Annotated in this window: 42 protein-coding genes and 4 tRNA genes (1 of these 46 running past the window's edge); 20 read left to right on the top strand and 26 right to left on the bottom strand. The window is 41.8% G+C overall.

What is annotated here, in order from left to right:
- On the bottom strand, nt 1–253 hold the start of the coding sequence (locus M23134_RS27360) for a TetR/AcrR family transcriptional regulator (RefSeq protein WP_002701787.1). It extends 377 nt beyond the left edge of the window; 253 of the gene's 630 nt are visible here — the first part of the coding sequence; the start codon lies at nt 251–253; its stop codon lies beyond the left edge, outside the window.
- A 249-nt stretch (nt 254–502) separates the two neighbouring features.
- Between M23134_RS27360 and M23134_RS39015 the strand changes: the two genes are divergently transcribed.
- Both M23134_RS39015 and M23134_RS27350 read left to right on the top strand, forming a co-directional pair.
- On the top strand, nt 503–1,093 hold the full coding sequence (locus M23134_RS39015) for an RDD family protein (protein ID WP_002701785.1): 591 nt from the start codon (nt 503–505) through the stop codon (nt 1,091–1,093).
- 142 nt (nt 1,094–1,235) lie between these two features.
- Nucleotides 1,236–1,784 (top strand): hypothetical protein, encoded by a 549-nt coding sequence (locus M23134_RS27350; RefSeq protein WP_002701784.1) that lies wholly within the window; start codon nt 1,236–1,238, stop codon nt 1,782–1,784.
- Nucleotides 1,785–2,077: 293 nt separating this feature from the next.
- On the opposite strand, the gene M23134_RS27345 is transcribed toward M23134_RS27350, so the two are convergent.
- Complete coding sequence (locus M23134_RS27345) at nt 2,078–4,240, bottom strand: leucine-rich repeat domain-containing protein (protein ID WP_002701783.1); 2,163 nt, start codon at nt 4,238–4,240, stop codon at nt 2,078–2,080.
- 239 nt (nt 4,241–4,479) lie between these two features.
- Here M23134_RS27345 and M23134_RS27340 point away from each other — a divergent pair, with 239 nt between their 5' ends.
- Complete coding sequence (locus M23134_RS27340) at nt 4,480–5,031, top strand: YceI family protein (RefSeq protein ID WP_002701781.1); 552 nt, start codon at nt 4,480–4,482, stop codon at nt 5,029–5,031.
- A gap of 121 nt (nt 5,032–5,152) precedes the next feature.
- Nucleotides 5,153–5,623, top strand: a complete 471-nt coding sequence (locus M23134_RS27335; protein ID WP_002701779.1) for a MarR family winged helix-turn-helix transcriptional regulator — start codon at nt 5,153–5,155, stop codon at nt 5,621–5,623.
- Between the two features lie 70 nt (nt 5,624–5,693).
- On the opposite strand, the gene M23134_RS27330 is transcribed toward M23134_RS27335, so the two are convergent.
- On the bottom strand, nt 5,694–6,296 hold the full coding sequence (locus M23134_RS27330) for a hypothetical protein (protein WP_045114437.1): 603 nt from the start codon (nt 6,294–6,296) through the stop codon (nt 5,694–5,696).
- A gap of 118 nt (nt 6,297–6,414) precedes the next feature.
- On the opposite strand from M23134_RS27330, the gene M23134_RS27325 reads away from it, so the two are divergent.
- The 4 genes from M23134_RS27325 (at nt 6,415) to M23134_RS27310 (ending at nt 9,761) form a co-directional block, all read left to right on the top strand.
- Entirely contained in the window at nt 6,415–7,032 is a 618-nt protein-coding gene (locus M23134_RS27325) for a hypothetical protein (protein WP_002701774.1), read from the top strand.
- Nucleotides 7,033–7,041: 9 nt separating this feature from the next.
- Nucleotides 7,042–7,590 carry a hypothetical protein gene (locus M23134_RS27320; protein WP_002701772.1) on the top strand — a complete coding sequence of 183 codons (549 nt, stop codon included), beginning with the start codon at nt 7,042–7,044 and terminating at the stop codon, nt 7,588–7,590.
- A gap of 387 nt (nt 7,591–7,977) precedes the next feature.
- Nucleotides 7,978–8,550: an SPOR domain-containing protein gene (locus tag M23134_RS39010; RefSeq protein WP_053337398.1), complete on the top strand. Its 573-nt coding sequence runs from the start codon at nt 7,978–7,980 to the stop codon at nt 8,548–8,550.
- A 323-nt stretch (nt 8,551–8,873) separates the two neighbouring features.
- Nucleotides 8,874–9,761 carry a discoidin domain-containing protein gene (locus M23134_RS27310; RefSeq protein WP_002701767.1) on the top strand — a complete coding sequence of 296 codons (888 nt, stop codon included), beginning with the start codon at nt 8,874–8,876 and terminating at the stop codon, nt 9,759–9,761.
- Nucleotides 9,762–9,797: 36 nt separating this feature from the next.
- On the opposite strand, the gene M23134_RS27305 is transcribed toward M23134_RS27310, so the two are convergent.
- Nucleotides 9,798–10,250, bottom strand: a complete 453-nt coding sequence (locus M23134_RS27305; protein ID WP_002701765.1) for a regulatory protein RecX — start codon at nt 10,248–10,250, stop codon at nt 9,798–9,800.
- Between the two features lie 81 nt (nt 10,251–10,331).
- On the opposite strand from M23134_RS27305, the gene M23134_RS27300 reads away from it, so the two are divergent.
- The gene (locus M23134_RS27300; RefSeq protein WP_002701763.1) at nt 10,332–11,210 is read left to right on the top strand and encodes a formylglycine-generating enzyme family protein; all 879 of its coding nucleotides are present in this window, start codon (nt 10,332–10,334) and stop codon (nt 11,208–11,210) included.
- A gap of 164 nt (nt 11,211–11,374) precedes the next feature.
- Here M23134_RS27300 and M23134_RS27295 read toward each other — a convergent pair whose 3' ends face one another.
- The gene (locus M23134_RS27295) at nt 11,375–11,899 is read right to left on the bottom strand and encodes a hypothetical protein (protein WP_002701761.1); all 525 of its coding nucleotides are present in this window, start codon (nt 11,897–11,899) and stop codon (nt 11,375–11,377) included.
- A 663-nt stretch (nt 11,900–12,562) separates the two neighbouring features.
- Here M23134_RS27295 and M23134_RS27285 point away from each other — a divergent pair.
- Nucleotides 12,563–12,976, top strand: coding sequence for a hypothetical protein (locus tag M23134_RS27285; protein WP_002701758.1), 414 nt, complete (start codon nt 12,563–12,565; stop codon nt 12,974–12,976).
- A gap of 665 nt (nt 12,977–13,641) precedes the next feature.
- Nucleotides 13,642–14,055, top strand: coding sequence for a hypothetical protein (locus tag M23134_RS27275; RefSeq protein ID WP_002701757.1), 414 nt, complete (start codon nt 13,642–13,644; stop codon nt 14,053–14,055).
- 206 nt (nt 14,056–14,261) lie between these two features.
- Here M23134_RS27275 and M23134_RS27270 read toward each other — a convergent pair whose 3' ends face one another.
- On the bottom strand, nt 14,262–14,915 hold the full coding sequence (locus M23134_RS27270; RefSeq protein WP_002701754.1) for a MarR family winged helix-turn-helix transcriptional regulator: 654 nt from the start codon (nt 14,913–14,915) through the stop codon (nt 14,262–14,264).
- A 121-nt stretch (nt 14,916–15,036) separates the two neighbouring features.
- On the opposite strand from M23134_RS27270, the gene M23134_RS27265 reads away from it, so the two are divergent.
- A complete protein-coding gene (locus M23134_RS27265) occupies nt 15,037–17,430 on the top strand; it encodes a TonB-dependent receptor (protein ID WP_002701751.1) in 2,394 nt (797 codons plus the stop codon).
- Nucleotides 17,431–17,677: 247 nt separating this feature from the next.
- Here the strand turns inward: M23134_RS27265 and M23134_RS27260 are convergent, their stop codons facing one another.
- Together M23134_RS27260 and M23134_RS27255 are read right to left on the bottom strand one after the other, a co-directional pair.
- Entirely contained in the window at nt 17,678–18,295 is a 618-nt protein-coding gene (locus tag M23134_RS27260) for a LysE family translocator (RefSeq protein WP_002701749.1), read from the bottom strand.
- A 250-nt stretch (nt 18,296–18,545) separates the two neighbouring features.
- Complete coding sequence (locus M23134_RS27255; protein ID WP_157558671.1) at nt 18,546–19,514, bottom strand: Ppx/GppA phosphatase family protein; 969 nt, start codon at nt 19,512–19,514, stop codon at nt 18,546–18,548.
- Between the two features lie 523 nt (nt 19,515–20,037).
- Here M23134_RS27255 and M23134_RS27250 point away from each other — a divergent pair.
- Nucleotides 20,038–22,089: a BatA domain-containing protein gene (locus M23134_RS27250; protein WP_002701746.1), complete on the top strand. Its 2,052-nt coding sequence runs from the start codon at nt 20,038–20,040 to the stop codon at nt 22,087–22,089.
- A 323-nt stretch (nt 22,090–22,412) separates the two neighbouring features.
- Here M23134_RS27250 and M23134_RS27245 read toward each other — a convergent pair whose 3' ends face one another.
- On the bottom strand, nt 22,413–22,838 hold the full coding sequence (locus M23134_RS27245) for a hypothetical protein (RefSeq protein ID WP_002701745.1): 426 nt from the start codon (nt 22,836–22,838) through the stop codon (nt 22,413–22,415).
- A 170-nt stretch (nt 22,839–23,008) separates the two neighbouring features.
- The gene (locus M23134_RS27240) at nt 23,009–23,701 is read right to left on the bottom strand and encodes a M48 family metallopeptidase (protein ID WP_002701744.1); all 693 of its coding nucleotides are present in this window, start codon (nt 23,699–23,701) and stop codon (nt 23,009–23,011) included.
- A 1,717-nt stretch (nt 23,702–25,418) separates the two neighbouring features.
- On the opposite strand from M23134_RS27240, the gene M23134_RS27230 reads away from it, so the two are divergent.
- Both M23134_RS27230 and M23134_RS27225 read left to right on the top strand, forming a co-directional pair.
- Nucleotides 25,419–26,993, top strand: a complete 1,575-nt coding sequence (locus tag M23134_RS27230; RefSeq protein WP_002701743.1) for a type I restriction-modification system subunit M — start codon at nt 25,419–25,421, stop codon at nt 26,991–26,993.
- Nucleotides 26,993–28,267, top strand: a complete 1,275-nt coding sequence (locus tag M23134_RS27225) for a restriction endonuclease subunit S (RefSeq protein ID WP_002701742.1) — start codon at nt 26,993–26,995, stop codon at nt 28,265–28,267. The genes M23134_RS27230 and M23134_RS27225 overlap by 1 nt, the downstream gene beginning before the upstream one ends.
- Nucleotides 28,268–28,583: 316 nt before the next feature.
- Here M23134_RS27225 and M23134_RS27220 read toward each other — a convergent pair whose 3' ends face one another.
- A complete protein-coding gene (locus M23134_RS27220) occupies nt 28,584–30,224 on the bottom strand; it encodes a hypothetical protein (protein ID WP_002701739.1) in 1,641 nt (546 codons plus the stop codon).
- A gap of 488 nt (nt 30,225–30,712) precedes the next feature.
- On the opposite strand from M23134_RS27220, the gene M23134_RS27215 reads away from it, so the two are divergent.
- Nucleotides 30,713–33,922 (top strand): type I restriction endonuclease subunit R, encoded by a 3,210-nt coding sequence (locus M23134_RS27215; RefSeq protein WP_002701737.1) that lies wholly within the window; start codon nt 30,713–30,715, stop codon nt 33,920–33,922.
- Nucleotides 33,923–34,764: 842 nt separating this feature from the next.
- Here the strand turns inward: M23134_RS27215 and M23134_RS27210 are convergent.
- The 9 genes from M23134_RS27210 to M23134_RS40625 all read right to left on the bottom strand — a co-directional run bounded on the left by M23134_RS27210 (nt 34,765) and on the right by M23134_RS40625 (nt 43,620).
- Nucleotides 34,765–36,018, bottom strand: a complete 1,254-nt coding sequence (locus tag M23134_RS27210; RefSeq protein WP_002701735.1) for a tetratricopeptide repeat protein — start codon at nt 36,016–36,018, stop codon at nt 34,765–34,767.
- 860 nt (nt 36,019–36,878) lie between these two features.
- Entirely contained in the window at nt 36,879–39,476 is a 2,598-nt protein-coding gene (gene gyrA / locus M23134_RS27205; RefSeq protein ID WP_002701733.1) for a DNA gyrase subunit A, read from the bottom strand.
- Between the two features lie 119 nt (nt 39,477–39,595).
- The gene (locus M23134_RS27200) at nt 39,596–39,898 is read right to left on the bottom strand and encodes a hypothetical protein (protein ID WP_045114431.1); all 303 of its coding nucleotides are present in this window, start codon (nt 39,896–39,898) and stop codon (nt 39,596–39,598) included.
- Between the two features lie 85 nt (nt 39,899–39,983).
- Nucleotides 39,984–40,056: transfer RNA gene (locus M23134_RS27195), tRNA-Thr, on the bottom strand.
- 975 nt (nt 40,057–41,031) lie between these two features.
- Nucleotides 41,032–41,104, bottom strand: a tRNA-Thr gene (locus tag M23134_RS27190).
- 42 nt (nt 41,105–41,146) lie between these two features.
- Nucleotides 41,147–41,219, bottom strand: a tRNA-Thr gene (locus M23134_RS27185).
- A gap of 77 nt (nt 41,220–41,296) precedes the next feature.
- Nucleotides 41,297–41,369: transfer RNA gene (locus M23134_RS27180), tRNA-Thr, on the bottom strand.
- Between the two features lie 83 nt (nt 41,370–41,452).
- Entirely contained in the window at nt 41,453–42,448 is a 996-nt protein-coding gene (locus M23134_RS40630) for a DUF349 domain-containing protein (protein WP_002701724.1), read from the bottom strand.
- Nucleotides 42,445–43,620, bottom strand: a complete 1,176-nt coding sequence (locus tag M23134_RS40625; RefSeq protein WP_002701722.1) for a DUF349 domain-containing protein — start codon at nt 43,618–43,620, stop codon at nt 42,445–42,447. The genes M23134_RS40630 and M23134_RS40625 overlap by 4 nt, the downstream gene beginning before the upstream one ends.
- Before the next feature lie 252 nt (nt 43,621–43,872).
- On the opposite strand from M23134_RS40625, the gene pdxH reads away from it, so the two are divergent.
- Nucleotides 43,873–44,520, top strand: a complete 648-nt coding sequence (gene pdxH / locus M23134_RS27170; protein WP_002701717.1) for a pyridoxamine 5'-phosphate oxidase — start codon at nt 43,873–43,875, stop codon at nt 44,518–44,520.
- A 37-nt stretch (nt 44,521–44,557) separates the two neighbouring features.
- On the opposite strand, the gene M23134_RS27165 is transcribed toward pdxH, so the two are convergent.
- Nucleotides 44,558–47,824 (bottom strand): tetratricopeptide repeat protein, encoded by a 3,267-nt coding sequence (locus M23134_RS27165; RefSeq protein ID WP_002701715.1) that lies wholly within the window; start codon nt 47,822–47,824, stop codon nt 44,558–44,560.
- 427 nt (nt 47,825–48,251) lie between these two features.
- On the opposite strand from M23134_RS27165, the gene M23134_RS38995 reads away from it, so the two are divergent.
- Together M23134_RS38995 and M23134_RS27155 are read left to right on the top strand one after the other, a co-directional pair.
- A complete protein-coding gene (locus M23134_RS38995) occupies nt 48,252–49,268 on the top strand; it encodes a helix-turn-helix transcriptional regulator (protein WP_232296840.1) in 1,017 nt (338 codons plus the stop codon).
- A gap of 139 nt (nt 49,269–49,407) precedes the next feature.
- Nucleotides 49,408–50,136 (top strand): hypothetical protein, encoded by a 729-nt coding sequence (locus M23134_RS27155; protein WP_053337397.1) that lies wholly within the window; start codon nt 49,408–49,410, stop codon nt 50,134–50,136.
- A gap of 17 nt (nt 50,137–50,153) precedes the next feature.
- On the opposite strand, the gene M23134_RS27150 is transcribed toward M23134_RS27155, so the two are convergent.
- The 3 genes from M23134_RS27150 to recA form a co-directional block, all read right to left on the bottom strand.
- Entirely contained in the window at nt 50,154–50,837 is a 684-nt protein-coding gene (locus M23134_RS27150) for a hypothetical protein (RefSeq protein ID WP_002701711.1), read from the bottom strand.
- 14 nt (nt 50,838–50,851) lie between these two features.
- Nucleotides 50,852–51,589 (bottom strand): hypothetical protein, encoded by a 738-nt coding sequence (locus M23134_RS27145; RefSeq protein WP_002701710.1) that lies wholly within the window; start codon nt 51,587–51,589, stop codon nt 50,852–50,854.
- Nucleotides 51,590–51,720: 131 nt separating this feature from the next.
- Entirely contained in the window at nt 51,721–52,800 is a 1,080-nt protein-coding gene (recA, locus tag M23134_RS27140; protein ID WP_002701709.1) for a recombinase RecA, read from the bottom strand.
- Nucleotides 52,801–53,165: 365 nt separating this feature from the next.
- On the opposite strand from recA, the gene M23134_RS27135 reads away from it, so the two are divergent.
- Nucleotides 53,166–54,305: a hypothetical protein gene (locus M23134_RS27135; RefSeq protein WP_002701708.1), complete on the top strand. Its 1,140-nt coding sequence runs from the start codon at nt 53,166–53,168 to the stop codon at nt 54,303–54,305.
- A 30-nt stretch (nt 54,306–54,335) separates the two neighbouring features.
- Here the strand turns inward: M23134_RS27135 and M23134_RS27130 are convergent, their stop codons facing one another.
- Both M23134_RS27130 and M23134_RS38990 read right to left on the bottom strand, forming a co-directional pair.
- Nucleotides 54,336–56,351, bottom strand: a complete 2,016-nt coding sequence (locus M23134_RS27130) for a SpoIIE family protein phosphatase (RefSeq protein WP_198145099.1) — start codon at nt 56,349–56,351, stop codon at nt 54,336–54,338.
- A gap of 577 nt (nt 56,352–56,928) precedes the next feature.
- A complete protein-coding gene (locus M23134_RS38990) occupies nt 56,929–57,651 on the bottom strand; it encodes a TapB family protein (RefSeq protein WP_002701705.1) in 723 nt (240 codons plus the stop codon).
- Nucleotides 57,652–57,671: the final 20 nt, after the last annotated feature.

Raw genomic sequence — 57,671 nt, 5'->3', positions numbered from 1 at the left:
CATGAATGCTGATAATAGCATCCAGTACATTTTCATCCTTTTCGTCAATAATGCGTTGCGCCATTTCACTCATTTGGTACTTGTGCAACCTAATACAGGTAAGCACCAGCCCGGTTTTGCCGTCAAACATTTTATAAAGTGTTTTGCTGGATACGTTCAAAGCTTGTGTTACCTCGCTCATGGTCACGTTTTTGATCCCTTTTTGCAAAAATAAGTGTAATGTTTTCTCGATGTATAATTGCTTTTTATCCATAATTAAAATACCCGTTAGGGTTTAAAAGGTGTGAATACACAAAATTAGGAAAATATATTGAAAGGAATATTTTATTTAGACAGGTTGTTTTTTTATCCTCCCACGGCGCCTTACTCCTCCCCTACTGGTGGCAATAAAAAAAGCTTATTTTTTACCCAAAATATCCGTTCATAACCATCAATAGAGTATTAAATAGTAAGTATCTAATTATTTGGAGAAATGCTATACATTTAACTCAAAAACACCCCTATGAACATTAATACCGAATATTGTTTGAAATATTGCAGTATTTGTCATCATCAAAAGATTGACTTTCAGCAAGGAATAGTATGTGGGTTGACTGACAAAAAACCCAATTTTCATGAAACTTGTGATCATTTTGTAAAAGCCGAGCATAAAACAGAAAAAGATGGACAAAAATACCTCAAAAATGTAGTAAAAAGTCAAATGGTAGGCGCAAGTACACGGTTTGTACACAGTTTTATAGATCCTATTGTTGTAGGAATGCTCATCACTGGCATCCTCCAATTTATACCTAATAGCATTGCCAATGCACTTTTTAATCAATTAAATATCATTGATCTATATTTACTTATTTACGGGGCAATATTAGGTTATTATATTTTGATGGAAGGATTTTTGGGTAAAACTGTAGCAAAAGCACTCTCAAAAACAAAAGTAGTGGATATGGAAGGTAACCACCCAGGGTGGTCAAAAATCATCATACGTTCTTTATGTCGCCTCATCCCTTTTAATGCCTTATCATTCCTTGGCAGTGACGCTTCGGGTTGGCACAATAAAATATCAGGTACCAGAGTTGTTCACGATTACGAAAACTAGTAAAACCACACCAGATGTATAAAAACAACCCTTATCTATATTACACCGGATAAGGGTTGTTTTTTGGATATATTCAGGGGAAGGATGCTACTTTTTCGCTACCTTTGGCTACACAATGATCATTTAATTACCAATACGTCTTATGCTAGAAACCGAAGAACGCGCTTTGCTGGAGTTTTGCCTGGGTACTAAAATTACCCAACTGGAATTTTGCAATTTTAGGGCACCACAACAAGCCCCTCAGATAGAAGAGTACCATTCTTTTCTTGCCTTTAACTTTGGCTGCAAAATCACGGTAAATGATGAGTTGTCAGTGATTGTAAGCCATTGGGAAGATGATTTGGGTGACCCTTACCGGGCAAAAGTGTGGAACTACGACGATTTTAATAAAGAGGCGCTGTATGAAAAGAAAGTAAACTTTATTGAACCCTGGAGTCAATTGATAGGCGAAACAATCAAAAGTTACGAAATACTCAACTACGCCTCGTCTTACAACCGACATGGGCAACACGACGCGCATGATGTTACCTGGGGAGTATTATTTACCCTTGATCACCATCAATTATTAGCGGCAGCTCTTAGCAGTAGTGACCCCTTGCAGCAAGGTGCTCAACCCACACTATTGGTAAGTCAAAACGCTGATTTTATAGCAGCTCAACAAAAACGTTTTAAAAACTTTGTGAGTAGTTAGTAGGCAAGCTTTAAGCGACAAGTGCGCCCTGTTCTACAATTAGCTACTACAGCCTCAGTCGATGCAGATCGGTGCTACTCCCTATTCCATAGGTAACTAATAAATTCATAGTACACTTACCTTCAATGAGTTATGAATTAATTAGAAGGTAAAAGCGATAAGTGCACCCTGTTTAATTGCGGTAAGCCATACATTAGGTTCGCAAGCAACTAACAAGTCGAGCTCAGGGCAATCTTATTTTCAGCCAATCATAAGTCAACAATTTTTTAGCATCGCCTGCCAACTATGCCATACTAAAACAACACCTGTACTTGCGGCAATAGCTCCACAATCCGGGCTTTTTCAGTTTTATTAAACATATTGTTGGTAAGCTCTAGCCGCTCAAGTTTCTTGAGCTCTATAAACCAATCTGGCAGCATTCTTAAGCCATTGCCCCCCAAATGCATGACCTTTATATTTTTAAAATTACGCAGTTCTTCAGGTATTTTTTTTATGTAAAAACCCGTCAACTCCAGCGTTTGATCTTGTGTTCGTGCTTCTATAGCCAGTTTTGCTACCTCGCCTCCTTGCTTAAAACACAGCTCAAAAGCCACCCGTTGCAATCGGTTAAAATAATAGTAACGATTGGGCTCATTCTTAAAGAATTTAAGGGCTGATATCGCCAGCCTTTTTTGATCAATGAGCGGCTCTTCGTGCAAAGCCCGCAAAATATTGACCATTGCTTTGCGCGAATGTTTTCGAATAACCGCCCTAAACTCTTCGCTGGTATAACGCTCCAGTACTTTTTTTGCCGCCTGACTGGGTGGGTAGCTTTTCTTAAGCGACAATATCACAATGTCATACACCAAGTCGTTGGGTATGCCCCCCTCCATCATCATTGTAAGCCCTAAAATCACATTTTGTGGGTCGCTATTTTGCAATAAATCTTCCAGACTGTCTGAAGAGCTTTGCCCTTCGGTGGCTTGCATTAAGTAAGGTACTTCGTTTTTTTGCAAAAAAACCCTCAGCTGTTGAGGCAATACCCATACCGGGTCGAGCGCCAGTGCCTTGTCTAGTTTTTCGCCTGGTTCGGTACCCAACACCACGTGGGTAGTAATATCTTGCAGCGTACGCGAAGTTTGTACGCCTTGTTTTTTAAGTTGTTGGTATGTTTTATTGATGGGTAAACCCTTGTTTTTGCCAATAATCGTCACAACTGTCTGAGGATGCCTCAGGCTATCTGTTTTGTCGGTAAAGTGATGCTCCAACGCCACCAAGGCATTTTCTCTGACTACACTTTGGGGGGTATTGAGGGCAGGCAATAAGCTGTGAGGTGGCACCTGTGCCAGGTAGTCTTTGTCATTGACCAAAAGTGCCAAACTTATTTTTTTAAAAGTTTCGGTCGATTTATTTTCTTTAAGTAGTTTGAGTAATTTATTGATTGGTTTGCCGCTTTTGGCTTCGGTAGATTTTGCCAGTAGCGTTTTGGTTGTTTCTATAGAGTGCAATTCGGGCAGGTTTACAATATCAAGCGGTAGTTTGTCAATCCGGTTGTTTGACACATTGAGGTATTGCAACTGGCGAAGCTTGAATACTTCTTCAGGGAAAGAATCCAACCCACAACTTTTAAGATTGAGGTGAACAATGGGGGCGTGCACAAACTTACGAAGCTCTTTGGACACATCCATTTGCTTGTTTTGTTCCAAAATCAAGGCTTTGAGCAGGGGCAAATCACCAGCCACAAAAGGCAACGAATCGAACCGACCATTGCACAGGTTGAGCCATTCGAGTTGGGTTAGGCTTCTGATAGCGTTGGGCAGGTCTTGAATATAGTTATTGTATAGTTCCAGCTTTTGAAGCGATTTCAGGTTACCAATGTCATTGGGTAGGAACAGGGGTTTGCCATTGTAATAGTAATTGGTAAGTAGTAGCGTATGCAGTTTGCTTAACCCACATATTGCCTCCATCGACTTTGCCGACAGGTTGTTGTAATACAAACAAAGGGATTCCAGGTTTTGTAAACTATTGGGTAGCCCGGCAAGCATCTGAATGTCGGCATATATATGTAATGACTTTAGCCGGGGCAAGGTAAATATCGAATCAGGAAAGTGTTGATAAGGATTGTTAAACAGGTTTGCTACTATTTTGAGAGACTCTAGTTGGGGCAGTTTTTCAAACTCATTGGGAAAATAGTCCATCCCATAACCTTCAAAATGCAAGTGTTTGATATTGGGAAGGTCAAATATAAACTGAGGAAACTTGTTGTAACGCCCATAGAAAACTACTTTTTCCAGCTGGGTAAATTGTTTAAAGGCCAGAGGCACTTTATAGTTATAGCCGTTGACCTCCAGTATTTTTAGGTGCTCACAGGCAAGCACTTGTTCTGATATTTCGTTGCCATATTTACAATTTATTTCAAGATGGGTGACATCCAGTGGGTTTGCGAGCGCTTTTTCAATATCAGTATATTTTGCCATGAGTGTATTGTATTGTTGCTTTAGATGACTAAATGTAATTAAATGAAAGCTAAAATTTCAGGCTTACTCTCAATCATTTACTCCTGAAATGTTAAATAAGTGTAAATATTTATATGTTTTTACATTAAATGTTTTTGTATTAAATGTTTTCACCTACATTTGTATCATACTTTTAATCAACAAGAAATCAAAAACAACCGGGCAACCGGAATTTATAAACACTCAAACACTTAATAACAATGGCTAACACAGGAAACTGGGCAATAGACCCAATGCACTCAGAAATTCAATTTAAAGTAAAACACCTTGTCATCTCAACTGTTACAGGAAGTTTTCAGAAGTTTGACGGAAAAATTGTAGTAAATAACGAAGATTTTTCAGATAGCCAAGTCAGCTTTTCGGCAGATATAGACAGCATCGTTACCAATAATAAGCAACGTGATGAGCACTTGAAATCAGACGATTTTTTTAGTGCTGAAAAATTTCCAAAACTCACATTTGAAAGTACTTCATTTACTAAAATAGACGACGAAAATTATCGCCTCACTGGCAACCTTACCATTCGTGATGTAACCAAAGAGGTACACCTGGACGTGGAGTATGGCGGAGTGGCCGAAGATTTTTATGGCAATGTTAAATCAGGTTTTACCCTGTTAGGTAAACTTAGCCGCAAAGAATTTGGCCTACAATGGAACGGCATAACCGAAGCTGGCAAAGTAGTAGTAGGCGATACCATCAAACTAATAGCCAGTGTGCAGTTTGCCAAAGTAAAGCAAGAAGTGGAAGCTTAACGGTAATGTAAAAAATATAAAGACCATAGGGTTGATGTATGCCTAAAAATATGTTAACTTTATGGTCTTTTACAAGAGTTGTAGCAACTTTTACCGTAGTCACACTTAAATTTGGTTTTACATGAAACTAGAAAAAGAAATTCATCAGGCAAAGTTTAAAGATCCATTTCAAAAATTGGTAGTTAACCTTATTTATTCGGGCAACTGGGTAAACTTTAACACCAACAAACTACTGAAAGAGCACAAACTCACCCCACAGCAATTCAACGTATTGCGTATTCTCAGAGGACAACACCCCAAACCTGTACCCATATTTACTATTACTGAACGTATGCTCGACAAAATGTCGAACGCATCGCGTTTGGTAGAAAAACTCAGACAAAAAGGCTTGGTAGCAAGAAGCGAATGTGGCAATGATCGCCGCCGGGTAGATGTGGTGATTACCGGGGAAGGCATCCAAAAACTTGAAGAAATGAACAAGTTGGTGACTACCTTCAACCAAAACTTAAGTGCCAATCTAAGCGAAAAAGAAGCCATTACGCTCAACGATTTGCTGGACAAAATGCGGGGAGACGACGAAGAAGAGGGGTAGCAAAGCAGTATGACTACCCTTCGTGCCGTACCATTCAGTGAGTGTACCAAAGGTGTTGCCTGACGCCAAGCTACCTGAATTTTTGCACAAATACTTTCATCCCCTTTTGGCGATACCAGGGAACCATCTCTGTTTTTACAGAAGCAAGGCTATAAGGAGCATATAAACCCATAAATACTTTGTATGCCCCTCCTTTGTACTGTATATATAAGATGGTGTCCTTGTCGTATTTTAGGTATTGCTGGACATTTACCTGGTTCAAACTTTTAAAAGCACCCATTTGTAGCCCATATTTTACATCTTTACCAGTGCTATGCCCCAGCTGAAAACCTCCATCACTCCATATTCGGGCGTCTTTATAACCTCTTTTTTTTACTTCTGCCAATATACGGTCAGCCGTAGATTTGCCCACATACCTACCTAACAATATGCGGTGTTTTGTGGGTAGTTCGGGAGTCTCTTGCGAAATAATGTAAGTAAAAAACTCCCCCAGGTCTTGAAGGTTTTTATAATTTTTCCAATAACTTTTTACCGGTTTTTGGTTACTCACCAACGCTACCTCTATCTGATAAATATAGTCATATTCACTCTCTTGAATGCTTTGTGCCTTAAGTAAGGCTGTATTTGCCAGGCATAATAAGCATATAATAGTCGTAATTGTTTTGGTTTTCATAAAATAATAGGTGTTAGTTTGAGTCAACACTAACGAATTTTGTCCATCACCGGCTGATTGTTGTTACCTTTGTTTACTCCAAGGGCATAAGACGCTAAGATTAATCAAATTGAAGGTTATGAAAAAACTCATTGTATGCACATTTTTATTGGGATTATGGGCTTGTTTGTCAGACACTGAAAAATACGCCTTGTTTGACCGAAATAAATTTGCCGACCATATCCTGACAGTACCTATAGACAAAGTACCAACCCTCGATAAATTTAATCAAACATATTGGGCAAAAAACTCATTAAAAGTGCATACTGTAATACTTATTCCTTACGATTTCGCTAACCAACGTTTTGGCAACGCAGCAACCCCCACCGTGATCCCCTTAAGTGCCCTGTCGTGGTCAGCCTCTTTGCACCGAACCAGCCTGGAGCTCTACCCCGATGCCCAAGGTAAAGTGTACAATCAACACAAGGAACTACTGAGCAATACAGCCATAAAAAAAATGTTTCAAGCCCATTTGCTCAATCGTGGCAAAAACCCAAAACTGGCAGAGTCGCCCCAAAAAGCCTGGGTAGACATATTTATGCTCCCTCAACAGCCTTTGCATAGCATAGCACCTTTGCTGGGTGTGTTGGCAGAAGCATACACCGAAACATTGGCCAGCACGCCCAACCTGGCTCCTGGCATGATCAAACACTTGCTTTATCTCAGAAAACGGATACAAATAAAAAAGAATAATTAATTATCGGAAATGAGTCATTACATCAATTTTTTCTGGAACCTGGCCCCACTCCTTCCAGTGATTGTCTTGCTTAGCTTGGGAACCTGGTTACTCAAAAACCACCCCTTATTTAGCAGGTTCAATAGGGTGCCAATAATCTATGGAGCCATCATTGGTTTCACCATACTAAACACTATTTATCACTTGGATGGCATAGAACAAGATGATTGTTTTATCACGCATAACCCAAACAGACCTTGGGAAGAAATATTCTTTGGGCTCACTGCGATTGCTTTGTTAAGTCTGGGCTATTTTGCCAAATGGCGTCGCTTACAAATCAGTGCACTCATGCTAGAATTACTATTGTACACTGGCAAGGTATATTATTTCAATAGTGATTATATAGGCGGTTTTGGAATTTCAGCAACTGCCATCAGTTACGATTTTATCACCTTATTTTTACGCTTAACCCTTATTCAACAGCTCAACCAGGTAAAAATCAAAACGCTTTGGGTGCTGATCACTACTTTGGTGATTATTTATTTTAACTTGATGTTTTTGGTGTATCAAGCTTATTAATTAAGCACCCCCAACCTCATGTAGTACACCAACCGTACTACAACCTACCTTGTGTTGGCATACTCCACAAGGTTAATCCATCGCCAATAGTACTACTACCAATGCAAATGCTCTCTTTTTATTTTTTTCCCGGAAAAAGTCGGATAAAACGAATATACAGGTATGTTTATTGTTCTGCTATTTATTGAAAATATACAAATAACCACTTAGTACTAGACACATAGGTAAAATTACTGTTTTTGTTATACAATCAGGGTAAATGTTCTATATTAAAACCTAAATCCATCACATTCGTTAAAAAAAATAGTTTTATATAAAACAATATTCCAATAACTAAGCAGCAACTTATGAGTTAATTGATTACTAAATTCACTAAATATCACAACAATGAAGTACCAATATCGCAGCCTTTTATTATTGATGGTTATGGGGTACTTGGCAAGTTGTACACCCAAATATATCCCTCGTAGTAAAAAAGACTTAAAGGACAATTTGTCCCGAAGTATGGTTAAATTTGACTATCACAAGGAAACCTTTGAGGGAACAAGCAAACCGCTTCAATTACTTGCCTTTAACGACACCACTCAACTGGTAAGCCATGACATTACCAGTGAGCTAGAAAAATTGATTGATTATGGTCCGGAGCAAAAGTATACGTTTTACCGCAAGCAAAAATTCAGCGGTTACCGTATTCAAATCTACCGGGGACGCAGCAGATCGGAGGCTTACCGGGTACGTCGACGTTCTTATCAGCTTTTTCCGCATTTAAAGCCTTACATGGAGTATAAGGAGCCTTCTTACCGAATAAAAGTAGGAGACTTTGTACATGCTCCTGAATATACAGAGGTATTGGATGAGTTGAAAAAAGAATTTCCTTTGGCAACTATAGTACCTGCCATTGTAAGAGTAACCATTGAATATAACGTAAAATATCGTAGTAGCCCTATAAGATGGGACTAAAGGATACAAGCAAGCAACTCGATTGCGAGGGGTTCAAATAAGGCGGGAGTGCCATTATTTGAACCCTTTTCTTATTTTTACTGCTCAAAAAATAGCTAATTTCTTGACTCTTGGCGTTAAAAACGGGAACTTCGTTTTATTAGGGAGTTTGCAATAAATAGTCTCCCAAGTTTTGGTGAATGGTTTTGATCAAAGACTAGGCGCATTTTAAGGACATAGCAGCGCTACGACCGAAAAATGCAACGAAGTATTTGGACAAAAAAATCGCTAGAAATGGGTAGCTTATTTTTTGTATGCTCCCTTAAACCTATACCACATTTTTTATGACGCTGCGTGTTTTAATTGTTTTATGCCTGTTCATTTCTCCTCATTTATTTTCTCAAAAACTCCCCCTTATCAACGCCTTGGCATTGCGTAATGGTGCCCATGTAGTCACTACCAATCAGTCTTTGGGACAGGCAAACTCCCCCAGGGTGCCCGCAGGTACTCCTGAAGCCCTCATTGATGAAGACCTCAAAAATGGTTGGACATCGCCCTTGGGTGCCCCTCGCCTGAAGAGTTTTGTGTTTGAACTATCAGATGCTTTTTTGCTTAAGCAAATAGGTTTTAACAATGAACAAGCTACTCCACAGCAACGCAATCGCAGTGTAAAAAAGATCCGCATTGAGTTTTCAAATGAAGCCCATAACCGAGGGTTTCATATAGAATATACCCTTATTCTGGAAGCCAACTCTCCCATACGACTCATGGGCATTCAAAACGTAAAGGCGCGCTGGATACGTATAACCATACTCTCAAACTATGGACACCCTCGCTTTACCCGTTTCAATGAGATACAAGCCTGGGGTGTACACGCCAACACTTCCCCGGCTGTAGACCTCACTGGCACCTGGCAAACCCCTAAAGGCCCTATGTCGCTTTTGCAAAAAGGTCGTAAAGTGACTGGGTGTTATCCCCAAAACAAAGGAAGTGTAGTCAATGGAATGATCAAAGGCAGGCAATTGAGTTTTGACTGGAGCGAGGCTGGCACCCAAAAATTTGGTAAAGCAACATTGGTGATCAATCAAACGCAAAACCGCTTATATGGTATTTGGAGCGAAGGGCAACTTGCCAACCCTTATGGGCATTGGGTTTTTATAAAAAAATCGGATACTGCTACCAATTGCTCTGATAGACAACGTGAAGGGCAGGCGCAGATAAAAAAAGAATAGTTGGATGGCTTGCAAAGTAGCAATGGTATTCATTGGCTAAAGTACTTCCTTTATTTTGCTCCATACCAGCACTGGTTCGAAACCACGGGCAATGGCATAGCGCGCTAATTTTTGCTTACGAACGTAATCGTTGGCTCCGGTCACCCCAGGGTATTTTTTTGTCAATATACCTTCCAGGGTTTGCTGGTAGTCTTCTTCTTCTATCTCCTTCATACCACTACGAATGCAATAATCAGATATTTGCTTTAGTTTAAGCGCTTGTTTTATTTTCACCCTGCCCCATTTCTTTACTCGAAACTTGCTACCAGCAAATATTTTGGCGAAACGTTCTTCATTGATAAAGTTTTCTTCTATCAAGTCACAAATCAGGTTTTCCACATCATCTTGGCTAAGCCCAAAACTATACAGTTTATCCCTTACCTCTTGCTGGGCGCGTTCTTGGTAAGCACAAAAATTACATATCTTCGTAAAAGCTTCTTTTCTAGTCAACGTTAACCTATTGTATTTTGAATAAATGAGTCATACCTCCCCTCAAGGGATTTTTTGTTACCAACTTATAATAAAGTGTTGATGATGAATGTATTAAATAAGCAAAAAAAGCACATTTTAGCAAGTGCTACCTACATGTTTGTGCTGCTTATAAGCACATTGAGCCAAGCGACTGCCCAGTCAAACCCACCCCAAACATTGCCTGTGCCCCCCAATACTGTTTGGCTTCAGGATAGCTTGTTTATAGACAAAACCGAGATGGCCAATATTCATTGGGCAGAATATTTACAGTTTATACGCAAAGAAGTTGCTCAAAAACGGTTAACACCAGCTTTTTATCAAACCCAAACTCCTGATACCAACATCACTGTTATCAATGGGGTAAACCGCCTTCACCACCCCGCCTATCGTTGGCAACCAGTAGTAGGTATCGGTTATGAGCAAGCCCTGCGTTTTTGCGAGTGGAGGTCTATAGTGGCCTCTCAGGTATACAATCGGGCAAACCCTGCCCCCCAAGGTTTGTATTGGCAGTTTACCTACCGTTTGCCTACAATCAAAGAGTGGGAAAAAGCTGCTGCTGGAGAGTTAGATGTTTCATTGTATCCTTATGGGCTTACCCGCTTGTTTGCTATAACTACTAAAAAACCCGTAATGATGCACCCTCCTGCGCCGTTGATCAATTACCGTGACCATAAAACCAAGTTGTTTGCGCTTAAAAAAGTAGAAAGTTATGCACCCAATGGTTTGGGTATCTATCAGATGATTGGCAACGTAGCAGAAATGACCGCTACCAAAGGTATTGCCAAAGGGGGTAGTTGGCGACACCGCAAAGCTGCTTGCAAAATAAGAAAATCGCAACGCTACTTTGTCCCTGACAATTGGGTAGGGTTTAGGTGTGTGTGTGAGGTAAAACTGGTAGACAAAGCCAAACACAGCACGCGTGAAACAGAAGTGAAGTGAGTGGTGTTGTGGTAGGCAAAATCACGCATTATATATAACAATCTGACCTTTAGGTCAAAAATATGTTTGAGTGAAAGTAGCAAAAAAGCCCTTTTCAGAAAACGAAAAGGGCTTTTTTATATGCAAAAATAGTATGGTTACTTAATGATCTTTCATAAATAAGATCACTTACTCGTAATCTTCTCAAAGCTGTCGACAATGGTATATATTTTTTTCATCTTGGCAGAAATTCCCTTGTTACCTTTCCAGTGAAACTTGGCGAGTAGTCGGGTACTGCCTCGGTCGTCTTTGAGGGCTACAATGACAAAGTATTGGGTTTCTTTGCCTTTAAACTGGGTAAATACAAGGTATTGGGCAAAACCACGTTTAATGCCTCGATCTTGCTCATTGAGTACAATGTTTTTGCCTAAGTCTTTCATAGCAACCAAGGCTTGTTTGGTAATTAGCTGAGTACTTGCTCCCCCGTTTTTCCAGGGCACTACTTCTAGTTGAAGACCTTCACTGTTGGCAAGCATTTTTTCATCGGTGATTTTACTCACTTTCCAATCAGGGTTAAACCTTACCAAAAGTTTATGTTTTTTCCAGGGATAATCATAGTTGGTTACTTGTCCGGTGTTAGTTTGTGCGGTTAGTAAAAAGGGGAAGCTCAACATTACTACAAGCGCCCCTATAGATTTTGTTTGTAACATTTAGTATAAAAATAAATTGATGTACCTTATTTACGTTGAGAGTTACAAAAGTATTTGATTTTGAGCATATTTATTACTTTTAGGGTATTTTTCAACAGCAAGCTTGTGTAGGCACTAGATGCCAACCCTTGGTCATTATTATACCAATACAACAAATATAGAAGCGATTTTAGACAAATTGTTGGCCAGCAAATGACCCCTGATGTATCATTCAAATTATTTTTTTTTAGGCGTGTTGTCATTTTTTTGCTCTAGGGGCATTGTTACAAGTGAATAGACAATATATATTTCCTTCAGCACAGTATCTATTTTCTAACAACTAGCAATGCACAACACCTTCAACATCAATATTAAGCTAATGCATTTTTCAAACAGCATGGAAAAGTTTCTTTTCTATGCTTTTTTTATGTTTACCCACCCCAACAATTTCAACTATACCTTTGTTACCCCAACAATTTTACTCAATAAACAAAAGAATTTGATCTAACAACTCTACTCACTCATTATCAGCTGCTAACTACTTATCGAAAAAAAGAACCTATTTATTCAAAAAAGCCTATAAGTATATAAGGCTAGTACTCTAGCTTCTAAGTAGGTAAGGGGTTGCTTGATTTTTAGCCCCTTCAAAATTCACCAGTTTTTCAGTTGTTCAACATTACTATTATGGAAATACTCATCAAAGACAAGTTTAACGATATTCTCTTTGACCAGAAATTATCGTTACACTACAACACCAACAAGTCTGACACGTTTGATATGAGCGAAAGCGAATTCAGGGAAATGTTACTTAAGTGGAGAGCTTCGGTCTTTGAAACTAAACCTCGCCTGGTTTTGGTCGATAACCGAGAGTTTCAATACCCTATTTCTCCCGAAATACAACTCTGGATGGTAGAACACATAAGTACTCCAGTATTGGAAATGCCTGGCGTAGACAAATTTTGCTTTGTAATGCCTGAGGAGTTTATTTCTCATCTCTCGATCACCCAATTTACCGAAGAAGCCAATAATGTCATAGAAAAAAATCACATCAGGTATTTTGGTAGTCTGACAGAGGCAATGGCTTGGCTTAAAGAGTAAGCTAAGGAACATGTTCGCCCCGTAAACGGGATTTCGGGCATAGCCCTCAACAATAACCCCGATAAGAAATCGGGACTTTGAAGCTGTCCGGTTTAGAATAAATTAGCTTCGCAGAGCTTGAACTTCGTTCTGCGGTTCTCATTACTGCCTTTTGTTATTTTTATTGTCCGTGGTACCGTCCCACGGTCTGGCTCAACATCCCCCGGATGTTGCCTTGCCCGCAAAAACCGATGGCTAAAGCTTCGCTTTGCCGAGCTCTGCCAAAGGCTAAATGCCGCAGTCAGCTTTGAGTCTTTAACCAAAATCTGGACACCTATTTTGAACACGTTCCTAAGTATCGTCATGCCCTTCACTACCTGACTTAGTCGAGTGCAAGGGCACATCCCAACAGCATGCATAGAAAAGTTTCTTTTCTATGCTTTTTTTATGTTTACCCACCCTATCAATTTCAAAATATACCTTTGTTGCCTCAAGTGAAGATTTGCTAGTTTATTCGTTGATCTAACAACTTTGCTCACTCATTACCAGCTGCTAACTACTTATCGAAAAAAAGAAACTATTAATTCAAAAATAGCCTATAAGTATATAGGACTCTAGTAAGGGATTGCTTGAATCTTAGTTTCCCCTCAAAATTCACCATTTTTCAATTGTTCAACATCATTATTATGGAAACACTACTTAAAGACAAATTTAACGATATTCTCTTTGACCAGAAATTGTCATTACACTACAACACCAACAAGTCGGAAACACTCCACATGAGCGAAAGCGAATTCAAGACATTGTTACTCAAATGGAGGGCTTCTATCTTTGAAACCAAACCTCGCCTGGTTTTGGTCGATAACCGGGAGCTTCAATACCCTATCTCTCCCGAATTGCAACTTTGGATGGTAGAAAATATAACTACACCAATACTCGAAATGCCCAGCGTAGATAAATTTTGCGTTATAGTGCCTCAGGAGTTTATTTCTCACCTCTCAATGAACCAACTCACCGAAGAAGTCAATCAGGTCATAAAACAAAATCCCGTCAGGCACTTTGATAATCTGACAGAGGCTATGGCTTGGCTCAAAGAGTAGCTTGCGGCATTACTGATGGCTCAAACACTCAGCAGGGCTTTAATGATCCGCCTGCCTGGTTCGGGAAACCTGGGGCAGGTATAAAACATTACAATTTTAACATGCGCCACTGATTTACAAATATTCGCCAGGTAAACATTTACTCGAATGGACGATGAGCTGAATCTTGAAAATCCCACAAGGCAGCTGCGGATTACTGTCTCAATTCACTCAAAATACTTATCCAAAATATCTTTTAAAGGCGATTTTTTATCCTCCGCGTGTATTTCATCGTGAAACGCCTTCAGCTTGTACCCTATCTGTAATACCCTCATTTTTTCCTGATCGCTTAAGTTACCCCCTACAATTTGGGCAGCCTGACTCATATCAGCCTGGGCAGTTTGTAGTGCCTGCATTCCAGCGGAGGTTACCTTAAGTTTCTTAGATCGTTTGTCGTCTGGATTTTCATAATCTTCTATAAACCCATGTTTTTGCAAACGTTTCAGTATTTCAGCCCCTGACGTAATCTCAAGTAAATGCTCTTGTATTACCTCCGATTTGGTCATGCCTGGTTTTATCATCACTGTTGCCAAAAAAACATAGTCGTCCAATGTAGTGAGTGGCGAGTCTTTCAAGGCTTTTTTACTATAATGTTTGGCATACCTATACAAATAACCCACCACCGAAGACAGCTGCACATCTAAACTGGGAGCAGGGTATGTGCGCGAGTTTTCATCTTTGGCAAGTTCCTCATTGCCTTGCACCTGATCGTTGAGCCAGGCAGTAAAATTCATAATATCTAATTCCTGATCTGATACTTCTTCTTCAAACCTTGCGGTAAGACGCACCAAATCGCTGATCAATTTATACCTTTTATGCATTGCGTAAATTTTTTATACTATTTCTAAACAATACTTAGTCGACATTGTTTTAGTTACGAAAACATTATAAATATAGTAAATTTAATACGTAAAAGAAATATATTTTTAATAATTTATAGCAATGATAAAATTTACAAAGCACTTCATTTTTGTAGCAATTATGCTGATAAGTTCGCTTGCCTGGGCCCAAAGTGGTAAGATAAGCGGACGGGTATTCGACAAGAAAAACAACGAAAGTATTCCTTTTGCTACAGTGGTTATTCAGGGTACGTCTAACGGAGTAACTACCGATATAGACGGCAAGTATGCCCTTACCGGGCTCAAGGGAGGTTTGTATAACCTGGAAGTGTCTTACATTGGTTTTAAGAAAAAGGTGGTGTTCGAAGTAGAGGTTACTCCAGCCCGCCCAGCTATAGCAAACATAGGGTTAGAAGAAGAAACCACCAAGTTGGAAACAGTGACCGTAACGGCAAGCTCTAGTTTTCTGAAAACCACCGAAAGCCCCGTGTCATTGCGTACCATTGGTACCAACGAAATTAAAAGAAACCCTGGTGGCAACCGTGACATTTCTAAGGTGATCAGGACTTTGCCTGGGGTGGCAGCAGTACCCGCTTTTCGCAACGATGTGATTGTAAGAGGGGGCGCTCCCAACGAAAACCGTTTCTTTTTGGATGGCATAGAAGTTCCCAATATCAACCACTTTGCTACCCAGGGTTCATCGGGTGGTCCGGTGGGGCTTATCAATGTGGACTTTATCAGAGAGGTAGAGTTTTATTCGGGTGCCTTTCCGGCAAACCGGGGCAATGCCTTAAGTTCTGTACTGGAGTTTAAACAAAAAGATGGGCGCACCGACCGCTGGACAGCCAACGGAATTGTAAGTGCTACCGACGTGGGCATTACGCTTGAAGGACCAGTGACCAAAAACTCAAGTGTGATTCTTTCGGCGCGTCGCTCCTACCTACAGTTTTTATTTGCTGCCTTAGAGCTGCCCTTTTTACCTACTTACAACGACTTCCAGCTCAAGTACAAGCACAAATTTGGCAAGAAAAGCCAGCTGAGTATTATTGGCCTGGGGGCAATTGACCAGTTTAGGCTCAACCTGGATGCCAACGACACCGAAGAACAGCGCTATACCTTAAACAACCTACCCGTAACCGAGCAATGGAACTATACTATAGGTGCCAAGTATGACTGGTTTCGTGAAAACGGCAGCTATTCGTTGATTGTGAGCCGAAATGCGTTGAACAATAACTTGTACAAACACCCGGGCAACGACGAAAGCCTGCCCCGTATTTTAGATTACAAATCGCGGGAGATTGAAAACAAGTTTAGGCTGGAAGATTACATAGAAGCCGGGGGCTGGAAACTAAACCTGTCGTTGCAATATGAGTTGGCACAATACACCAACAGTACCGACAACCAAGTAGTGATTCCTAATAGTGCTCCCATTACCAAAAGCGTACAATCGGAACTAGACATTAATAAATGGGGCGCTTCGGTACAGGTGAGTCGTTCGTTTTTTGAAGATAAGCTCGCACTATCTTTAGGTTTGCGTGCCGATGCCAACGATTACTCAGAAGAGATGAGTAACCTTGCCAACCAATTGTCGCCGCGTTTTTCGGCATCGTATAGCTTTACCCCTACTTTTTCGTGGAACTTCAACACGGGTATTTATTATCAACTGCCTGCTTATACTATTTTGGGCTACAAAGAAGGCGATACCTTTGTCAATAAGGCCAACGATATTAAATACATTAAAAACTCGCAGTTGGTGACTGGTTTTGAGTACAACCTTCCGGCAAGCAACACCCGAATAACTGTAGAAGGTTTTTATAAATTTTATGAAAACTACCCCTTTCTTATCAGAGAGCAAATCTCACTTGCAAACCTGGGAGCCGATTTTGGTGTCATAGGCAACGACCCTGTAAACTCATCGTCGGTAGGGCGCGCTTATGGTCTGGAGCTACTCGTACAACGCAAGTTTAGCAAGGGCATTTATGGTATTTTGGCTTACACGCTGGTACGTAGTGAGTTCAAAGACCGTAACGATGAGTTTGTGGCGTCTGCCTGGGACAACCGACATATACTTAGCTTGACTGGTGGTTATAAGTTTGGCAACAACTGGGAGTTTGGTACCCGTATCTTGTTTTCGGGAGGGGCACCCTTTACACCATTTGACCTAAACGCTACGCTTACCCCTGCCAACTGGGACATTGCCGGGCAGGGCATTCCTGACTATACCCGATTGAACACCGAACGAAACAGTGCTTTTTATCAGGTAGATGTTCGTTTAGATAAAAAATGGTTTTTTAAGAAGTGGAGCTTGAATGTGTTCTTTGATATTCAGAATGTAACCAATGCGCAGGTACAGTTTCAAGACAATATAGATGTGGTACGCGACGATCAAGGCAACCCGGTAAGAGATCCCAACAACCCCAACCTGTATCAGGGGAAGTTTTTAGACAATATTGCAGGCAATGTGTTGCCTAGCATAGGTATCATTGTAGAACTATGATGTTATAGATTAGATGTATTACCTACTCACCAAAGGATAAGCACTTTGGCAAAAAGCGAAGCTCGTTGGGCTTCGCTTTTTTTGTTGGCAACTATCTTACAAACAAAGTTGGGGTTTGATCCTGCGCTTTTTATTGCTTAAAAATAGCCAGGTCTAAGAACCAACCTACACACATTCATAAAAGTGTTGTAACCACGAACTATACTGACCTTTTTTGTAAAAAACATCGCACGTTTAGTCTACATTATTAACTAAACATTTTAGCCACTTGAATAAGCGCCAGCAAAATAAAAATACTGCCAATGATGCGGTTCATCCAGTGGCTCAGCGACGAAATGCGTTGTACGATCCACAAACTGAGTTTGCCATAGAGTAACAAAGCAACCAACTTGCCCAAAGATACTCCCAGCAAAAACAAGAGGATAAAGTCCCACACGGCAAAACTTAACCAATGTGATGATTTGAGGGCTGCTATGACGGCTACCCAAAAGGGCAATGCCTGCGGATTGAGCAACCCTACAATGGCTCCCCTGGCAAAAGGCGATATTTTTCGACCGCTTTCTACACTGGCGTCTTCTTTTTCTTTGCGCGTAAAAAAAACTGCCCCAATAGCAAACAATACTACAAATACTGTGAGCTGGATCCATACATTGTGTTCAAGATAACGGGTAATAAGCATACCAAAGCTATAGGCAAACAACGATTGGGCAATTTCGACCAGGGCAGCCGCTACCGAAAACCGCAGACCTACCCTTAAGCCGCCTTTGAGGGTGGTATCTACCATAGAGAGGTTGATGGGTCCAAAGGGCAACGTACCCAGAAAACTGGCCGCAAACCCTAGAATAAAGTGTAAAATATAAGTCATTTTTAATAATTTAGCGCGAAGCGAAGCTTTTTAATTACGAATTGTTTAATTACGAATGAGAGAATTACGAATTACAAGTGAGCGCAAGCGTAGCTAAGACTACGGGTTACCAACTCCTAACTAATTCGCAAATATGATAGCTCATCGTAACTCAAGAAAAAGCTAAAAGCTCCATACGAACAGCCAAAAAAAGGCTAAAAGCTAATGGCTAAAGCTACAAAAAGCTAAAAGCCCCCACAAACACGTAACACTAATCCATCATCTCGCCCAACATTTTGCTCAACAAACCTTCTTTGAGCGAGTAAGACGACATTCTGATATGCTCAAGGTCGTAACGATCCATAATAAAGCGAATCAGACACACCGCCACTACAATCATATCGGCGCGCATTTCTACCATTCCCTTTACCTTTAGGCGTTCGCTGCGGCCTTTCCAAACCAACGCCTGGTATACCTCATGAAAGTCGTCTAAATCCATTTCCGACTCGGTTTTTGACAAGCGCGTACTTTGCCCTTTGGGGTATCGGGCGTCGTTTATTTCGGTGAGGGTGTCAAAAGTACCAGAGCAACCAATCAGCATCTTGGGCGAATAATTGAACACCACCTCGCTCATTCCCCAGAGCTTTTCTTCTAAAAATATATTCATTCGCTGAATGTCCAACTCGGTAATAGGGTCGGTACGCATAAACTGGTCGAGCAGGCGTTGTCCGCCAATTTCAAAACTTTGTTTCCAAAAAATACGTTTCTGATTGGCAATGATAAACTCTACGCTTCCCCCGCCAATGTCCATAATCAACGATGTAGTGTCGCCAATGTCCAGGGCTGTTTTTGCCCCAAAATAAATGTATTCGGCCTCTTTGCTTCCATCTATAATATCTACTTTAAAGCCAGTGCGTTCTTCTATAGTATCGGCAAGTGCCTGCCCGTTTTTGGCACTACGAAAAGCACTGGTAGCCACTACCCATATTTTGCTTTCGGGTACTTTGTATTGCTGCAGTATATCATTGATCTTGTCTATGGCTGCCAGGGCGCGGGTTTGGGCTTCGTTGGTAATCATGCCTTCAGAAATCCCCCCTTCTCCAATCTTTACGGGTACCTTATCTGAATATAGTTTCTGAAAGCCCTGCTTGGTGGTTTCGGCAATTAAAAGGTGGAATGTGTTGGTTCCTAAATCTATGACGGCTACCCGTTGTTGTAGCATAAATTGTAAAGGTTTCAAAAGTTCGAATTTGATTAAATCTAAGTTAGCCTCAAGGTGCAAGCTACAAGCCACAAGCCCATCGTAGCTCAATAAAAAGCCAAAACTATCAACAGTTAAACAAAAGCTAATAGCTCCCTACAAACAGTTAAACAAAAGCTAACGGCTAAAAGTCCATCGTAGCTCAAGAAAAAACTAACAGCTAAAGGCTAAAAACTAAAAACATTGGCGGTAAAAATAACGGAATTTATAAAAAAAAAGCACATTATTTCAAAGCTTTGTTACCTGATTGTTAAAATACCTGCTTGTGCTTACGCAAATACGTGATTTGGCTATATTAGCGTAAATGTTTTTTTTGAAAACTTGTTATTCTAACAACAATATCCTTTCTTGTAAGATGCTGTAACTGAGTAAACAAATCATTTGAATCATTGTTTTATCAGTAATACCAGAAGTGATGCCAACCCTCCATGCTACTTGCTATAGGCAGGTGGTTTTGAGTTTAAAAATAACCATAGAAAATACAAAAACTTATTATAACTGAATGAACTTTGTATATCCCCTGTTCCTGTGGGCGTTAGTGGCACTAGCTATTCCAATCGCCATTCATTTATTCAATTTTAGAAAAGTAAAACGGGTATATTTTACCAATGTAGTACTACTCAAAGATGTAAAAACCGAAACTAATTCATTTCGACGGGTCAAACAATTTCTCATTTTATTATCCCGTTTGGGTATGGTGGCAGCTTTGGTGTTGGCATTTGCCCAACCATTTATCCCCAGCAAAAACCAAAAAGATATTCAAAACCTGAGTGGGTTGGTGGGTATGTACCTCGACAACTCTTACAGTATGCAAAGCGAGTTGGGCAACGATAAGTATTTTGACCTTGCCTCGGTATACATAGCCGATCTGGTAAAGGTTTTCCCTAAAGATGCCCGCTTTCAGCTAATCACCAACAACTTTGAAAATAAAGAGCAGTTTCCTATTCCTGCCAACGAAATAGCCGATCGGCTGACCGAAACGAAGTTTTCTAATGCTTACCGCAGCCTTCCCTCATTGTATAAGCGCCAAAGTAGCTTGCTGGACAGGTACTCAAACAATAAAAAGAATCAGGTGTTTTGGTTTTCCGACTTTCAGAAAAGTACTGCCGGAGATTTAAACAAGGTACAACTAGACACTTCCAACCAATACTATATAGTACCTATCAAGTCAGAAAAAACATCTAACATTATGATAGATTCGGTGTGGCTGGAAAACCCCTTTATCAAAGAGCTGGAAAGCAACCGGGTAAATGTACGCTTAAAAAGTTTTAGTCAAGACAACTACCCCAACCTGGTGCTCAAGCTTTTTCTTGACGGCAAGCAAGTGTCTACCACCAGCGCCGAACTACCCGCCAACGCTACTGCAGTCACCAGTTTTAATTTTACGGTAAACGGTAAAGGTTGGAAGGCAGGTAAAATCACCTTTGAAGACTTTCCGGTAACGTTTGACAATGAATACTTCTTTACGCTCAATGCCTCTACCTCTATCAATATTTTGCATTTGCACGAAAAGAACCCTACCAGGTACATTCAAAACCTGTACAGCAACGAAAAGGTATTTAAGCTCAATAGTCAAAATGTAAATACCCTGGACTACAACCGCATCAAAGCATCGGATTTGATCATACTCAACGAGCTCAACAACATTGAAGGGGCCTTGGTGACTGCTTTACGCGAATTTGTTCAAAAAGGAGGAAGCCTGGTGGTATTTCCAGCCGCCAAGCCGGGGAATTCTTACGGTGGTTTTCTGGGAGGTTTAAGGGTGAGCGGTTTCAAAACTCAAACTCCCAACAAAGACTCTCTTAAAAGAACCAGCAATAACACACTGGCAGTACCCAATACAAGCAATCCGTTTTTTAAGGGGATGTTTAACAACATTCCCCGCAACATGAACATGCCCTTTGCCAGTGCTGTAATAAGCTGGAACAACCTTGGCAACAATGTATTTACCTACAAAAACCGTCGTCCGTTTATGTCGCAGTTTGGGGTAGGGCGTGGCAAAGTATATTTGTGTGCAGCACCGCTCAATGGCGACTATAGCAGTCTTGCCAAACACGCTATCTTTGTACCAGTCATGTATAAAATAGCTTCAGCAAGCAAAACTACGGGTGAACGCCTTGCCTATACTTTTCAGGAAAAAACGCTGCGACTGAAGGTAAGTAACCCCGCCAAAAATCAAGTGTACAAACTGGTAAAGGACAAGCTGGAGATTGTACCAGCTCAACGTATTATTGGCGATGAACTATTGCTCGAAATGCCCGCCCAGGCACTGGAAGCAGGCTATTATAAACTCATGCTGAATGGCAAGCAGCAAGGGCTGATTGCCTTTAATTATGGCAAGGCAGAGTCTGACCTGAACTACTACAGCATGGAGGAGCTTAAGAATACTTTTGCCAAAGCGAAAAATGTGCAGGTATACGATTTCTCTAAACAAGGCAAAGATTTTATTACGGAGTTTAAAGCCAAAAATATTCAGGTAAACCTGTGGAAGTATTTTATCGTTGCTGCCCTGGCATTTTTGCTTATCGAAACTTTGTTGATTAGGTTTTTGTAGAGTAAGCGGTGTGTTTTAGCTTTTTTTCTTGAGCTGTTTGTAGGGGGCTTTTAGCCTTTTTAATCTCGGTGTAGCTTTAGCTATTAGCCTTTGTTTAACTGTTTGTAGGGAGCTTTTAGCCATTAGCCTTTTCTTGAGCTATGATGAGCCTTTAGCCACGCTTCGCGCTAATTCGTAATTTGTAATTCGTAATTCCCTAATTAGCTTCGCAGAGCTCCCTCTGGTCGATTCGTAATTAAAAAGCTTCGCAGAGTTCCCTACGGTCAATTCATAATTCGTAATTCTCTCATTCGTAATTAAACCAAACAATCCATAGGTTTTCTCTACCAGGTAAGTAATATAGACAAGGCCAGGTTAAGCGTCATCATCACAAAATCTGTTACAAATATAAATAGCATGGTTCCTTTGAGCACTTGCCATACTCCTTCGCCCCGTGTGTTTTGAATGGCGATAGGAACATTAAACGCAAATTGGGAACCGTGCGCTATAGCAAATACCAGCAGCAAAATGGCTCTTTGTTTATCGCTGGGGAAAGTGTCCAGATTGAAAAGCAATAAAATATTGAACAAGGTAAACGCCAGGTTAAACCCACCCAAAAACCGCCCCGACTCGGCTAAAATAGTGAATACGGGGGTATCTCTGTCTTTTCGGGGTACTACCAGTTTGGCAAAAATTTTATGCCGGATTGAAAAAGCGTGAAAACCAAGGGCAAACCAAATAGTGTTGGTGATTAGGATAAATTTCATCATTTTTTTGTCATTTTAGGGGGCAAAGGTATGGTTTTATTTGGTAAACCACAAAATACTTACGCGCTTACGGCAACTGCACCAGTTGGGTAAAACAAAAACACACAAGTGGATGTAAGCCGCATTGGGCATATACATCATTGGCTTTTAGTGGCGGGCAGTGAGTATACCATCTACAGCTTTACCTCCCCTATTTGCCCATCCAGCGCCTTCCAATGGGGCAAATGCATAGCCACCTTCGCCCAAAAGACTGGAGAGTGATTTTTTACCTGCGTATGCGCCAACTCGTGCACAATGAGGTAATCTATCAGCTTGTAGGGCAACCGAATGGCAGCCGTATTGATCACAATGTTGTTGGTAGGCGTACAGCTCCCCCAGCGTTTGTCGAGCCGCCTAAACTTAAGCGCATTGTATTGCCAGCCCGTTACTTTTGCCCATTTTTTTACCCTGGGGGTTATTTTCTCTATCGCTTTTTGGTGCAAATACTGCTCAAAAGCTGTCGCCAAACGAGGGGGTGTGTACAAAGCCGGAGGCAGGCTGACCTTAAACTGCGACCCGGTAAAAACAATGTCGATGTGGGGGGCACCCTCGTCTATATGGAGGGCAATGTAATAATGACGACCCAAGTAAGCCCTGCGCGCTCCTGTCACTATTTCATCGGCAGGGAGTGCCTCGGTCAGTCTGAGCTTTTCGAGAATCCACCGGGCTTTTTGCAACACCAGGGTTTGCGATTCTTCTAGAGATACAGGCGCTCCCTTAAGCACTACTCCCTTGCCTTTTTCTATCACGATGTAGTGCGAATGCAGCCCTGCCTTGGTTGCCAGGCTGTAGTGGATAGTCGTATTCCCGTATTGTACCTCCGGCATATTTTGGTGATTGTTAGTTCTAAGAGCAAGTACTCAATTGTTTATTTTTTTAACTGAAGTTACGCAGACCTACTTATTTTGATGGTCATACGGCTTTATTGCTCAATGGTTTGGCTACGCATTGCGCAACAATATAGCCGTTCAACAATAGAAACAGGTGACCTTCAGAAAACTGCGTAACTTGAGTTTTTAACTTTCGTTCAAGGGCAAGTTATACAATTATCGCTTCGCTTAAAATAGCCCCGTTGTATTTTATCAAATAGGCAAGTCAATGGTTTTGTTTATGGCTCTTATTAAGGAACATGTTCAAAATAAGTGTCGAGATTGAGGGCATAAACTCAAGGCTGATTGAGGCACTTTTAGCCTTTGGCAGAGCTCAGCGCAGCAAAGCTGCAGCTATCGGTTTGCGGGCAAGGCAACATCCGGGGATGTTGAGCCAGACCGTGGTACCACGGACAATAAAAGCTCATAGTCCCGGCGGAACTGCCAGGGTAACGAAAGTCAGGAAAGAGAACCGCAGAACGAAGTTCAAGCTCTGCGAAGCTAATATGTTCTAAACCGGACAGCTTCACCGATTTCTTATCGGGGTTATTGTTGAGGGCTACGCCCGAAATCCCGTTTACGGGGCGATCACGTTCCTAAGCATCCTGCGGATACATTTTAAGCGTGTACGAAGTTTTTAAAATTTCTGATATACAGGTGTTTACGTATAGTTTAAAGTGATAAATGTAGGGGCAATCCCTTGCTGTAATGCAATGGAAGTTCGCGATTTATCGGAATGGTTGCCCTAGTGAAGAGCAAACATGAGCATACAATCACCCTTCAGCCCAATTCTTTATAAGAGCCTTGTTTAGATAGGGCATTCTTATAAAAAATGAGAAACCTCTCTGAAGCTTGCAAAGTATGAAGTTTCGATCGGGCGTGAAGACACTGCCCTCCGAGGACAAGCTCGGAGCAGGCGAGGCGGAGTGATTAGTCCGGAGTTAATTAGTCCGGAGTCGGTAGCTCTCCCACGCTGTTTTAAGTATTCCATAAGGGTTGGCTTTGCAGTCGCAAAACAAGTGATTAGTCCGGAGTTAATTAGTCCGGAGTCGGTAGCCTTTACAGCCTCAAGTCCTTAGATGCCGATGCATATCGGTGCTTTTAGTAACTATAGCTTTGCATTCGCAAACAAGTCTGGAGACTTGTATTCTTCAACGAAATTAGGACTCGAGGTGACAGTAAAGTATTCATAAAATTTTTAAAATCCTGAATAAATACATTACTTGTAAGTTGGTAGCTTCTATTACGAGTTGTTTAATTACGAATGAAGGAATTACGAATGAGTGAATTACGAATTACGAATGGGCGCGAAGCGCAGCTGAAACTGCGGGTTACCGATTCCTAACTAATTCTCAAATATGATAATTTAAGGCTAAAAGCCCATCGTAGCTCAAAAAAAAGCTAAAGGCTAAAAACAGCTCAAGAAAAAGCTAAAGGCTAATGGCTCCCTACAAACAGTTAAACAAAAGCTAAAAGCTCAATACAAACAGTCAAAAAAAAGCTAAAGGCTAAAGCTATACGTAGCTCAAAAAAAAGCTAAAAGCTCAATACAAACAGCCAAACAAAGGCTAAAGCTACACCAAGATCAAAAAAAAGCTAAAGGCTAATGGCTCCCTACAAACAGTTAAAAAAAAGCTAAAGGCTAAAACTACACAAAGAACAAAAAAGATATAATATGAGCAAACTTACGCTAGAGACACTTGAGGGGTGGTTGTGGGACTCTGCCGACATATTGCGGGGCAGCACCGACTCGTCTGACTTTAAGAATTATATATTTGGTTTACTGTTTCTGAAACGCTCCAATGATGTGTTTGAAGAGGAAGTAGCCCAAAAAATGGACAAAGAAAGCTTAAGCCGCGAAGACGCCGAAGAGGAGGTATATTTTAAGATGCCCCCCGAAGCACGTTGGCAATACTTAATCGAGCAAACCGAAAACATAGGCATTGCCCTCGACAAGGCTTTTGGGGCTATAGAACGCGAAAACCAAAGCCTGGAAGGAGTAATGACCGCCATCAAGTTTGGCGACAAGGAGGTGTTGTCGAACGAGGTACTGCAACGTTTGCTGCGCCACTTCAACAAGCACTCGCTGCAAAACAAAGACCTGGAATCGGGCGATTTGCTGGGCGATGCTTACGAGTATTTGATCAAGCAGTTTGCCGATGATGCGGGCAAAAAAGGGGGCGAATTTTATACCCCGCGCGGGGTGGTAAACCTGATAGTGCGCCTGATAAAGCCCCAACCGGGACACCGCGTATACGACCCTACTTGTGGTTCGGGCGGTATGCTCATAGAGTCGGCGCGCTACGTGGCCAACCAACCCGAGGGCATCAAAGGCGGGGTGGTAGACATTGCCTTGTTTGGGCAAGAAAAAAACCTGAGCACCTGGGCGATTGGCAAGTTGAATATGATTTTGCACAATTTTGAGAGTGCCGACTTGCAAAAAGGCGACACCCTGACCAACCCTCGACACGCTGACGCCCAAAAGGGTTTGCAAGTGTTTGACCGGGTGATTGCCAACCCTCCCTTCTCGATGAATGGTTGGTGGACGCCCGCCGAAAATGCCGCCGAAGAAGAAAACAACGACCAGGACCGCACCCCAGATGCAAAGAAAAAGAAAAAAAAGACCCCCAACTACGCCAAAGAGGTAAGCGACCCTTTTGGGCGGTTGGTGTATGGAGTGCCCCCACGGGGCTACGCCGATCTCGCATTTTTGCAACACATGCTCGCGTCTTTGCGGCAAGACGGCAAAGCTGGGGTGGTGTTGCCCCACGGCACGCTCTTTAGGGGGGGCAGCGAGGGCAAAATACGCCAAGCTTTGCTCCAGGCCGATTTGGTAGAGGGCATTGTGGGTTTGCCCAGTGCTTTGTTTTACAACACGGGCATTCCGGCGGCGATATGGCTGCTCAACAAGGACAAAAACCCCGCACAAAAAGGCAGGGTGGCTATAGTAGAGGCAAGCCGCGACTACCAGGAGGGCAAAAAACAAAACCAATTGCTGGACACCCACATCGACAAGATAGTGAAAGCCTATGAGGTGCTCGCCGATGTAGATAAATATATGCGCGTAGTGCCGCTCGAAGAGATTGCCGAAAACGATTATAACCTCAATATTTCGCGCTATGTAGACACCAGCGAGCCTGAGCCCGAAGTAGACATTGACGAGGTAAAACAACGCATTGCCGATATTGAAGTGCGCGACCGGGACATTGATGTGAAAATTGCGGATTTTTTAAGGAAAATACAATCATAATGAAGCGAGCAGGATACAAAGACTCTCCACTGGGTGAGATTCCGGAGGATTGGGAGGTGGTGAAGTTGGGGGATATAGCCAAGGTTTCAGCAGGTGGTACCCCTCTAAGGAGTAAACAAGAAGAATATTTTACCAATGGACATATTCCTTGGGTTAAGACATTAGATTTAAACAATTCAATCATAGAAGATACTGAAGAGAAAATCACTTCTTTAGCACTCAAAGAGACATCCTGTAATTTACTACCCAAAAATACGGTACTGGTAGCTATGTATGGGGGATTCAATCAAATTGGGCGAACAGGCTTACTTAAAATAGAAGCTACAACAAATCAAGCTATATCAGCTTTGAATATAAAAAGCGACAATATATATCCAGAATTTATTTTGGCTTGGCTAAATGCTAAAGTAGAAGTATGGAAGAAATTTGCAGCAAGTAGCAGAAAAGATCCTAATATTACCAAAAAAGATGTAGAACACTTTCCTATAGTGATCCCCCCCCTCGCCGAACAACAAGAAATTGCCGATATTCTCAGCACGGTAGATGAAAAGATTGCCACTATAGACGAGCGCCTTGCCCATACCCAACAACTCAAAAAAGGCCTGATGCAGCGCTTGTTCACCCGTGGTTTGGGGCATACTAGCTTCAAAGCTTCGCCTTTGGGCGAGATTCCGGAGAGTTGGGAGGTGGTGAAGTTGGGGGATATAGCCAAGGTTTCAGCAGGTGGTACCCCTCTAAGGAGTAAACAAGAAGAATATTTTACCAATGGACATATTCCTTGGGTTAAGACATTAGATTTAAACAATTCAATCATAGAAGATACTGAAGAGAAAATCACTTCTTTAGCACTCAAAGAGACATCCTGTAATTTACTACCCAAAAATACGGTACTGGTAGCTATGTATGGGGGATTCAATCAAATTGGGCGAACAGGCTTACTTAAAATAGAAGCTACAACAAATCAAGCTATATCAGCTTTGAATATAAAAAGCGACAATATATATCCAGAATTTATTTTGGCTTGGCTAAATGCTAAAGTAGAAGTATGGAAGAAATTTGCAGCAAGTAGCAGAAAAGATCCTAATATTACCAAAAAAGATGTAGAACACTTTCCTATAGTGATCCCCCCCCTCGCCGAACAACAAGAAATTGCCGACATCCTGGGTGGAGTAGACGAAAAGCTGGAGCTGCTCGCCGAGAAAAAGGAAGCTTACCAAGGGCTCAAAAAAGGCTTGATGCAACAATTGCTGACGGGTAAAGTAAGGGTGGGGTAGCCTTTATGGAGGCAAGTTGAAGGCAGCTCTATAAGCAACTACAGATTTTTACAATGCATTGGCTTAGGTGCAGAGTGCATTCGTAATTGACCAATTCTTAATTTATTTTCACCGCTTAAGGGGCAATATGAACACTGGGGTTTGCGGGCAAGCTTGCGCTTTATTTTATCCGCAAACCCCAGTGTTTATAATTGTGGGCGGCTTTTAAATTTGCATATTTGAGAAAAAGCTAACTAATCCCGGGGTTGCAAAGTGCTAAAATGGGCGCCATTGGTAGTTCCCTCTATTACGCTTGTGCTGCCCCAGCGCCAACAGCTTACTCCCTCAATAGAATATCGCCTCCTTGAAGTTCCTCTATCGCCTGTATACACCTTGCATTCTTTTTGGCATCTCCTTCTTTTGGATTTTGATAAAAATGATTTAACATAGCTGCCACGGCGCTATCTGGAATATCATAGGCATTTCCCAGTTCACGCCAATAGGCGGCAAGATCTTCAAAAGTAATGGCAAGAAAGCCGCCCCCTTTGCCTGTATTCCTTGCTACAAATCGAGTCTGACTACTCAAATATTCCATGTTATCGCGCACACATTGAAAACGAGGTCCTTCACCTGCCAGTTTTGCTATGCTATCAAAGTGTTCCCGATGCATGGCAAGCGACGCTGCATCACCTGCATCAGTCTGATTACGCGGCGACTGATTAACAATGTCCATTAAGTTTCTATTACCTGTTTTTTCATGGTTCTGATCAAAAGCATTCAATATATGCGCTTGATCCATGCCTTTGCTATGGGCAAATGTTTCATCCTCGAGCATAGAGCCATAGTCAAGGCTTCTATCCTTACGGTTTCGAGGAATCCCCCCGGGCACCATCTCACTATACACCTCTTCGTCTATAATAGCCGTAACATAACCATAACTCTCTTGGGCAAAATTGTACCTAATGGTCAATTGTTTCTTTGCTTTGCCTTTGCCATAAGTACAATTGACTGCCACCAAATAAGGCTCAAACTTACCTTTTACCAAAGCTATTTTGTCTTTTACGCTTCTTTGACCTTTTTTAAGCCTACCCGTAGTTGGCGCTTGCTCGCCAAGGCTGCCCTTAGTTACTCCAGCACGGTCTATACCAATGCCTCCTTCTGCCTCTTCTGCCAATGCTTCTATGTCTTTCTTTGACATAAAATCAGAAGAACCACTTGCACCGATTCCCGACTCAGCAATAAATCCAGAGATACGCTTGATAGCATCTGCTTTGTCGGGCGAAGTACCACCAAGGCTTATTTGATAAGCATACCCAGTAAACAGGCTAAAAGTAAGGCGAATGTTTGCCCCCGACCTTAATAAAACCCTGGCATTATACCTTTCCAGGGTCTTTACCCTTGGAAGAAGTTCATCGGCTGTTTTAAGCTGCAATGCCCCTTCCGTTTTTCCAACCTGTGGGGCATTATCTGTTGCCTCCTTGCGCTGCAGTGGCGCATTCATCATCTTGTCAGCTGCCGCCTCGCGGGTGGTGTCTACTTTTTGCCCGTTCACCACCTTGTCGCCTTTAGGTGTACCGTGTTTGGCGTTGTCTATGGCGTGCCCCACTTCGTGTTTAATGTTTGCCTCAGAGTCTTTGCCCGGGGCAAAGTCAATCTTATTGCCTTGTATGGTAGCCTCAGCCCCCACCTTGCCCGGAAACGACGAATTGTGGTTAAACTCTAGCCCTGAAGTATCAACCCCGTATTGTTGCCCCATGACTTGGGCGATGTCTCCCGATTTTTTTGCCGCCTTGCGCTGTACAGGCTGGTGCTTGGCGTTATGCGGTGGTGGGTCTTGGTGGCGTTGCAAGGGGCGTTGTTTTGCCTGTAGGGGGGCATTTTTGCCTTGCGGCGATTGGTGGGTACCCGCTTCTTTGGGTTTGGCTTGCGCCTCAGTAGCATTGACTGGCTGTTCAGTATTTTTTCCGTGTATGTGCATATTTTTTTACAAAAGTAAAGTAAACTTGTAAGCAGTGTGTTGTTTCAATCAACTGGCAAGCTACCCCTCTTGTGCGGCAAATCCTAATTCTTGTGCTATGATGGGCTTTTAGCTTTTTTGTTCTCTGTATAGCTTTAGCCATTAGCCTTTTTGTTCTCTGTATAGCTTTAGCCATTAGCCTTTAGCCTTTGTTTGACTGTTTGTAGGGAGCTTTTAGCCATTAGCCTTTTCTTGAGCTACATGGGGCTTTAGCCTTTTTTTGAGCTATGATGAGCCTTCAGCCACGCTTCGCGCTAATTCGTAATTCGTAATTCGTAATTGATCGATTCGTAATTAAAAAGCTTCGCAGAGCTCCCTCTGGTCGGTTCGTAATTCGTAATTCGTAATTCCTTCATTCGTAATTCCTTCATTCGTAATTCTCTCATTCTTAATTGAAAAACTCATAATTAACCCCTACATTGTTAGCGCAAACATCCTTTTGAAAAAACATGCCGAATAACTCCGCCGAATACCGCCTCAGCGAAGCGCCCGCTATAGAGCAGTTCAAGCAAATGGGGTATCAATACTACCACGGGCACACCCACGACGAACGCGACTACCCCACCGATGTAGTGATAGCCTCGCGCCTGCGGAAAGCGCTGAAAAAACTCAACCCCTGGCTCAACGATACCAACCTCGAAAAAGCATTTCAGGCAATTACTTCGGTGCAGGGAACATCGCTGATGGAGATTAACCAAAACATCTGGAAAGCTTACCTTCACCACGACGTTTATACAGTCAAACAAGTGATCAACGGCAAAGAAGCGTTTTGCCCGGTGCGTTATATCGCCTACGACGATGTGTACCAAAACGACTTATTGGTGGTAAACCAACTCAAGTTTGAAGGCAAACTCACTTGTATACCCGACTTGGTGGTGTTTGTCAATGGGTTGCCGCTGGCGGTACTGGAGTGCAAAGCCCCCCAACTACACGATGCTGCCAAAAGTGCGTTTAACGACCTACAATACTACCAACGCAACGTAGCCCCGCTTTTTTATTACAACCAACTATGCGTGGGACTGTGGGCAGACGGGGCACATTATGGCGCCATAGAAGCCCCTTTTGCTTTTTATGCGCGTTTGCGGGTACGCCCCGACGATCCCTTGCCTGCCCACCTGCCCAACGACCAGGCAAAACTACTGGAGGCTTTGTTTCACCCCAGCCGCTTTTTCGATTTTGTGCGGCATTTTGTATTGTTTGAACAAGCGGGCACCCAAACGATTAAGAAGTTGCCCCGCCACCAGCAAATACGTGCCGTAAACAAAACTATAGAGCGCTTGCGCCAAAACCAGGGCGGGGTGGTGTGGCATACCCAAGGCAGCGGCAAATCGCTCACGATGGCCTACCTCAGTCGCAAGCTATTGGCACCTGAATATGGGTTTCAACATCCTACTATTATGATATTGACCGACCGCCAAGACCTTGACCAGCAAATTACCAATACTTTTCGCAATGCGGGTTTTGGCAATGTACAACACGCCCACTCGGTGCGCAACTTGCGCAGCATACTCGCCAATAACTACGGCGGTATTGTCACCACTACTTTGCAAAAGTTTCAAGAGCGCGAAGATGCTACCGACACCGCCACGGGTGCCCCAACCCCCGACCAAACCACTCAAGAAGAACTGGGCAACCAACGGATAAAAAGGCAAATTAAAGACGGGCAATTGATAAAAACCACCGAGGCTTGGGTAGATGGTGCCTGGCACCAGGTACACCACGAAACCATTGCACTGCAACAATTGTCGACCAAAGAAAACCTCTATGTGTTGGTAGACGAAGCCCACCGCAGCCAGTACGATTTTTTGGCGGCTTTTATGCGCTCGGCAATGCCGCACGCCAAGTTTGTGGCTTTTACGGGCACGCCCATTTCTAAAGAAGAAAAAAGCACCCTGGGCGAGTTTTACGGGGGCAACTATATAGACATGTACACCATTGCCGAGGCAGTAGCAGACGGTGCTACTGTGCCTTTGCTCTACGACCAGGGCATAGAAATGCTCAGCGTAAAAAAGGACGCACTTGACCTTGAGTTTGATGAAAAGTTTGGGGAGGCCTCTGCCGAAAAAAAAGAAAAATTAAAGCAAACGGCGTTGCGCAAGTACCAACACGCGGACGCTCGCATAGAAGAAATAAGCAAGCACCTGGTACAACACTTTACCGACAAGATTTGCCCCAATGGACACAAGGCACTGCTGGTGTGCAGCGGCAGAGAGGCTGCAGTAAAATACCAACAGGCCATCACAAAACTCAAAGAAGCAGGTGAGCATTCGTTTGAGTCGAAGGTGATTGTGAGTTTGGGATCGGCAAAAAGCAGTGCTTTCGACGAAGCCTACCACCAAACCCTTGCCTACAACCAAAAGCACCCGCAACACCCACGCCCAGTGTGGGTCACCCCATCGACCGAGGTAAAAGAGGTGATCAAAGATTTTAAGTTGCCTTATGGCAATGCCGACGAAAAGGAACGGTCGGGGGCAAAAAAATATGACAACACCGCGCTCTTGATTGTGTCTGATATGCTGCTCACGGGGTACGACGCCCCCATTGCCTCGTGCCTTTACCTCGACAAACCCCTCAAAGAACATAGTTTGCTACAGGCAATTGCGCGGGTAAACCGTGCCCGCAAAAACAAACATGCCGGGTTTATTGTAGACTACACGGGCATAGCCGAAGCCTTACAGCAAGCCCTTGATATATTTTCGGGCGAGGTGCGCCCCCACGATTTGCTAAAAAACCGCGCCGAAGAAATACCCCGTCTGGAGCAACACCACGCCCAATTGCTGGAGTTTTTCAAACCCATCATCGCTAAAATAGATCGCCACTACCAAAAAGAGCCGTTTGTAGAAGCCGCCTGGCAAATGCTGGAGCCCATAGATGTGCGCGATACATTCAAGATTTTACTCAACCAGTTCAATCAATCGCTGAGCATTGTATTGCCCGACCCTCGCGCCCGCCACTTTGAACCAGATTTTCGCTTGTTTAACGAAATAAGGCTCAGGGCACGCAACATGTTCAAAGAAGACAACGACCTAGAAATAAGCGCTATAGAGAGTGAAATGTTGCAGCAAATGGTCAACGACCACTTAGAGGCGCAAGGAGTGACCAATCTGTTGGAAGAGCCTGTGTCTATTATAGACAAACAACGCTTTCGCGAAGAGCTGCAAAACGCATCGCCAGCTACCCAGGAGCTGAGCCTGCGCAACAACCTTAGGTATGTTATAAAAACCGGAATGGGCAAAAATCCTGATTTTTATAAGCCTTTGGGCGAGCGCCTCGATGACTTGCTAAAGCAACACCAAAACGAACGCATAGGGCAGGCAGCCTTACTGAAGGCGTATGCTGCAATGCAAAATGAGATTATCAACGAACAAACCGAAGGCAAAAGGCTGGGGTTTGACACCGCAAGTGGGCGTGCGCTCTATAATAGCATGAAGGCATTGTTGGGTAGCGAGGTGGCGGCTCGGGTTACCCACGAACTGTGGGCAAACATTGCCGATGGTTTGGCGGTGGTTGATTGGCAAAATAAACCTCGACTACAAAATGGGATTGTAGGGCAAATAAGTGGGGTTTTGCAAAAGGAGGCTCACTTGTCGCGTCAGGAGGCAAAAATAAAGGCGTTGGAAATGGTAGAGGTGCTCAAGAAGAATGAAAAAGGACATTAGAAGCCTCAATAGAGGTGAGCTTTAAGCGACAAGTCGCAAGTCCTTAGATACCGATGAATATCGGTGCTAGACCCTGTTTAACTGCGTTGAGCTCATCACAGCAAACTGCGGTAGATTCGGTTCACAGGTAACTATACTTTTTCTATCACGTTGATTTTTAGCAACTTATAAAAACCGTAGTTAGAGACCTCAACGGTGACGGGTTCGGTTTCTACCTGACTTTCCTGAATCATAAGTCAACCCATGCGGCGCACCAAGATTAGTTTGTTTTAGTATCATAACAGGTCTGATTGAAAACCCATACAAACTCACTTGTAGTGGTCTTAATGGCAAGACCAACACAATGCACGTTCTTCGCTATCGTTACCCTCCTCTGCGCTTAAGACCAAGAGGAGGGGACAAGCTTGGTGATGGCTTTTAGATGTAGACATACAATAGTGTACGGGTAATGGCAACGATTTAGTACCATTCCTTTCCTTATTTGTCTCCTCCACCCACAAAAAAAACGGTCACCAGAGTTAACCTCCAGTGACCGTTTTTTTGTATAATAACTCAAGTTACGCAGCAAACACTAGAACTACTTATTTTAAATATTTTAGTTGTTCAACCATCTCAAATAACTAGTTCTCAGGGTGGTGGTCTTAAGCGCAGCAGACCACCACCCTTGCCTCACTACTACCTTATTAACCACGCTTTTGGTCTGTCTTTTTTATAAGCAAAACAGACCTAGAAATCAAGCAATGATAGTAGCATTGTGTTGGTCAGGCTAAAGCCTTAAGACCAACACAGGAGGTAGTGACCGTTTTTTTGTATAATAATATTATTACACAAGCGCCAAGTGATTACTCACCACTAATGGCTTTTTCTATTTCTTTGTATTTGGTAGTGTACATCTTTTTGTCAGTTTTAGACTTGCGCGACAAGAAGTTGTAAATTTTACCCAATGGACGCAATACACTCATATCGTCTGACTTTTTTGTTTTTAGTTTTTCAAAATAAGGCAATGCTTTTTTGAAAGCAACTACAGCTTCTTGCTCCATTTTTTTACCACGCTTGTTGTACTCAGGAAGCGTTAATTTATCAATTTCGGTCAAAATCTTAGCAGCTTTGTTAAACTGAAGTACGGCAAGGTTAAAGTTAGCCTTGTAGTTTTCTGAGTCTACCTTAAGGCATCTTTCGTAAGTAGCTTCGGCTTTGTCGGTTTTACCTGCTTTGTCATAAATAATGCCCAGGTTTACATAGTTACCTACGTCTTTGGGGTTTTTATCAATGGCACTCTCAAGGTTTTTGATGGCGTCGTCTAACTTATTGGTTTTCACGTACAACTCTACTTGCAAAGCTCGCAGGTTTTCGTGGTTAGGCGCAAGCTTTACTCCTTCTTCTACTACCTTTACCCCTTCTTCGTATTGCTTGGTTTCGCGCAAGTGAAACACCAACGCTGCATAATAGTTGGCTTTTTCTTTAGTCAAACGGACTTTTTTTGCCTCAGCATCCTGTAGCTTTGCCAGTTCTTCTTTTTTCAATAATGCTTCAAAAGCACTTGGCTCAAACTTGATGATACCCCTCAAGGCGGCTTCGTATTTTTCTTTGTTTTTAGCTTCACGCGCCACATCACCACCATATACAAAAGGAAGTAAAGATTGGTCGTTGGTTTTTTGTGCCAACTCAAAAGCTTTTACCGAAGCATCATATTTTTTTGCGCGGTACATTTCTACCCCTTGGTTAATGGCAGTAGGGTGCAAGTTGGTTTTCAACGCTTTTGCTGCATCTTTGTAGTAACCTCTTTTCTTAGGTTCCAGCTCCAGGGCTTTGTTAAACGCTTCGTAAGCAACAAATATAGCGTCTGGATTAGCGGCTTTCAACGCACCAAAAATTTTGGCGGGGTTTTGGGCAATTGCCGTGTATACTTGGCCACGGTAATACCACATTTTGGACTTTCCTTTAAGCTTTTCGCTCTCTAGGCAAGCGTCAATTTTTTCTTTAGCTTTGTCAAATTTATTGCTGTTATAATTTGCAATGGCAGAGCTTAATTGCGCTCTCAAAGGAAAAGCTGCCACTAAACTCAACAACAAACTAACGTAAACGATTTTTTTCATCTGTTAAACAATTATATACATTCAATATTTTCCAATAAGATTCGGCAAATATAACGATTATTTCGAGTTTAATTGTATTTTAGTCTCTGAACGTACACAAATACGAATGAGAGAATTACGAATGGTTCAATTACGAATGAAGGAATTACGAATTACGAATTATGAATTGACCATAGGGAACTCTGTGTGAGGGAATTACGAATGGGCGCAAAGCTTTTTAATTACGAATGAGAGAATTACGAATTACGAATTATGAATTGACCATAGGGAACTCTGTGTGAGGGAATTACGAATGAGAAAATTACGAATTGTTCAATGACGAATGAGAGAATTACGAATTACGAATTGACCATAGGGAACTCTGTGTGAGGGAATTACGAATGGGCGCAAAGCTTTTTAATTACGAATGAGAGAATTACGAATGGGCGCGAAGCGCAGTCAAAACTATGGGTTGCCAACTTCTAACTAATTCGCAAATATGATAATTTAAGGCTAAAAGCTCCCTACAAACAGTTAAACAAAGGCTCAACTATATCGTAGCTAAAGAAAAGGCTAATAGCTAAAGGCTCATCATAGCTCAAGAAAAAGCTAAAGGCTAAAAGCCCCCTACAAACAGCCAAAAAAAGGCTAAAAGTCCATCGTAGCTCAAGAAAAGGCTAATAGCTCTCTACAAACAGCCAAAAAAAAGCTAAAGGCTAAAAGCCAATCGTAGCTCAAAAAAAGGCTAATAGCTAAAAACAGCTCAAAAAAAAACCACATAAATCAATCTGACTTGAAGTTTCTAAAGCAAAAAATGGCGAATAGAAATCTATTCGCCATTTTTTATTTATTTTTACCTGGCAGATAAAAAGCCGACTTGCTTATGCATCTTCGTCTTTATCTTCGTCACCTTCAGGTTTGTCTTCAGAAGTTTCTGTTGTGTTTTCTGCTTCATTTCCGTCAGTAGCAGCCGCAACAACAGTTGCTTCGCCTTCTACACTGCCTTCTTCACCTTCTTCGTCATCGCTTAGCAAGCTTTCTGCGTCTACTTTTGCCACCGATGCTATGCTGTCGTCTTCGTGTAGTTTAATAAGACGTACCCCTTGAGTAGCCCTACCCATTACCCTCATGTCCGACATAGACATTCTAATGGCAAGTCCGGTTTTGGTAATCAAAATCAAATCGTCGGTATCTACCGCTTCTTTGATAGCCACCAAACGTCCTGTTTTGTCGGTAATTTGCATCGTAATTACCCCTTTTCCACCTCGGTTTGTAATGCGGTAATCTTCAATAGAAGAACGCTTACCATAACCAGTTTCAGACACTACCAACAAGCTGGCATCGTCTCTTGCCACACATACCATACCCACTACTCGGTTGTCGTCGCCATCAAGTGTAATGCCACGTACCCCAGCCGCGGTTCGTCCCATGCTTCTTACTTGATCTTCGTGAAAATGAATGGCACGACCACTACGGATGGCAAGAATAATATTGTTTTCACCATTGGTCAATTTTACATCCAACAATTGATCATCTTCGTTGATGGTAATGGCATGGATACCATTTTGACGAGGTCTTGAAAATGCTTCAAGCCTGGTTTTCTTGATGATTCCCTTCTCAGTACACATTACCAGGTAATGGTTTTGGTTGTAGTCGGGATCTTGCAATTGCTTCACATTGATTACCGCGCGTATGCTATCTCCCTTTTCCATTTGTAAAAGGTTTTGGATGGCGCGTCCTTTGGCTGTTTTGGCAACCTCCGGAATGTTGTACCCCTTGATCCAGAACACTTTACCAGAGTTGGTAAAAATCAACAGATAATCGTGGGTAGAGGCTACAAACAAGTGCTCAGTAAAATCGTCGTCTTTTTTAGAAGTACCTCTCGACCCTACCCCGCCTCTGTTTTGGGTACGGTATTCGTCTAGAGAAGTACGCTTGATATAGCCAAAGTGAGAAATAGTAATGACCATTTCCTCTACCGGAATCATATCTTCGTCGGTAAGGTCATCAGCCATGTGCTCAATGTCGGTACGACGGGCATCGCCATACCTGTCTTTCATTTCTGTAAGCTCCTCTTTGATAATGTCTACCCTCAACAGCTTATCGGCCAGAATCGCTTCCAGTTCTTTGATCAACTCAGAGATTTGCTTATGCTCTGCCACAATTTTGTCGCGCTCCATTGCTGTAAGACGCTGCAAACGAATGTCAAGGATGGCTTTTGCCTGAATCTCCGACAGTTCAAACTTTTCTATCAAAGCATTTTTGGCGGTTTCTCCATCTTTCGACGCCCTGATCAAGGTAATGACTTCGTCGATGTTGTCTAAGGCTATCAGCAAACCTTCTAAAATGTGCTGACGGGCTTTGGCTTCTTTTAGCTCAAACTGAGTACGACGGTAGATTACTTCGTGGCGGTGCTCCACAAAGTGGTAAATCATATCGCGCAGGTTCAAAATTTCAGGTCGCCCTTTGACCAACGCCACATTGTTTACCCCAAACGACGATTGTAATGCAGTGTATTTGTACAGTTGGTTGAGCGTAACCATTGGTACAGCATCCCGCTTGAGTTCATATACAATGCGCATTCCGGTACGGTCAGACTCATCGCGGATGTCTGAAATGCCTTCTATCCTCTTTTCTTGTACCAAATGTGCGGTTTTCTCAATCAAGTTCGCCTTATTTACCAAATAAGGTATTTCGGTCACAATAATGCGTTCTCTGCCGCTTTTGGTGGTTTCTATTTCTGCTACTCCTCTTATTACTACTCTGCCTCGCCCGGTAAGCATGGCTTTTTTTACTCCCTGATAGCCATAAATGATTCCCCCGGTAGGAAAGTCAGGCGCAGGAATATACTGAATAAGTTCTTCGACTGTAATGTCGTTGTTGTCAAGGTAAGCAATAATGCCATCTACTACTTCGGTTAGGTTGTGAGGAGGCATGTTGGTAGCCATACCTACGGCAATGCCCGAAGTACCATTGATGAGCAAATGAGGTATTTTACAAGGCAATACCGTTGGTTCTTTGAGCGATTCGTCAAAGTTTGGCTGAAAGTCAATTGTATCTTTGTTCAGGTCAGACAACAGTTCGTCTGCTACACGCTTCAGGCGTGCCTCGGTATAACGCATTGCTGCAGGCGAGTCACCATCAATCGACCCAAAGTTACCTTGTCCGTCAACCAAAGGATAGCGAAGCGACCAGGGTTGGGCCATCCTTACCATTGTATCATACACTGAAGCGTCTCCATGTGGGTGATATTTACCTAATACTTCTCCCACGATACGTGCTGACTTTTTGAAAGGTTTGTTAAACATCAAACCCAAATCAGACATTCCATACAGTACCCTTCTGTGTACAGGTTTTAAGCCATCGCGAACGTCTGGTAACGCCCGCGAAATAATCACCGACATAGCATAATCTATGTAGGCACTCTTCATTTCATCCTCAATATTAATGGGGATTATTCTACTTGAAGATTCCAGCATATTGTCTAAATAATTTTGTTGTTATCTTAATTGATCACAAACCCTAAAGTTTGTGTATCTTTTTCCTGAAAATGATGATATGTTTGTGTAGAGAATACACTACTTGCACTTGATATTACTTAATCGTATGCTTCTCTGGTGTCTATTTTTCTGTACCTGCCCTTGGCAGACTTTGCTTTGTAAGATCTTCTGAACATGTATTTATACCAGGGTACTCCTCTTACTACCTTGTTTCGGCGCATGCCCGAAGAGGTAAAGAGTTTACCTGATTTGGTTTTCGACTTGAAAGTTCCCCTGGTAGGGTGGCTATGGTCAATGACTACATGACACTGTGAAACTTTGCACCGGGGAGGCATGCAGCTTGTGGTAAGAAAGAGGGAGGTAATAAAGGTAAAAACTATAACTGCGATTTTATTGCTCATAAGTAATGAAAGAAGTAAGAAAATATTTTAAACCAAAAAAGTCTGTTTTGGTGAATAACAGACTTTGAAATAAGGGTCTAAAAAGAGCCTCCTATTGGACTCGAACCAACGACCTACTGATTACAAATCAGTTGCTCTACCAACTGAGCTAAGGAGGCTTGTTTTCTTGTTTTAATCGTTTACAAAAATAATAAATTTAAGGTGATTTCACCAACAAAAAAACGTTTTTTTAGGTGATATATTTGATCTTTTTCGCCTAAAATTCAGCGACTTATCTATAAGCTCGAAAAACTACCCTCAAACGCTTTAATCAACGTTTTTTTGCTTGCTTTTTATTGTTTTTTTGGGGCGGTATTTGGCAGGTAAAGCTTCGCATAAAAACCAAAGGCAGCAGGTATGAAGTTTTCATTGCTTTATTACAATTATTTTGTCTCGCTGTATACCTATAAAAGTAGACATGGCACCTTATTTTGCCCATTGAGCGCGCAAGGAATAGTTTGGTTTACCCTTAGCACGCCACTAGCACCACCAGGTAAATACAGGTTTTATTTTAATGAGCTTATGTAGTGCTACCAAGTGCTTTTGAGTAAACTCCACTAGTACCTTAAATACTAAATACCTAACCCGTTATTTCGGCGATTTTTGCCCACTGACTTTACTTAAAAAAAACTTGCTAAGGCTATGCGCGATTTTTGAAGTGCGTCAGAAAACAAAACTCATCCCAAATAACCGAGGCTACAGTTCTACTGTGCCGAGCTCTGCTTCAGCTAATAGCGCATTTACTTAATGTTTAAGGTACTAGTACAACGGGGACTAAGTTACTCACATATTATTTGGCGTCCCCGAATCAAGTTCGGGACTGTGAGCTTTTATCCCCTGACTTCCTCGTAAAAAAGTTAGATAGCTAAGGTTCCGATATGCATCGGAATTCAGAAAGCGAACTATCCGCCATTTTCACGACTCGTCAGAAAACAAAACCGAGCTTTTCGCGAGCTCAACGTAGTTAATTCATCCAAATTAATAAGCAACTTATTTAATCCCTAATGCACTAGAGGGGTGGATAAATAAAGCATTGCTAAAGCAAAAAAACCTGTTTTAGCAATACTAAAACAGGTTGTAGTGTATCTTAAAAAAGCCTCCTATTGGACTCGAACCAACGACCTACTGATTACAAATCAGTTGCTCTACCAACTGAGCTAAGGAGGCTTGTTGCCTTTTGAAATGAAAGGAAGAATAAGTATTTAAAAAAGCCTCCTATTGGACTCGAACCAACGACCTACTGATTACAAATCAGTTGCTCTACCAACTGAGCTAAGGAGGCTTGTACTTCCTTTTCTTTTTGCATTAAAAAAACCTGTTTAATTAAAAACAGGCTATAGAAAACATATACTTTATAAGAGCCTCCTATTGGACTCGAACCAACGACCTACTGATTACAAATCAGTTGCTCTACCAACTGAGCTAAGGAGGCTTGCTCTGTTTTCTTTAAATGCGGTGCAAAGGTAGAATAGAAACCTGTTCTCTCCAAGCTTTGCACTACATTTTTTTCATAATTTATGAATTATTTTCAGCTTTCTTAAGAGCTTTCAATTGCTTCTTCAAACTATTCAATTCTTTTTCAGCCGTTTCCACTTGCTTCTCAAAATCTTCTTTTAACTTGTTTGCTTTCTTAGAGTTAGCAAAAAATCCTAAGTTGTTTTTGAGTGTATCTAAGTTGTTTTCTAACTTAGATATTTTCTTACGAATGGCTCCTTCTTTTTGGTTTAGCTTTTTAGAGGCGTTAGGGCTAAGTCTTGCCATCACCACATCCAGGGCACCAGACAAGGCTTCTCTGCGACTGTCTTCAAGCTCTGGTATTCTTTTGATGACTCCATACACTGAGGCTTCAAACTGCTTTTCAATGGATTTTTTGTCCTTTTTGGGCACAAAACCAATTTGCTTCCATTCGTTTACAAAACCCTCCAGGGCTTTTTCATCAATGGCTTTCAGTTCATCGCCTTCCAGCGCATCTATTTTGGCACATAGCGCTTGTTTTTTCCCCAGGTTTACCACATACTCTTCTTCCTGTACCTGGTATTCTTTGCGGCGGTTTTCAAAGAAGGCATCACATACTTTTTTGAAACGCTCGTATACCGCTTGTTTTTGTTTGGCAGGAGCTGGTCCAATTTCTTTCCACTCTTTTTGCAGGTCTTTGAGTTCCTGTGCCACTTTTTGTGGGGTCTTATTGCTGGCAGTCAGTTCTTCTGCCTTTTCGCAAAGTGCTACTTTCTTGGCAAGGTTTTCTTCTCTAAACTGTTCTACGGTTTTAAAGAAGTTGTTTTTGTTGTGAAAGAAAGATTTGAAAGCTCCCCAAAAACGTTTGCTTACTTCTTTGATTTTTTCTTTAGGGATAAAACGTATTTCCTCCCATTGTTTTTGTATTTCGAGCAGTTCTTTGGTTTTAGTATTCCAGTCAGCAATTTTTTCAGACTGATAACCCGCAAACTCTTGCTCTACTTTTTCACAAAGGGCAAGTTTAAGGGCAAGGTTTTCGTCTTTTTTCTGCTTCATTTCCTGATAGTACTCACGTTTTTGTTGTAAATAATATCAGAAGCAGCTTTAAAACGTGCCCAAACTTTGTCTTGTTCTTCTCTTGGAATGGGTCCTATATGCTTGTAGTCGTTGTGCAACTCGTGCAACTCTTTGATGGCTTGCTGAATAGAAGAGCTTTCGGCAAGTTTTTCGGCGCGTTCGCAAAGCTCTAGTTTTTTCTCCAGATTTTTGCGTCGGTCAAGTTCTTTTAACTCAAAGTAGATGCTTCTCTTGTTATAATAGAGCTCCATCAGGGCATTGTAACTTGCCCACAGGCTTTTAGATTGGGCAGGAGGCACCGGACCAACGGCTTTCCATTGTTCCTGGAGTTTTTTAAACTCCTCCATACTCTTATGGCTCTCTTCAGAATCAACCAAAGCCCTTATTTCTTCGAGCAAACGCTCTTTAGTTTTTTGGTTTTCATCTTTTTGCTTTTCCTGCTGAGCTATAAACTGGCTACGCTTGCTTTTGAGTTCTTTGTAGTTGTTATAAAAAGCTTGTGTATTTTCGTCTTGCTTATACTCAAAGTCGCCTTCATCACCGCCACTTGCCTTGAATTTCTCAAGTGCTTCTTCACGCTCAAGGTTGGTGATTTCGTCAAAGAAAGGTTTGATTTTGTTAAGGGTTCGGTTGACCTTTTGCAAGTCACTTTCCTCTTTCAATTGTTCAGACAAAGCCACCAGAGCATCTTTGTCATATTGACTATAATCTTCCTCTTTTTCCTCTTCCTTTTGGTCCTCCTCCTTTTGGTTCTCTTCTTTCTGGTCTTCTTCTTTGTGGCCCTCTTGAGTTGATTCGCTGCTTTGCGTTGTTTCCGAAGTACTCTCAGCAGAAGTACTGGTTGTTTCTGGAGCATCTGCAGAGGCTGTTTCTGCGGTAGCATTGCTTGCCTCTGGTTGACTAGCGTTTTCTTCTGCAGATTGTTCAGGTTGGGAAGAGTCCTCAGCTTCTTTTTGCACCTCGGTAGTGGCTTCAGGGTCAGTTTTTACCTCTTCAGAGGCAGTATCACTGTTAGTATCTGTGCTTTCTGTGGTGTTTTCGGTGCTCGAACCAGTTGTATTGTCTGTGTTTTCAGGAGTTACAACTTTGTCCTGGGTGCTATCCTGAGAGGTTTCACCAGTAGATTTTACTTCTTCGTTTTCGGTACTCATAACTAAACTTACAATAATTGTAAAACCAATAAATGGTTGGTGCGTTGCAAGAGCGCAAAGCTATAAAAAAACTATTTAATTCTTGGCTAAATGCTGTATCATTGCAATTAAGTCAAATTTGGCAACAATACACTTATTTTTATTAAGTAAAACTTAATGCTATCAATCATGTTTATGTATCACAAACATTAATTTTAAGCAAAGAAATAGGTTTTTAGGTTTAATTCCTAACAATTTTAAAGTTACATATTTATGGACAATTCTGCAAAAATATCCCAAATACGCACCGACTATACTTTACATTCACTGCATAAAAAAGACGTGGCTGCTCATCCAATCACTCAATTTAACCAATGGTTAGAGGAAGCCATTAAAGCTGAAGTAAACGAACCCACTGCCATGCACCTTGCCACTGCTACCAAAGCAGGCAAACCATCGGGCAGGGTGGTATTGCTCAAAGATACCAACCCAGAAGGCTTTACTTTTTACACCAATTATACAAGCCGCAAGGGCGCAGAGCTTGAAGAAAATCCTCAGGCTTGCCTTACGTTTTTTTGGCCAGAGCTCCAGCGCCAGGTTCGTATTTATGGTGAGGCAAAAAAGGTGTCTGACCAAACTTCTGCCGACTACTTCGGTACTCGCCCAAGGGGTAGCCAAATATCGGCGTTGGCGTCGCCCCAAAGCTACGAAGTGGCAAACCGAGAGGTGCTGGAGTCTAAAGTAGCAGAGACCACTGCTGAGTATGAAGGCAAAACTGTAGAGCGCCCTTTGCATTGGGGTGGCTATGTATTGGTGCCCCACGAGGTAGAGTTTTGGCAAGGCAGGGCTAGTCGTTTGCACGATCGCTTGTTGTATGAGGGAGGTGAAAATGAATGGATAATTAAGAGGTTGGCACCTTAAAATAGGCGTCAGGTTTTAGCTTCAAGCGATAAGCAAACTATGCATAAGACTTGTCGCTTGAAGCTTGTGACTCACTGCCCAAAGGTTGCCACTTCACCCCCAGAACCAAAATATCGTCCACTTGTTTTTGCTTGCCTCCTGGCTCTTGGTTTTCAGATGTAATTCCGGTGCTTTCTACACTTACCCACTCCAAAAGGGTTTGCTCCAATACTTCCTTTTGCTTTGTCATGTCATTGGCCGACAGACTATGCAATAATTCACGGAAGCGTTTCTTCATAAATTTACGCCCATACATTCCTCCAAACTGGTCTTGGTAACCATCGGAGTATAGGTAAAAAGTAGTAGGCATTGATACATCAATGTTGTGTACGGTCAGCTGTATTTTTTCGTCTTGTTTGTGGTGCTCATTGATCCCGTTTGTATCGCCTTTAACTTCTGTCAACTGACCGTTTTGTACCAACATCAAAGGGCTTTTGGCACCTACAAACTGCATTGTTTGCGTAGCCTTGTCTATGACACAAAGTGCTATATCCATTCCATCGCGCACCTGAGTATCTTCGGTGCGTAAGGTATAACGCAAAATCAAGTCGAGCCGGGTAAGTATTTGTTTGGGCGCATATACTTTGTTCTGGATAATAATATTAGTCAAAGCCTGTGAGCCCAAAATAGTCATAAAAGCCCCCGGCACCCCGTGTCCTGTACAATCACCTACCGCAATAAATACCCTGCCTTCGGCTTCCTCTACCCAGTAAAAGTCGCCCGAAACAATGTCGCGGGGCTTAAAAAGTACAAAGTGGTCAGGTAAGTGTCGCTTGAGTGTTTTTTCGAAGGGTAAGATTGCCCGTTGGATGCGTTTTGCGTAGGTAATGCTGGCAGTAATGTCTTGGTTTTTGTTATCCAACTGTTCAAACATTTGTGCATTACCAATGGCAATGGAGACATACAAAGACAAGTTTTTTAACAGTTTGAAATGGCGGTCGGTGTAAGCGTTTTCTTCAAAGCTTTGTACACTTATCAAACCTACTACTTCATTCTCGAGCAACAAGGGTAGGTAAATTGCCGAACGGGGCATCTGTGCAAGCGAACCATCTTCAAGTGGAGTATTAATGTTAAAACTTTCAACAAACTCAGGGTATTCTTGCTGGATGTTTCCGGTTCTGATTGACGCTTTTTGCTCAATACATAATACGGCAAGTTGTTGCTTGTCTAAGGTACTACGTGAATAGTGTTTATAGCGTTGTCCTCTCTCTATGGCAAGCCTAAAATCAATGCTTTGCCGTTTGGTATAATAAATACCAATGCCAAAAATAGTGGCATCCATCAGTTTGTTTACGTGGGTATAAATGGTAAACAACACTTGGTCTAAATCAAGTGAGGCGATAATTTCTTGCCCTATATTGGTCAGTAGTTGAATGTTTTTGTACGATTCTTCCAGGTAGGCATGTTGGGCGCGCAACTCTTCTTGTTGTTGTTGAATCTCCTCATTGGCATTGTTTAGCCCTTCTACTGACAAGTCCAGGTCAGCATTTACCCTGTTGAGTTCCCGATTGGCACGTTGCTTACTACGGAAAAAAAACAAGGCCACCAGCAGCAATACAGAGGTAAGCCCCAACCCCAGGTAAGTGGTGCGTTGGGTAAGTTTGCGTTGTCTGATATCGGCATTGAGCAAAGCTTTTTCTTTGGCAAGCGAATCTTCGCGTTTTTTGGATGTATAACTGGCTTCCAGGTGAGTAAGTTTTCGTATACTGACTTCGTTCAAAAGGCTATCGGCCATTTTCTTAAAAAGTACCTGACACTCGTAGGCTTTTTTGTAGTTACCCAAGTGCTGGTATACATTTGCCAATGCCTCTACCCCATCTCGCACAATGACCGGGTTGCCCACTCCCCTTGCCGACTTTACTCCTTTGACTAAATACTGTTTGGCTTTTGTATAGTTTGTTTGTTGGTAATGAGCCATTCCCAAGTGAACAAAAGCTTCTGCCATCAAATCTTTCTCGCCCATTTGAGTCCGCATACTCAAGGCAGTTTCCAGGTATGCCTGTGCTTTGTCAAATTGTCGCAATTTAAGTGAGAGTTTTCCCAGTTTCAGGTTGCCAGTAGCCACTCCGTTTTTGTTGCCTATTTTTTCACTTATTTTAAGTGCCTTATTATATACCAACAATGCTTTGTCATATTTGCCCTGCTGATAATATACCGTCCCCATATTGTTGTGATTGGCTGCTACTTCTTGTTGCACGTTGGCCTCCTGGTTTAGGGTCAATGCTTTCTGAAAAAAAGCCAGTGCTTTTGAATAACTATTTTGGCTGGTATAAATCAACCCCAGATTGTTATAACTCAAAGCCATTCCATTTTTATCCTTGGTTTGCTCCCTTATCTTGAGTGCTTTTTGATAAAAACCCAATGCTTTATGGTAATTGCCTTGTTTGGAGTATACAATGCCCAAGTTATCGTAGGTGCGGGCAATTCTGCTCTTAGAGCCTAACGCTTCATCTAGTTTCAATGCTTTGGTATATACCTCTAGTGCCTTGGGGTAGTTGCCTTGCTTGGTATATGCCAGTCCCAAGTTACTGTAATTGTAAGCCATTCCGTTTTTAGCCCCAATTTCTTTGTTAATGCTTAGAGCCTTGTATAATACCTTAAGGGCTTGTGGGTAATTGCCTTGACTGGTATAAATAGCGCCTATGTTGTCGCAACTAGCAGATATCCCCCGCTTGTCGTTGAGCTTAAGGCGAATTTCGAGTCCTTCATCCTGAAAAGCCAACGCCTTCAGGTAATTGCCCTGCATAGAATGAATAAGCCCGATATTGCTATAATTGGTTGCCATTCCTTTTTGATCGTTGGTTTGTTTACGCCATTCAAGCGATTGGGTCAGGTATCGAAGGGCGGCTTTAAAATCATTTTTATACCATTGGTTAACCCCTAAACCGTTATAGGCATTGGCTTTCCCTATTTTATAGTCCCCTTTTTGGGCAGCTTCCAGGGTTTTGTTATACAGTTTGGCAGCCTTAAGGTAATGTCCCTTGTGCATCATCACCCAACCTAGTGGGTAATAAGCATCAGCAATGCCTTTATAATAAGCGGTTTTATTTGATAACTCTACTGCCTTTGAAACATAATGAGCTACTTGGGCAGAGTCTGAGGAACGGTACTCATGGGCAATCAGATTGTATACGTCTACCCTTTGCCGATCGTCAAGGCGGGTTTGCAACAATTGCTTGAGTGAGTCTATTCTGACTTGTTTTTGCGAAAAAGCGGTGCTGTTATAGGTTAGTAGGATAAGAATACATAACCTTAGTTTTTTCATAATATATCTTATCAATCAGTTCGTAGGGCTATCATTTTTTACCCAGGGGTGGTATTAGGTTGAGTGCTTGTTTAAAGTTAGCCAAAATTTTGAGCAACTTTGTAAAGTAACAGCAAATACTTTGCTGATGATGGTTTAACAATATAACTTACTGATTTTAGACGTATTTAGTTGGTATTTGTATTACTATTTTTTGCAATAGACTTTAAAACAAGGTTTTTATAAGATATAGTTGCAGGTTTTAGAAAAATGTAACTATATCTATGACTGATTTTATCAAAAACACCCTATTTTAGTGATCTGGAAAAAATAAGATGTGCCAATTTAAGAAAATATATTGTTCTCAGACGATTCAAAAAAAACGGTGCATAGCCAAAGCTATGAGGCTTTTTTTTTTGAGAAGAATGAGGGCAATAGATACACTTTAATGGCTCAAATTATTTATGAAAGATCACTTAGAGACATCGTCCTTGATAAATGTAGTATGATTCGTAAGCAGTTTCCTGACTTGGGCAGCCTTAAAAAATTTATCACACAAAGTTATCAAAACAAAAAAGGTTGGCCTACGGCTATTCTAAACGTGCATACCCAACAAGACTATCGTCCAGACGTAAAAGGGGCGCTGTCTATATTTATGAACATTAGCGGAGAGAGTCATTGTACAGTAGACAATCGTCAAGTCACAATTCCTGAGGCATTCTTTTTTGTAACCAATCAACAACAACATTACACTTTAGCCATTGAAACATCTCGCCCGGTAGAAACTTTCAATATTCATTTTGCCGATCGTTTGGTAGAGCAGGTATACGAGAGTTTGTTGTTGCCTTCTGACTACCTACTCCAAAACAGCGGGCATATCAATGGCCCTCAACTACTGTTTTATAACCAATTGCACCGCAAAGATGCGTACCTGATGGGGTTGATTCAAGCCATCCGTCAAGCACCTCATTATCAGGTCAATACTTTGTCGTTGGGGCAACAGTTTGCAAGCAAAACAACTCAAGAACACTTATGGCTGGAAGAGAAACTGTACGAAATATTGGTGTATTTGCTACAGCTGCACCGCAACATACTTAAGAAGGTAGAGCAACTGCCTCCTATCAAGCAAACTACTCGTGTAGAGTTGTACAAACGGCTGGGGTTTGCCTTGGATTATTTACATAGTTTTGCCCACTGTACTATTCAGCTCGACGATTTGGCACAAACAGCTTGTTTGTCTAAGTACCATTTTTTGCGCTTGTTCAAGCAAGTATTTGGGCTTACACCTTACCAATACCTGGCAAAGATACGCCTCGAAAATGCCCAAAGCCTGCTCAAAACTACCCAAATGACTGTTCACGAGATTGCCTACACCATTGGCTACGAAAACGCTACGTCTTTTTGTCGGGTATTTAGGCAACGGTTTAAGGTGTCGCCTCAGCAGTATCGGTCGATGATTGGATAGTTTGATGGTTGGATAGTTTGATGTTTCAGGAAGTAAAAAGTGCGGCCTAAAAAACAATTAGCAATTTTGGTACATGCACCTTTGGGTATGAGGTATTATCTTGCATTATCATTTATTTATCAACAAACACTCTCACTTTATGCATCCCCCTCTGTATATCTCATTATTGTTTGGTTTGCTCACTTTGGCACTACTGGTAGCCTATTTGTACGGCGTACAATACGGGCTCAAAAAAATGGGGCTGAGTACTCCCCAATTCATTCGCCGCTTTGCCTGGATGACGTTGCCGCTTTTTGGCTGGTTTGCCCTTTCGGGAAGCCTATCCTACCTGGGCTTTTTTGCCAATTTCTCCACCATTCCCCCTCGTTTTGCTATAGCACTTGTAGTACCCATGCTTTGCATCATTGCCTTTATGAGTTCCACCACTGGTCGTGCTATTATTGCACATCTCCCCTCTCACTGGTTGGTGTATGCACAGGTTTTTCGTATTCCTATGGAGCTTATCTTGTGGGCGTTGTTTATTGAGCAGGTCATTCCAGTTCAAATGACTTTTGAGGGGTTCAATTACGACGTGCTCACGGCGGTGTTTGCTTTGCCTATAGGGTATTTTTGTTTTACACGTTCACGTTTGCACAAACGCTGGGCTATAGCCTGGAACGTGGTTGGTTTAGGGTTGGTCACAACCATTGTTACCATTGCTATTTTGTCGGCACCTACCCCGTTTAGGGTGTTTCATAATGCCCCTGCCAATACCTTTATTGCTTGCCTGCCCTATATATGGTTGCCAGGGTTTGTGGTTCCTATGGCTTATTTGATACATTTTGCTTCGCTGCGCCAATTGCTGAGTAACGAGCCAGGCAATCAATAACACCTGTAAAACCGAGGCTACACATATTTTTTTTGTGCCCTGAGCTGCCCCAGGTAATACTTGATCTGTGGGTATTGCTCCAGGTTTTTAGGAATGCGTACTACTTGCCTCTCAAAGTTGTGTTCCAGCCCACTGGTCACCCCTTCGGTAAACACTACCAAATGTTGACTGTTTTCTTTGAGTACACCAATATTTTTGAGTACTACTTTGCTGGTTTCTCGGTTACCCTGATAACGAATAAGGCATTGGGGAGTCAACTCTATCATTAGTTGGTGGGCTTTAAAGGTAAGCTTCAAATAGCGGATCAGAATGATCATAACTACTACCCAAAACCAAAAGCTCATTCCACCTCCATGGCTTGACTGGAACTCATAAACGCCCATATCTGTGACAATGACTGACTCTGAGGTGCTTGAATCGCTTAAAAACAATATTGTCAACGATGTAAATAATAATACCAACATTTGTTTGATGTTTTTTCTATGTTGCTGGGCGTCTAACACAAATCTTCCTATTAGTTGGGCACTATTTACAGTAGGGAGGGGCTTGCGGGTGGGTAATGCAGGTTTTTGTTGTTGTGCCTGCCTGACCAAGTGTTGGTAATTCTCCCAGAATTTCTCTTCTGAAGGGGCTTGCGCATATTGTGCCCACATGGTATGGGCTGCTTGCTCTAAATTGTTGGGTAAAACGCTTGGTTTCATAGTATATTCTAAGTTTAGGTAATGGCTCCCTGGTTCCAGGCGAGTTTCTCTTCCAAAAAAACCTTGATTTCGTCATAAGACTCTACCACATTGGGTATATATACTACTCTGGAGTTAGAAGTAAAGTTGTTTTCGCAAAGCCAATAATTGATATTATGTCGCCATCCGGTTTGGCTAACCATCAGTCCCAGATTACTTTCTTTTATCTTTTGAATTTTGTCCAGGTCAATAAAAGCAGTAGCCAACCTGGCTCCTCGTCGGATAATTTTATCAGGTTGTACTTCTATAATAGTGTTTTCGAGCGAGGTAGACATTACCAATACTTTAAAGGCAATCATACAGATTGAAAAACCAACCAACGACAAAAACGCTCCTACTCCAAGTGGGATATTGACATAAATTAAAACCAATGCCAATAATAATTTAAACACTCCATCGGGTAGTTGCCTGGCATACAAGTACTTTTTCTTAAACTGCTTGAGCTTGTGGTCGTTCATCATAAAAACCCCGGTAAGGTGTAAAGGAGGCGAAGGGCGGCGGGTATGGATGGGCTTGGGAGACACCTGAAGGTATGTAGCATTTTTTTTAGCTGTATGAAGCAGTGCCTCATAATTTTGCCAAAACTGCATTTTGCCCGACTTTTTCAGGGCAAGGTTGGTTTCGTGGTCATTTTGAACATGGTCGAGCTTTGCCCATAAAGCATGCGCTTGTTTGTCTAATTGGTGAGGAGATATGGGCAGGTTTTTCGACATCTTGCTATTTTTTTTATGACAATAATTTACCACAAAAATTGGTCAATATCAAGCAAGTAATCTACTAAGACACATAAAAAAAGGTGTCGATACCTCGACACCTTGTATAAACTAAGGGATAAAAAACTTTGTTATTTGGCTTCGTCAGCGGCTGGCGCTTTTTCTACTTTGCCATTGCCCTTGCGTTTTTTGATTGCTTGCTCAGGGTCTTCGCCATTGATTTTGGCACGAATGGCTATTTCTAACTCTTCAAACAAGTCAGGGTTGTCTGAGATCAACGCTTTTACTTTGTCGCGCCCTTGGTCGAGCTTAGACCCTTTGTAAGAGAACCAAGAACCAGATTTTTTGATAATGTCAAGCTCTACGCCTAAATCTAAAATCTCGCCTACTTTAGAGATTCCCTGCCCATACATAATATCAAACTCTACTACTTTGAACGGAGGTGCTACTTTGTTTTTCACTACCTTTACTCTGGTACGGTTACCTGTAATATTATCGGCGCTTTCTTTGATCTGTCCAATGCGGCGAATGTCCATACGAATAGACGCATAAAATTTAAGGGCATTACCACCAGTAGTGGTTTCAGGGTTTCCGAACATTACCCCAATTTTTTCGCGCAACTGGTTGATAAAAATACAAGAACAACTTGTTTTGTTGATGGTTCCGGTGAGTTTTCTCAATGCCTGAGACATCAAACGTGCCTGTAACCCCATTTTGCTATCTCCCATTTCACCTTCAATCTCTGCTTTAGGTACCAAAGCTGCTACCGAGTCAATTACCATCAGGTCAATGGCACCTGAGCGAATCAAATGCTCGGCAATTTCGAGGGCTTGTTCTCCGTTATCGGGCTGCGAAATCAACAAGTTTTCGGTGTTGATGCCTAGTTTTTCGGCATAGGTTTTATCAAATGCGTGCTCTGCATCTACAAAAGCCGCAATGCCTCCTAATTTTTGGGCTTCGGCTATACAGTGCATTGCCAAAGTAGTTTTACCAGAAGATTCAGGGCCATATATTTCTATTACTCTACCACGAGGAATGCCGCCTACACCGAGGGCAATGTCAAGCCCCAGCGAACCTGTTGGGATTACCTCTACCTCTACTACTTTCTCGTCGCTCAAACGCATCACCGTTCCTTTACCATAAGCTTTGTCCAGCTTTTCTAAGGTCATTTGGAGGGCTTTTAGTTTTTCAGTAGTGTTGTTATTTGACATAAGAAATGCGCGTTTAAAAAAATGATATGATTGATGTTAATATTATATAATTAATTGAAGTTGCGAGGTACAAGCGACAAGCTTCAAGTGCCAGTTATATTCGTACCTGAAATATATAAATAGCTGGAAGTTAAGCTTTTACAGTTTATATGCTGCAACTTGGGTTAATTAGTTTTGCTTAATAGATTAGTAGAAGCATCCCTAATATTTATCAGATTTAAAGCAATTTAGAAAAATATTTAGTTACTTACAATCTGTTCTAATTGCTATTTATGTGAGCAAATATACAAAGTTTTACGGATAATAGAGATTGATTTGCTAAAATAAACTTGGCAAAATTTACTTTTTTTTTCTTATTTAATTTCATGCAGGGGAGAATATTCGCACTTTTAGGTTTTTTGGGGTTGGCTTTGCTCAAAAACGTGGCATTTGCACAGTTAAACAATCGGGTATTTGAAGATTCATTGGTAATAGCCCCCGAAAATGCTCAAAAACTCTACCTTCAGGTGCATAACCTCAATTTTGTAAAAAATAACGAGTACTTTAACGACATTATTCCAGGGTATACCCTGTTTGGCTATCAACTTAAGCCACGTTTGGTTTACTTCCCAGCAAAAAACGTAAGGATAGACGCAGGCCTGTATGTGTTGCAAGACTTTGGCAATGACTATTTTACGACCGTAGCCCCGGTTTTTTCGGTCAAGTTCAAAAAAGACTCCACCAGCCTTACTTTAGGCACCCTACAAGGCAACCTCGCCCACCGTTTGATCGAACCTTTGTATGATTTTGACCGGGTAATGACCAACCGTCTGGAAAACGGGCTACAATTGATTCATCACAAACCCGGTTGGTACCTTGATTTATGGGTAGACTGGCAAACTGCCATGCGTCGGGGGGTGCAAGAAGAGATATTTGGAGGGGTGCATACTTATATTGCCCCATTGCGCACCCATAGCATTCAAGTAAAAGTACCCGTACAGTTTACCATTTTGCATCAAGGTGGGCAAGAAGCCTTCATTGCCAAACCCATTCTCAATACCATGAACCTTGCCACCGGGCTACAGGTACACTTCAATTTTGGTAAACACGCTTTTGTACAACAGTTACGGCTCGAAAATTACGTACTTGCCTCGCAAGCAGCAGAAGTAACCATAGGGCAACCCGACTTTGACAATGGACGAGCGTTTTACGGTAATTTTACCCTGGCTACCCGCTGGGGCGACTTGATGGGTAGCATTTGGCTGGGCGATCGGTTCAACTCGGCACAAGGAGGAGGGCTGTACCGCTCTACCGGAGTAACCAACAAAACCTATACAGAACGCCATCGTGATATTTTATTGGTACGCTACCTGCGCAATGTACGTATCAGTCCCGATGTTACCTTTAGTTTTAGGCTAGAGCCTAGCTACGATTTTAACCACCAAAAGGTAGAAGTTGCCGCAGGGCTGTACTTGCATTATACACCTCGTTTTTTCTTGCTCAAAACAGGCACAGGGAGTGATTAGTAATACACCTTGCCTATATTAAAAACTCGCTTAAACTTTTATTCCCATCCATAAAATATCGTCGCGTTGCTCTACACCTTGCATATGCTGCGATAGCTCTTTATTGATCACTTCGTATTGTTGAGCAAGCGACAAGCGGGCATTGGTTTGCAACAGGTTTTTCAGTCTTTTTTTACCAAACTTTGTGCGTTCCCTATCATTTTGGTCGGTCAAACCGTCTGACCCTACATAAAGCAAGCTACCTGCGGGCAACAACAACGTCTTTTTTTCAAACTCCCGGTTTTTGGGTTGTATGCCTCCAATAGCCCTACGGGTACCCCTAAGTTCTTCTATCTCTCTATGACCTTGTCTGATATAAAACAAAGGACGCCTGGCTCCCGCAAATACCACGGCTACACTGCTGGTTGTTTGTGGCTCCAAAACCAACACTGCCACGTCCATTCCACTGTTGTTACGGGTATCTTCCTGGCGCAACACCTTTTTTATTTTTTTATGCAACAAATTCAAAATACCTACAGGGTCGAGCACCTTGTCTACTTTAATGATATTGTCTAGCAGGGTATTGGCCACCATACTCATAAATGCCCCTGGTACCCCGTGTCCGGTACAGTCAGCCACAATCAAAATTGTTTGCACCTGTTGTTGATCTACCCAATAAAAATCGCCCGAAACCACGTCTTTGGGCTTATACAAGACAAAGTATTCGTTAAAATAGTCGCGAAGACTGGTACTATCAGGCAAGATGGCAGTTTGAATAAGTTTGGCGGCTTCTATACTTTTGCCAATGCGGTAACGGTACCACGAGAGCTCCTTGTTTTTACTTTGTAGTGTATCGCGGTGGGCGGCTATTTCGGCCTGGGTTTGCTGTAACTCCTTGTTTACTTCTTGTAAGGTATGGTATGCTGCCTGTATTTCCATTGTTTTTTCTTTGATCACATCGTGTTGTTTTTCTGCTTCCTGTTTCTGCACTGCCAATTGTTGGTTAGTTTTACGCCTTTTTTGGTTTATTCTGTAAAGCAGCAAAGCCACTATAATAATGGCCGCAAAACCAATGAGGGCTATCACAGAAATCATTTTTTGAGTTTGTCTGGCTTTTTTTTCGAGCGCTACTTCTTGCTTCAGTACCAACTTCTCAGCTTCGTGCTTATAGTTTGCTTTTAGCCGGGCTATCTGCTTGTTTTTTTTCATGCTAAACACGCTGTCTTTCAACCCAATGGCTTGCTCTTTGTAACGCAAAGCTTTTTCAAAATCTCCCTTGGTTTTATAGTACTGGGTGTACAACTCATAAAAGTTAGCCTCAAAATTTTTGCTTCCTACCACCTTTGCCAAATGCAGGGCATCTTTCAAATGTTGGGGTACAGGCTTGGTTTGTTTAGTATCTAAATAAAACTGAATAAAATCTACGTAAGTACCTAGTATAGAAAAGCTGTCTTTGGCTTTCTTAGACAAGTCAATAGATTTAATGAAAGTTTGTTCTGCTTGCTTATAGCTTTTTTGGTGATAATAAATCAATGCCAAATTACTGTAAATCAATCCCTGGTTTTTTACATCTTTGGTAGCTATGGCAAGCTTGAGCCCTTCAAACAAAGGAAGGTAGGCTTTTGCATACCTTTTTTCTGCAATATGGGTATACCCTATATTATTGTATGAAACGATCGCATTTTTGATGTGTTTGACCGCCAGGCTATGCATCAATCCTGTCTGATAGTGTTTGAGTGCTTCTTTAGGTTTTTGAAGCTTGCTATAAATAAGCCCAATATTGAGGTTGAGCAATCCTTGTAGGCTGTCGAGGCGAACACTGTCTGCCAACTTGAGCCCCTTTAGCAGTTCGGCAATGGCTTTGTCATACTCACTCAACACAATGTAGGCAATGCCTACGTGATTGAATGAGCGAAGATAACCAGGCATATATTGGAGTTTTTTCCCTAGTTGACGCGCTTGTTTAGCGTACTTAATAGACGTGGTGGGGTGCTTGTTTAGGTAGGCTTCTGCTAAGTTATTTAACAGCGTAATACGGTGAATATTCGGGGGTGTTTTTTCAAGCATGGCTTTCAGGCTGTCTATTTTTTGAGCCTGCAAAGATAAAGTACATACACATAAAGTAAAAAGAAGGAAACATAAGCACCTGATAATACACTCAAAATAATGTTTGTCTACATTCAACCCATTACTCATACGATTTTGCGTTTTCACGTAAAAATACAACAAATATGGCAATAGCTTCTCATTGCAGCAAAAGATATTTCGGGATAGGTTAAGAAGAAGCTAAAGTTGATTAGAAAACGTAAAACCCAATACACTTTATATTTTTTTTCTGGTAAACAGTTGCTTTTATTATTGGCACAAAAAAGCCCTTGCTTATGGCTATAAACAAGGGCTTTTGGTAGGGTGTATGCTGATCAACCACCACCAGGCAAGTTGCCCACATAAATTCTTTTAGAGCCACCTTTTAGATTTTGCATCTCTTTGGCAGACAGCTTTTGCGTTTTTTTGCTTGTTTGTTTTGTGATATTTTTCATTGTTATGCGATTTAAATTTAACTTTATGGGTACAATTTATCACAATTTGCATAAACATCAAACTTGTTCGGGCAATAAAACTGCCTTGGGCAGGCTCAAAAACATTATTTCTTTAACTTGGTCAAGATTGTATAACCTGCCATCTTCCCTCTTTTGTTATAAAACTCCGACCGTACCAGCCCTACTCCTTTGGCAAACCATTCTACCGTACGTGAACGGGTTTTTATAAAAGACATTTTCATTTCGCTGTTATAGGTTATTTTTACACAGTCGAAAGTACCCGCAGGAGTCGTTACCTTTTCTAAACCTACCACCTTACGATCAGTCATTGCTATTTTGGTATTAAACATATTAGGCATTCCTTCGGCTTGTACTTTCATAGTCAGGGTGCCATTTTTCAGGGTTTGACCCACGCTAGGATTTGCCGGAATGTCGAGGTAGTCACTTTCCATCTCTATTTTCATATTTTTCCCCTTTTGCTGCCCTGCCACTGGAGTCAATGCCCCAAACTCAAATTTAAACACCCCATTTTCACACACTGCTTTGTACTTCCCTTTTGCCTTTACGTCTTTATCTTTTTTATCGTAATAGGCGTAGTCTACGTTCAACATTACTTTGCCATTTGCTTCGGTTTTGTCAGATATGTTTAGCCGCACAATGTTTTGTAGTTTGCCCTTACGAGAATAGTTTTTCAGCTCCATGGTGGCCCCTTTGCTGCTGGCAATATACATGGTACAATCTCCACTATCACCTGGTACAAAAGCCATTAAAGCACTCAAAATTAGCAGGTTAAGCACAAATAAGCTTAAATTTTTAAAACGTTTCATTTTTTTAAGTTTAAGTTTTG

It is taken from the genome of Microscilla marina ATCC 23134 (genome assembly GCF_000169175.1).
Taxonomy (GTDB): domain Bacteria; phylum Bacteroidota; class Bacteroidia; order Cytophagales; family Microscillaceae; genus Microscilla; species Microscilla marina.
The sequence above is the reverse complement of the archived record's forward strand: the minus strand, read 5'-3'. Positions and strand labels throughout refer to the sequence as shown.

Excerpts from the sequence above, each read along its gene's own strand:
- M23134_RS39015 (WP_002701785.1), top strand. The coding sequence starts at position 503 with ATGAACATTAATACCGAATATTGTTTGAAATATTGCAGTATTTGTCAT.
- M23134_RS27350 (WP_002701784.1), top strand. The coding sequence starts at position 1,236 with ATGCTAGAAACCGAAGAACGCGCTTTGCTGGAGTTTTGCCTGGGTACT.
- M23134_RS27345 (WP_002701783.1), bottom strand. The coding sequence starts at position 4,240 with ATGGCAAAATATACTGATATTGAAAAAGCGCTCGCAAACCCACTGGAT.
- M23134_RS27340 (WP_002701781.1), top strand. The coding sequence starts at position 4,480 with ATGGCTAACACAGGAAACTGGGCAATAGACCCAATGCACTCAGAAATT.
- M23134_RS27335 (WP_002701779.1), top strand. The coding sequence starts at position 5,153 with ATGAAACTAGAAAAAGAAATTCATCAGGCAAAGTTTAAAGATCCATTT.
- M23134_RS27330 (WP_045114437.1), bottom strand. The coding sequence starts at position 6,296 with ATGAAAACCAAAACAATTACGACTATTATATGCTTATTATGCCTGGCA.
- M23134_RS27325 (WP_002701774.1), top strand. The coding sequence starts at position 6,415 with ATGAAAAAACTCATTGTATGCACATTTTTATTGGGATTATGGGCTTGT.
- M23134_RS27320 (WP_002701772.1), top strand. The coding sequence starts at position 7,042 with ATGAGTCATTACATCAATTTTTTCTGGAACCTGGCCCCACTCCTTCCA.
- M23134_RS39010 (WP_053337398.1), top strand. The coding sequence starts at position 7,978 with ATGAAGTACCAATATCGCAGCCTTTTATTATTGATGGTTATGGGGTAC.
- M23134_RS27310 (WP_002701767.1), top strand. The coding sequence starts at position 8,874 with ATGACGCTGCGTGTTTTAATTGTTTTATGCCTGTTCATTTCTCCTCAT.
- M23134_RS27300 (WP_002701763.1), top strand. The coding sequence starts at position 10,332 with ATGATGAATGTATTAAATAAGCAAAAAAAGCACATTTTAGCAAGTGCT.
- M23134_RS27295 (WP_002701761.1), bottom strand. The coding sequence starts at position 11,899 with ATGTTACAAACAAAATCTATAGGGGCGCTTGTAGTAATGTTGAGCTTC.
- M23134_RS27285 (WP_002701758.1), top strand. The coding sequence starts at position 12,563 with ATGGAAATACTCATCAAAGACAAGTTTAACGATATTCTCTTTGACCAG.
- M23134_RS27275 (WP_002701757.1), top strand. The coding sequence starts at position 13,642 with ATGGAAACACTACTTAAAGACAAATTTAACGATATTCTCTTTGACCAG.
- M23134_RS27270 (WP_002701754.1), bottom strand. The coding sequence starts at position 14,915 with ATGCATAAAAGGTATAAATTGATCAGCGATTTGGTGCGTCTTACCGCA.
- M23134_RS27265 (WP_002701751.1), top strand. The coding sequence starts at position 15,037 with ATGATAAAATTTACAAAGCACTTCATTTTTGTAGCAATTATGCTGATA.
- M23134_RS27260 (WP_002701749.1), bottom strand. The coding sequence starts at position 18,295 with ATGACTTATATTTTACACTTTATTCTAGGGTTTGCGGCCAGTTTTCTG.
- M23134_RS27250 (WP_002701746.1), top strand. The coding sequence starts at position 20,038 with ATGAACTTTGTATATCCCCTGTTCCTGTGGGCGTTAGTGGCACTAGCT.
- M23134_RS27245 (WP_002701745.1), bottom strand. The coding sequence starts at position 22,838 with ATGATGAAATTTATCCTAATCACCAACACTATTTGGTTTGCCCTTGGT.
- M23134_RS27240 (WP_002701744.1), bottom strand. The coding sequence starts at position 23,701 with ATGCCGGAGGTACAATACGGGAATACGACTATCCACTACAGCCTGGCA.
- M23134_RS27230 (WP_002701743.1), top strand. The coding sequence starts at position 25,419 with ATGAGCAAACTTACGCTAGAGACACTTGAGGGGTGGTTGTGGGACTCT.
- M23134_RS27225 (WP_002701742.1), top strand. The coding sequence starts at position 26,993 with ATGAAGCGAGCAGGATACAAAGACTCTCCACTGGGTGAGATTCCGGAG.
- M23134_RS27220 (WP_002701739.1), bottom strand. The coding sequence starts at position 30,224 with ATGCACATACACGGAAAAAATACTGAACAGCCAGTCAATGCTACTGAG.
- M23134_RS27215 (WP_002701737.1), top strand. The coding sequence starts at position 30,713 with ATGCCGAATAACTCCGCCGAATACCGCCTCAGCGAAGCGCCCGCTATA.
- M23134_RS27210 (WP_002701735.1), bottom strand. The coding sequence starts at position 36,018 with ATGAAAAAAATCGTTTACGTTAGTTTGTTGTTGAGTTTAGTGGCAGCT.
- gyrA (WP_002701733.1), bottom strand. The coding sequence starts at position 39,476 with ATGCTGGAATCTTCAAGTAGAATAATCCCCATTAATATTGAGGATGAA.
- M23134_RS27200 (WP_045114431.1), bottom strand. The coding sequence starts at position 39,898 with ATGAGCAATAAAATCGCAGTTATAGTTTTTACCTTTATTACCTCCCTC.
- M23134_RS40630 (WP_002701724.1), bottom strand. The coding sequence starts at position 42,448 with ATGAAGCAGAAAAAAGACGAAAACCTTGCCCTTAAACTTGCCCTTTGT.
- M23134_RS40625 (WP_002701722.1), bottom strand. The coding sequence starts at position 43,620 with ATGAGTACCGAAAACGAAGAAGTAAAATCTACTGGTGAAACCTCTCAG.
- pdxH (WP_002701717.1), top strand. The coding sequence starts at position 43,873 with ATGGACAATTCTGCAAAAATATCCCAAATACGCACCGACTATACTTTA.
- M23134_RS27165 (WP_002701715.1), bottom strand. The coding sequence starts at position 47,824 with ATGAAAAAACTAAGGTTATGTATTCTTATCCTACTAACCTATAACAGC.
- M23134_RS38995 (WP_232296840.1), top strand. The coding sequence starts at position 48,252 with ATGGCTCAAATTATTTATGAAAGATCACTTAGAGACATCGTCCTTGAT.
- M23134_RS27155 (WP_053337397.1), top strand. The coding sequence starts at position 49,408 with ATGCATCCCCCTCTGTATATCTCATTATTGTTTGGTTTGCTCACTTTG.
- M23134_RS27150 (WP_002701711.1), bottom strand. The coding sequence starts at position 50,837 with ATGAAACCAAGCGTTTTACCCAACAATTTAGAGCAAGCAGCCCATACC.
- M23134_RS27145 (WP_002701710.1), bottom strand. The coding sequence starts at position 51,589 with ATGTCGAAAAACCTGCCCATATCTCCTCACCAATTAGACAAACAAGCG.
- recA (WP_002701709.1), bottom strand. The coding sequence starts at position 52,800 with ATGTCAAATAACAACACTACTGAAAAACTAAAAGCCCTCCAAATGACC.
- M23134_RS27135 (WP_002701708.1), top strand. The coding sequence starts at position 53,166 with ATGCAGGGGAGAATATTCGCACTTTTAGGTTTTTTGGGGTTGGCTTTG.
- M23134_RS27130 (WP_198145099.1), bottom strand. The coding sequence starts at position 56,351 with ATGCTTGAAAAAACACCCCCGAATATTCACCGTATTACGCTGTTAAAT.
- M23134_RS38990 (WP_002701705.1), bottom strand. The coding sequence starts at position 57,651 with ATGAAACGTTTTAAAAATTTAAGCTTATTTGTGCTTAACCTGCTAATT.